Raw genomic sequence first — 56211 nt, 5'->3', positions numbered from 1 at the left:
TCGGGGTGCGCGGCGTGCGCTGGACCGCCGACGACCCCTCCGTCGCCCTGCCCTCCCCGACCGCGCTCGCCGCCGCCTGGGACCCCGCGCTCGCCCGCCGCGCCGGCCGCCTCCTCGCCCAGGAGGCGCGCCGCAAGGGCGTCCACGTCCTCCTCGCGCCCACCGTGAACCTGCACCGCTCCCCGCTCGGCGGCCGGCACTTCGAGTGCTACTCCGAAGACCCCTACCTGACCGGGGCGGTCGGCAGCGGCTACGTGAAGGGCGTCCAGGACGGCGGCGTCGGCACCACCGTCAAGCACTTCGCCGGAAACGAGGCGGAGACCGACCGGTTCACCGTCGACTGCGTCATCGACCCGCGCCCGCTGCGCGAGCTGTACCTGGCCCCGTTCGAGGCCATCGTCGCGAACGCCCACCCCTGGGGCATCATGACCTCCTACAACCGGGTCAACGGCACCTCGATGACCGAGAACCGGTACCTGGTGAACGAGGTCCTGCGCGCCGAGTGGGGCTTCGACGGCTACAACGTCTCCGACTGGATGGCGGCCCGCTCCACCACCGGTGACATCGAGGGCGGCCTCGACGTGGCCATGCCCGGCCCCGCCACCGTCTACGGGCCCGCCCTCGCCGAGGCCGTGCGCGCCGGGGAGGTCCCCGAGTCCTCCGTCGACGCGGCCGTCCGCAACGTCCTGCGCCTCGCCGCCCGCGTCGGCATCCTGGAGGGCGCCCCCGCCGCCGTCGCCGAGCCGCCGTCCGGCATCGACGGCCAGGCCCTGGCCCGGGAGCTCGCCACCCGCGGTTTCGTGCTCGTACGCAACGAGGACGGCGCCCTCCCGCTCGACGCCTCCGCCGGACGCACCGTGGCCCTCATGGGGGCCGCCGCCCGCGACGCCCGGGTCCTCGGCGGGGGCTCCGCCACCGTCTTCCCCGAGCGGATCGTCTCGCCGCTGGACGGCCTCACCGCCGCGCTCCCGCAGGGGGCGCTGACCTTCGCCGTCGGCGCCGACCCCTCCGAGGAACTCGTCCCCGCCGACCAGGGCTTCGGGCTGCGCGCCGTCTGCCGCGACGCCTCCGGCGCCGTCCTCGGCGAGGGCAGCCTGCCGTCCGGCCAGGTCCAGTGGATCGGCGACGACCTGCCCGCGGGCGCCGCGTACGACACGATGGCGAGCATCGAGGTCACCGGTACGTTCCTGCCGCGCGAGAGCGGCGAGCACGCCTTCGGCACCCGCGGCCTCGGCGCCTTCACCCTCGCCGTCGGCGGCGAGACCCTGTGGGAGGGCGTCCAGGAGATGGGCGACGAGGCCGACCCGTTCGAGGCGTTCTTCGGCGCCCCCAGCGAGCGCGGCCGCGCCACCCTGACCGAGGGGGAGCCCGTCGAGGTGTCGCTGACCTACCAGGTCCCCGACATGACCGCGCTGCCCCTCAAGGCGATCATGTTCTCGCTGCTCCACCTCGCCCCGCAGCGCGACGCCGACGAGCTCATCGCCGAGGCCGTGGCGGCCGCGCGCGCCGCCGACACCGCCGTCGTGGTCGTCGCCACCACCGAGCGCGTGGAGTCCGAGGGCTTCGACCGCCGCGACCTCGCCCTCCCGGGCCGCCAGGACGACCTGGTCCGCGCGGTCGCCGCCGCCAACCCGAACACCGTGGTCGTCGTCAACGCGGGCTCCCCGGTCGAGCTCCCGTGGCGCGAGGACGTGGCCGCCGTCCTGCTGACCTGGTTCCCGGGCCAGGAGGGCGGGGCCGCGCTGGCCGACGTGCTCCTCGGCGACGCGGAGCCCGGCGGGCGGCTGCCCACCACCTGGCCGGCCCGGTTCGCCGACGCGCCCGTCACCGAGGTGCTGCCCGTCGACGGCCGCCTGGAGTACCGCGAGGGGCTCTTCGTCGGCTACCGGGCGTACGAGAAGGAGGGCATCGCCCCCGCCTACCCCTTCGGGCACGGCCTCGGCTACACGGACTGGGCGTACGAGTCGCTGGAGGCCACCGCCGGCACGGTCCGGGTCCGCGTCACCAACACCGGCACCCGGCCCGGCCGCGAGGTCGTCCAGATCTACCTGGCGCCCGGGGAGGGCTCGGAGGGCGGCGCGCCGGGCGCGGCCGTGGAGCGTCCGGCGAGCTGGCTGGCCGCCTTCGCGGGCGTCGAGGCGGGCCCCGGCGAGAGCGTCGAGGCCGAGATCGGCCTGCCAGCCCGGGCCTTCGAGATCTGGGACGAGACCGCCCGCGGCTGGCGGCGGATCGGCGGGGCCTACGAGGTCCGCGCGAGTCACGCGCACGGCGACACCCGGCTGACGGCCACGATCGACGTCGCGTGACGCACCGGCCCGACACTCCGGCGGGGCACCACTAGCGGGTGGCGTCCGGATTGGCCGGAAAACACCCAAGAACCGGACCGGGAGCGGGCCCTGACACCCGCTCCCGGTCCTCCCGCGTCAACGCGGCGGATCGGCCGCCGTCACCTGGCGGTGCGCCAGTTCCGCGAGCCGCGCCTGACCGTCCCGGCCCGGGTGGAACCAGTCCCAGCGACTCAACTGCTGTGCGTCGAAGGGGTACTGGAACACCGCTCCGCCGTCGTAACGGCACAGCGGGTCCTTCGCGCAGACCTCGCGCAGCACCTCGTTGTACTCGACCACCCGCGCCCGCACCTGCTCGCGCCGGGCGGTCGCCCCCGAGGCCGCCGACAGCGGGTCGGCGAGCATCGACTGGCAGATGCCCAGCTTCCAGACCTGGCGGACCATCGGGAGGTCCTTGCCCTGCTCCCACAGCCGCTGGAGGTCCGGCACGCTGGAGACGTACACCTGGGAGGCGGGCGACGCGGCCCGCAGCCCGGCGAGCGCCTGCTCGAAACCGGACCGGAAATCCGCCACCGGCGTCATCGACGAAGCGGTCGGACGGCAGGCGTCGTTGGAGCCGACCATGACCGTGACCAGCTCGGGCTTGTTCGCGGCGGCTTCCGCGAGCTGCCCCGTCAGGTCCGCCATCCGGGAGCCCGTCACCGCGTGGTTCCAGCTGCGGGCGGGCGCCTGCGCCTCCCCGAGCAGCCGGGTGGCCAGCGAGCGGACCGCGGGGTCGTTGCCGGTGGCCCAGGACACCTCCGGGCAGTCCGCCAGGACCGAACAGGCGTCGAAGCCGCGCGTGATGGAGTCGCCCACGGCCGCGACCGAGGCGGGCGCCGTGTTCCAGCGGGGCGCCGACCGCGCCCCGCGGTCGCCCTCGCCCCCCGACCCGCCCGGGCCGCACCCGGCCAGCGCCCCGCCCAGGAGGACCGCCACCGCTGCCGCGCCCGCGAAGGTCCGGCGCGCGCGGCGGCGCGGAGCGGTGGTGCGCATGGGTGGGGTCCCTCCTCGTCGCCCCCTCGTCGTACAGGGACGTCCTGCTGAGTGAAAGCTCTGTGATTAGCGGCCTTGGAGCGACCGTACGTCACACCGCGACCCCTGACGCACGGTAGCTTTTTCCCGTGATGTTTCGGCCGCAGGTTCCGTAGCGCAATGTCAAAAAATTTCCGTTACATTACATCACGTCACATACTGTCCGTTTTCTGGAGTTTTATTCCCGACCTCGTCCCAGACTGGAGGTCCCGGTGACGACACGTGGAGTTCTGTACGTGCATTCCGCGCCGCGCGCGCTCTGCCCGCACGTGGAATGGGCTGTTGCGGGCGTACTCGGGGTGCGGGTGAACCTCGACTGGATCAGGCAGCCCGCCTCTCCCGGAACCTGGAGAGCCGAGTTCTCCTGGCAGGCGGAAGCCGGCACCGCCTCGAAACTCGCCTCCGCCTTGCGCGGCTGGCACCTGCTGCGCTTCGAAGTGACCGCGGAACCCTGTCCGACGGCCGAGGGCGAGCGCTACAGCTCCACCCCGGAGCTCGGCATCTTCCACGCCGTCACCGGCATGCACGGGGACATCCTGATCCCCGAGGACCGGCTGCGCGCAGCCCTCGCCCGGTCCGCGCACGGCGAGACCGACCTCGAGGCGGAGATCGCCAAGCTGCTCGGCAAGCCCTGGGACGACGAACTGGAGCCCTTCCGGTACGCGGGCGAGGGCGCCCCGGTCCGCTGGCTCCACCAGGTCGTCTAGGGGGCGTCGTCCCCGACACGCGGAAGGCCCGCCCGGGATCCCGGGCGGGCCTTCCTGTCCGGCCGTACTAGACGGTGCGGAACGCCAGGGTGACGTTGTGTCCGCCGAAGCCGAAGGAGTTGTTGATCGCGGAGATCGGACCGTCGGCCGGCAGCTTGCGCGGCTCGCCGCGCACGATGTCCGCGTCGATGTCGTCGTCCAGATCGTCGATGTTGATCGTCGGCGGGGCCAGCCGGTTGTACAGCGCCAGCACGGTCGCGACGGTCTCGATGCCGCCCGCACCGCCCAGCAGGTGGCCGGTCATCGACTTGGTGGCGGAGATCGCGATGTGGTCGAGGTCGTTGCCCAGCACCTTGCGCAGCGCCTTCAGCTCGGCCGTGTCACCCTGCGGGGTCGACGTGGCGTGCGCGTTCAGGTGGACCAGCTCGGCCGGGTCCAGGCCCGTGTTGTCGAGCAGGTTCTGCACCGCGGCCGCGACACCACGGCCGGTCGGCTCCGGCTGCGCGATGTGGTGGCTGTCCGCGGACAGGCCCTGGCCCAGCACCTCGCAGTAGACCCGGGCACCGCGCGCGGCGGCGTGCTCGGCGGACTCCAGGATCACGACGCCCGCGCCCTCGCCGAGGACGAAGCCGTCACGGCCCTTGTCGTACGGGCGGGAGGCCTGCTCGGGGTGTTCGTTGTTCTTGGACATCGCCATCATGTTGGCGAACGCGGCGATCGGCAGAGGGTGGATGGCCGCCTCGGTACCGCCGGCGACGACCACGTCGGCACGGCCGGTACGGATCATCTCGACGGCGTAGCCGATGGCTTCGGCACCGGAGGCACAGGCGCTGACCGGGGTGTGCACGCCCGCGCGGGCGTTGACCTCCAGGCCCACGTTGGCCGACGGGCCGTTCGGCATGAGCATGGGAACGGTGTGCGGGGAAACCCGGCGCACGCCCTTCTCCTTGAGTACGTCGTACTGGTCGAGCAGGGTCGTCACACCACCGATGCCGGAGGCGATCACGGTACCCAGGCGCTCGGGAACGACGGCCGGGCCGGCATCCTCGCCGTCCGCGGCCTCGGTGCCCGCCGGAGCGGTGTAGCCGGCGTCGGCCCACGCCTCGCGGGCCGCGATGACGGCGAACTGCGCCGAGCGGTCGAGCTTGCGGGCCAGCGGCCGGGGCAGGACCTCACTCGGGTCCACGGCGGCACGGGCGGCGATGCGGACCGGGAGTTCGGCGAAGCGCTCGCCCTCCAAGGGCTTCACGCCCGAACGGCCGGCGAGCAGGCCTTCCCAGGTCGAAGCGCTGTCGCCACCCAGCGGAGTGGTTGCGCCGATACCGGTGACGACCACGGTGCGATTGGTCGGGCTCACAGGAATTCTTTCTCCACGTCTCAGGGGGTGCTGAATTGTCACGGCGCCACCGCCAGGTGGCGACAAACGCTCGTCAGGCTCAGGCCTGGTGCTTCAGGATGTAGTCGGCGGCGTCGCCGACCGTCTTGAGGTTCTTGACGTCCTCGTCCGGGATCTTCACGTCGAAGCGCTCTTCGGCGGCGACGACGACCTCGACCATGGACAGGGAGTCGACGTCGAGGTCGTCGGTGAACGACTTCTCGACGGCGACGTCCTCGGGGGGGATGCCGGCGATCTCGTTGACGATCTCCGCGAGGCCTTCGACGATTTCTTCCTGGGTGGCGGCCATGTGGCGCTCCTTCTCAGTAACTGGGTGTGAGGACCGGAATGCGCATCCCGGTCCTAGGGGAGGGTAACGACCGTCGCGGCGTAGACGAGTCCCGCCCCGAAGCCGATGACGAGCGCGGTGTCGCCGCTCTTCGCCGCTCCGGTCGCCAGGAGCCGCTCCATAGCGAGCGGGATCGAGGCGGCCGAGGTGTTGCCGGTGGTCTCCACGTCACGGGCGACCGTGACGTGCTCCGGCAGCTTCAGAGTCTTCACCATCGAGTCGATGATCCGCATGTTTGCCTGGTGCGGGATGAAGACGTCCAGGTCGTCCGCGGCGATTCCGGCGGCGTCCAGCGCCTGCTGGGCCACCTTGGCCATCTCGAAGACGGCCCAGCGGAAGACCGCCTGGCCCTCCTGCGTGATGGCCGGGAACTTCTCGCCGCCGTCCTTGCCGAGGTACTCGTCCCACGGCACGGTCTGCTTGATGGTGTCGGACTTGTCGCCCTCCGAACCCCACACCGTGGGGCCGATGGCCGGCTCGTCCGACGGACCGACGACGACGGCGCCGGCGCCGTCGCCGAACAGGAAGGCCGTCGCGCGGTCCTCCAAGTCGGTCAGGTCCGAGAGCCGCTCCACGCCGATGACGAGGACGTACTCCGCCGACCCCTCCACCACGAGACCCTTGGCCAGGGTCAGGCCGTAGCCGAAACCGGCGCAGCCGGCGGAGATGTCGAACGCGGCGGGCTTGCCCGCGCCGATCCGGTGGGCGATCTCGGTCGCGATCGCCGGGGTCTGCTTGAAGTGCGAGACCGTCGAGACGATCACGGCCCCGATCTGCTCGGGGGAGACACCGGCGTCGGCCAGGGCCTTGCCCGAGGCCTCCACCGACATCGCGGCGACGGTCTCCTGGGGCGAGGCCCAGTGCCGGGTCGCGATGCCGGAGCGGGAGCGGATCCACTCGTCGGACGAGTCGATCGTCTCCAGGATGACCTCGTTGGGCACCACGCGGGTCGGGCGGTAGCCGCCGACCCCGAGGATGCGGGCGTACGGGGAGCCCTTGGCCGGCTTGATCTTGGACATGCTGTGTGGGCTCCTTCTCTCAGACCGACTGCTCGGCGACGAGCGCCGCGGCCTTGTCGAGATCGTCCGGGGTCTTCAGCGCCACGCTCGGCACACCCTTGAGCGCGCGCTTGGCCAGACCCGTCAGCGTGCCGCCGGGGCACAGTTCGACGATCCCGGTGACGCCCAGCTCGGCGAACGTCTCCATGCACAGGTCCCAGCGGACCGGGTTGGCGACCTGGCCGACCAGGCGGGCGACGACGTCGGCGCCCTTGGTGACGACGAGGCCGTCCTTGTTCGACACGTACTTCAGCTCCGGGTCCGCCGGGGAGAGGGCCTCGGAGGCCTTCGCCAGCGTGGCGACCGCGGGAGTCATGTGGTGCGTGTGGAAGGCGCCCGCGACCTTGAGGGCGACGACCTTCATGGAGCCTTCGGGCTTCTCCGCCACCAGGGCGGCGATCTGCTCCGTGGTGCCGGCGGCCACGATCTGGCCCGCGCCGTTGATGTTGGCCGGGGTCAGACCCAGCTTCTCCAGATGGGCGAGGACCACGTCCTGGTCGCCGCCGAGGACCGCGGCCATGCCGGTCTCGGTGACGGCGGAGGCCTCGGCCATCGCCAGTCCGCGCGTGCGGACCAGCTGCAGCGCGTCCGTCTCGGACAGCACGCCCGCGTACGCGGCGGCGGTGATCTCGCCGACGCTGTGGCCCGCGACGGCGCCGAACGCCGTACGGGAGCCGAGCGCGGCGGCGGACAGCAGACCCGCGGCGACGAGCAGCGGCTGGGCCACGGCCGTGTCGCGGATCTCGTCGGCGTCGGCGTTCGTGCCGTAGTGGGCAAGGTCGAGCCCGATGGCGTCCGACCACGCGGCGACGCGGTCAGCGGCGCCGGGCAGGTCGAGCCAGGGAGTCAGGAAGCCGGGCGTCTGAGCGCCTTGGCCGGGAGCGACGAGTACGAGCACCCTCACACTCTCTCTTGTTTGAGGCCCCCGCCGCCCGTGGGGACAGGGACGAAGAACCGTCGGGGTAATTGTTGATGTCCGACAAAAGTCTAGGACTGAAGATCGCCGTCGGCCAGACGCCCGAGGATCAGGGCGATCCGCAGGGTGAACGCGGAACGGACATCGGAGGGTGACCAGCCGGTGACATCGGTCACACGTCGGAGCCGGTAGCGCACCGTGTTGGGGTGCACGAACAGCATCCGGGCCGCCCCTTCCAGGCTGCTCGCCTGCTCCAGGTAGACGCTCAGCGTCTCCAGCAGCGCCGACCCCGCCTCCTCCAGCGGTCTGTAGATCTCCTCCACCAACTGCTCGCGCGCAGCGGGATCGGAGGCGATCGCCCGCTCTGGAAGGAGATCGTCCGCCAGGACCGGGCGCGGGGCGTCCTGCCACGCCGTGCAGGCCTTCAGCCCGGCCGCCGCGGCCTGCGCGGACTTCGTCGCGTTCAGCAGGTCCGGCACCACCGGGCCGGCTACCACCGGTCCGGCCGCGAACGGGCCGATCAGGGACTTCGCGACCTGCATCGGGTTGTCGCTGCCGCCCGCGATGACGACCAGCCGGTCGCCGAGGACGCCGGTGAGGACCTGGAGCTTGTGGTGGCGGGCCGCGCGCCGGATCGCCTCGACGGTCAGCTCGCTGTCGCCCTCCGGAGCGGTACCGAGCACCACGCACACGTACTCGGGCGAGTTCCAGCCCAACGCCGCCGCCCGCGACAGCGCACCCTCGTCGGCCTCGCCGGACAGCACCGCGTTGACCACGAGGGACTCCAGTCGGGCGTCCCAGGCCCCGCGCGCCTCGGCGGCCTGCGCGTACACCTGGGCCGTCGCGAAGGCGATCTCCCGGGCGTACACCAGCAGCGCCTCGCGCAGGATCGACTCGTCGCCCGGGGCCGCCACCTCCTCGATCGCGGTCTCCATGACCTCGATCGTCGTGCGGACCATCTCGACGGTCTGGCGCAGCGTGATCGCCCGGGTCAGCTCGCGCGGAGCCGTCCCGAACACGTCGGTGGAGATCGCCTGAGTGGTCTCCGGGTGCCGGAACCACTCGGTGAACGCGGCGATGCCGGCCTGTGCGACCAGGCCGATCCACGACCGGTTCTCCGGGGGCATCGCCCGGTACCACGGCAGGGTCTCGTCCATCCGCGCGATCGCGTTGGCCGCGAGCCGGCCGGCGGACTTCTCCAGCCGCCGCAGGGTGGCGACGTGCGGGTGGGCGGGTACGGGATGCGCGGGATGGGTCGCGGGGGAATGCTCACGTTCGGGTTGAGGCACGTGACAAGACTGCCCTATCGGCGAGGCCGAGCGGAGTCCGGTCCCGCGCCGGGCCCGTGCCCGGGGGCTACGGTGGCCCCCATGATTGATGTACGTCGCGGCGCCGACCGGTACGAGGGCGGGGACGTGCCCGCCGGGATCACCACCCGGCACGCCTTCTCCTTCGGGTCCTTCTACGACCCGGACAATCTGCGCTTCGGCCCCGTCCTGGCCTGCAACGAGGAGACCCTCGCCCCGGGCGCCGGCTTCGACGAGCACCCGCACAGCCACACCGAGATCGTGACCTGGGTGGTCGAGGGCGAGCTCACCCACCAGGACACCACCGGCGAGAAGGGCCTGGTCGGGCCCGGGGACGTCCAGCGGCTCGGCGCCGGCTCCGGGGTCCGGCACGCGGAGCGCAACGACGGCGAGCGGCGGCTGCGCTTCGTACAGCTGTGGCTCGCGCCGCTCGCCGCGGGCGGCGCGCCCTCGTACGAGGTGGTCCGGGGCCTCGCCGACGGAACCCCGTACGCGGTCCCCGCGGCCGGAGCCGTCCTGCACGTCCGGCGGCCCGGCGCGGGCGAGCGGGTGGCCGTACCGGCGGCGGAGCGGGTCTACCTGCACGTGGTGCGCGGGGACCTGCGCCTGGACGGCGAGGAGCTGGGCCCCGGGGACTCGGTGCGGATCACGGCGGAGAAGGGCTTGGAGGTCACCGCCGGATCCCCGGGGGAACTGCTGATCCTGGAACTGCCGTAGCGGCCGGGCCCGGCGAGATCCGAAGGAGACGGGCCTAAGCGCGGGCAGCGGCGAGCTCGGCCAGGACCGCGTCGGTGAACGGGGGCCAGGCCGACACGGCCCACGGCCCGAAGGCGCGGTCGGTCAGCGCCACGCACGCGGCGCCCGCGTCCGGGTCCACCCACAGGAAGGTGCCGGACTGGCCGAAGTGCCCGAAGGTGCGGGGCGAGGACGCGGCGCCCGTCCAGTGCGGGGACTTCCCGTCGCGGATCTCCAGACCGAGGCCCCAGTCGTTGGGGGACTGGTGCCCGTAGCCCGGCAGGACGCCCTTGAGACCGGGGTGGACCACGGAGGTGGCCGCGGCGACCGTGCGGACGTCGAGCAGCCGGGGGGCCTGGAGCTCCGCCGCGAACCGCACGAGGTCGCGGACGGTGGACACGCCGTCCTTGGCTGGCGAGCCCTCCAGGGTGCTCGACGCCATGCCCAGCGGTGCGAAGACCGCCTCGTTCAGGTACTGCGCGAAGGGGATGCCGGTGGCCTTCGCGATGTGGTCGCCGAGGACCTCGAAGCCTGCGTTCGAGTACAGCCGGCGCTGCCCGGGCGGGGCCGTCGCGCGGTGCTCGTCGAAGGCCAGGCCGCTGGTGTGCGCGAGCAGGTGACGGACCGTCGAGCCCTCGGGCCCGGCCGGCTCGTCCAGCTCCACCGCCCCCTCCTCGTACGCGACGAGCGCGGCGTACGCGGTGAGCGGCTTGGTGACCGAGGCCAGGGGGAAGCGGTGGTCGAGGGGGCCGTGCGCCCCGGCCAGGCTCCCGTCGGCCCGGACGACGGCCGCCGCCGCGGCCGGCACCGGCCAGCTCTCGATGATCCGCAGGCTTTCCATGCTGTTCACGGCCTCCACGCTCTCCATGCGGCCGAGCCTACTTGCTTGGAGTGCACTCCAAGGTTTTAGCGTGGAGCCATGAGCCAGAGCCTGACGCAGACGCGGTACACGATCAGCGAGGTCGAGGCGCGGACCGGTCTGACCCAGCACACGCTGCGCTGGTACGAGCGGATCGGCCTGATGCCGCACGTGGACCGCTCGCACTCGGGCCAGCGCCGCTTCAGCGACAAGGACCTCGACTGGCTGGCCTTCGTGGGCAAACTGCGCGCCACCGGGATGTCGGTGGCGGACATGGTCCGGTACGCGGGGCTGGTGCGCGAGGGCGGGCACACGGTCGACGAGCGGCGCGAGCTGCTGGAGCGGACGCGGCGTGAGGTGCGGACGCGGATCACGGAGCTGACGGACGCGCTCGCGGTACTGGACTACAAGATCGACATGTATGCGGCGAAACCGGCCCCGCACCACGCGGCGCCGGCGGACTCCGCCCCGATGAACGCGACTCCGGTGAACGCGGTCGCGGGGAAGGTACGGCCATGACGGAACACGGCACCACCATCGACCGGGTCGCACTCGGCAAGGGGGGCCCGCAGGTCGGCGTCCAGGGCCTCGGCTGCATGGGCATGAGCGAGTTCTACGGCGACACCGACGAGGCGGCGGCCCGGGCGACGCTGGAAGCGGCGCTGGACGCCGGCGTCACCCTCATCGACACTGCGGACGTATACGGCCGGGGGCGCAACGAGGAGTTCCTCGCCCCGTTCGTGGCCGCGCACCGGGACGGGATCACCCTGGCGACCAAGTTCGCCATAGAGCGCACCGATGACCCGCACTACCGGGGCATCCGCAACGACCGTGCCTACGTGCGCCGGGCCGTCGAGGACAGCCTGCGCCGGCTCGGCGTGGACGTCATCGACCTGTACTACATGCACCGCCGCGACCCGGCCGTGCCGTTCGCCGAGTCCGTGGGCGCCATGGCGGAACTCGTGAGCGAGGGCAAGGTGCGCCACCTCGGTCTCAGCGAGGTCACCGGCGCGGAGCTGCGCGAGGCGCACGCCGTGCACCCGATCGCGGCGCTCCAGTCCGAGTGGTCGCTGTTCAGCCGGGACGTGGAGCGCAGCGCGGCCGGCGCGGCGGCCGAGCTGGGCGTGGCCTTCGTCCCCTACTCCCCGCTCGGGCGCGGGTTCCTCACCGGCGCGTTCGCCGACGCGGGCAAGGACCTGCCGGCGGGCGACTTCCGCGCGTACCAGCCGCGGTTCACCGGCGACAACGCGAAGGCCAACGCGGAGCTGCTGGACCCGGTCCGGGAGGTCGCCCGCGCCCACGGTGCCACCCCGGCGCAGATCGCCCTGGCCTGGGTGCAGCAGCGGGCGGCCGTGCACGGGCTGACCGTGGTGCCGATCCCGGGCACCCGCAGGCCGGAACGGCTCGCGGAGAACGCGGCGGCGACGCGGATCACCCTGACGGAGGCGGAGCTGGCCCTGCTGGAGCCGATCGCCGGCCGGGTCGCGGGGGACCGCTACCCGGACATGAGCTCCACCTCGGCGGCCCGCGAGGGCTGAGGGCCGGCGCGGCCGTGTCCCGTACCGGCGGGCCGTGTCCCGTACGGGGCGACCGCGGCCGCGGCCGCGGTCCGTACCGGGGCGACCGCGGCCCTACCGGGACTCGGCCGCGAACCGCTCCCGCAGCGCCGCGTACTCGGCGTCCGTCAGCAGGCCCGCGCCGTACAGCTCGCTCAGGTGGCGCAGCCGGTCGTCGCCGGACCCGGCCCGGGGCACCGAGGCGACCGGGGTGCGGCCGGGCAGCGCGGCGAGGACGGCCGCGGCGAACGGCAGGGACTCGTGCACGGCCCCGCAGCCCACGCCGAAGACGGCGGCGGCGAGGTCGTGGTCCGGGCGCGGGTCACCGGGGGCGTCCCGCAGGAGCAGCCGCAGGTGGCCGCCCGAGCCGCCGGGGGAGACCCACTCGACCCCGGCGAGGGCGGCCAGGGGGTACCGCTGGTCGCCCGCCTTCCACTTGGTGCCGGTGGCGCCCGTACGGGACCACTGGAAGGTCACCGCCGAACCGTCGAAGCCGACCCGCGCGTCGTACGCCTTCAGCTGGACCGGGGGCTGCGCCGCGCCGACCAGGAACTCCCCGGCGGGCTCGGCGGCGTCGGGGCCGAGCCGGGCGCGCAGGGCGTCGGCGAAGGCCTCGGCCCGCGCCGCCCGGTCACCGGGCAGCACCAGCCGGTAGGGGTCGCAGGACTCCCGCAGCTGCCCGTCGGCGGCCTCCATCAGCGGATCGGCGCCCGGCCGGGGGAGGGCGCGCAGAACCACCGTGTTCCGCTTCCCCGCGGTCACGGTCAGCCCCGACACCGCTTCGAGGGGGATTCGGCGCGAGCCGAGGGCATGCCAGAGTCTTGGTGTCCTGATCCCCCGTGCGAAGCGGATGAGCACCGAGCCCGAGTCGAACTCCCAGACGGCATGGTTTCCGGCCAGTACGTCACCCATGCGGCACATCGTAAAGGGCGGCGCCCCCGCGCGTCCCCCTCGGTGCGGAGTCCGTTTACCGGGGCTCTACGCGCGTCCGTCCCGCTCGGCTCCGGAAATATCGCTCCGGCACGCGTCGTCCCCGGTCCCGCAGACAATGGAATCGAACATACCGGTTCCGATCTTCGCGAAGTTCTCCACGGACCCCGTCCCTGGCGCGAAATAGCCGGTGTGGGTCCTGGCCCCGGCCGAGGACAGCAGCCGCGCGCCGAACTCCGGGGACACCGGATCGGCCCCGTGGCCCAGCCCGCCGAACTCCAGGTGCGGTACGTCCGCGATCCAGTCGTCCTCGTCGCGGGTGGCCCACACCCGGGCCGGGGTACGCAGCCCCTCGACGTTCTCCGCGCGCATCCCGGGGCTCCCCAGCACCACCACGTCGGTGACCCGGCGCGGCAGCGCGTGCGCGGCGACCCCGCACACCACCGAGCCGTAGCTGTGGCAGAACAGCGCCACGCTCGCGTTCCCGGGCAGCGCCGCGGCCAGCGAGTTGAGCCGGACGGCGCCGTCCACGGCCATCCGGCCGGTGGCGGCGTCCACGCCGACCCCGGTCGGCGCCGTGTAGCCGGCCCAGGCGATGACCGCGGTGCGGCTGCCGGGCGCGGTGGCGCGCTGGGTCTCGTACAGGGACTCGGCCATGCCGACGGGGGCGGTGAAGCGGCGCTGGGTGCGCTCGAAGGTGATCAGGTCGGTGTCGACACCCGGTACGACCACCGAGACCCGGCGGGCCCGGTCGAGGTCGCCGAAGACCTCGGCGACGCGGCCGCCGCCGGTGGGGTCGAAGGAGAGGATCTGCCGGCCGGACTCGGAGAGCGAGGCGAACCGGTGCGCGCGACGGGTGGCCGCGGCCCGGTCGGCCGGGGTCAGCGCCACGTCGTGGCTGCGGGCGTTCTCGACCTGCTCCGCCTGCGCGAGGCCGCGGAGGTTGGCCTGGTAGCGGACGGCGGTGGGCACCCCGCCGAGATTGCCGACCACGAGCGGGTACCCCTCGGCCAACCGGGTCCGCTGGGCGCGGTCCAGGCCCGTGAAGAAGCGGGCGACCGTCCGTACGGGTGCGTCCGCGGGCGGTACCGGGCGGCCGTCGATCCTGGCCTGCGCCCAGGCGGCGAGGGCCGCGGCCCGCAGGGGGGTGCCGCCCTCGGGGCGGTGGACGGTGGTCCAGCCCGTGGTCGCCAGCATGACGAAGACCACCGCCAGCGCGAGCAGGATGCGCAGTGCGGCGGGGCGCGGGTCGGCGCCTTGAGCGGCGGGGAGGGCGGGGCCGGGCAGTTTCACTGAGACCAGCGTAGGAGAACCCCCGGGGCTACGGCCTGCGGGGTGACGGGATTCACGGCCGACCGTGGGCATGGACGCGGGCGGGCGGGGCAAGTGCTGTGGCCGGGCCGGGTCAGGCCCCGGCGCGGTCAGGCACCGGCGCGGCCAGTCAGGTCAGGTCCGGGCCACGGGCGGTGCGGTCCGCCAGTCCGCCGCCAGGGCCGGGCCGATCTGGTCGAGGTACGCCTCGGTCATCCGCCGGATCGCGGCCACGCTGGTGTCCTCGCCCTGACCCCACAGCCGCCCGGTCACCCGCATCACACCGGAGAACGCGGCGACGGCGACCCGCGGCCGGGGGTCGCCGTCCACGTCGAGGCCCTCGCGCTCGGCGATCAGCCGGGAGATCCGTTCCTCCAGCTCGGTGGAGCGGCGCAGGTGCACGGCGAGCAGGGCCGGGGTGGACTCGATCAGCCGGTAGCTGCGCATGTAGAGCTCGACGGGGACCACGTCGGAGAGGGCCTCCTCGACCGTGTCCCAGGCGGCGAGCACGGCGGCCCGCATCGCCCGCAGCGGCCCCTCGGTGGCCGGTCGGGCGCGGAGTTCGGCCACGAAGTGCGACTCGACCAGGTCCTGGACCGCGAAGACGGCCTCCTCCTTGTTGGCGAAGTACCGGAAGAAGGTGCGCTGGGAGACGTCCACGGCGTCGGCGATCTCGTCGACGGTCGTCTGCTCGTACCCCTGGGCGATGAAGAGCAGCAGCGCGGCGCGCAGCAGCGCGTCCCGGGTGCGCCGCTTCTTGCGTTCGCGCAGCCCGGCCGCCGGGGCGGCCGGAGCCGGCCGCTCGTCGGTCATCACCGAGGTTCCCTCCCGCTGCTGTCTGAGGTGGATCTGACGCTGAGTGAGCGGTCAGGGTACCTGTGACCGACGCGACAGTTACCGTCTGGTTAAGCCGTCTGTGAAGTGTCAGTCGCTGTCACTAGCCTGGTCGCATGACTAGTCAGATCACCGTCGACGACCAGGTGCCCGCCAAGGAACCAGGATCGGCGCCGGCCCCCACCGGGCTGCGCGGCCACCCCTGGCTGACCCTCTTCGCCGTCGCGATCGGCGTCATGATGGTCACCCTGGACGGCACGATCGTCGCCGTCGCCAACCCCGCGATCCAGAGGGACCTCGGCGCCTCGCTCGCCGAGGTGCAGTGGATCACCAACGGCTACCTCCTCGCCCTCGCGGTCTCCCTGATCACCGCGGGCAAGCTCGGCGACCGCTTCGGCCACCGCCAGACGTTCCTCATCGGCATCGCCGGCTTCGCGGTCTCCTCCGCCGCCATCGGCCTGTCCACCGGCGTGGAGCTGGTCATCGGCTTCCGTGTCGCCCAGGGCCTCTTCGGGGCCCTGCTGATGCCCGCCGCGCTCGGCCTGCTGCGCGCCACGTTCCCCGCCGAGAAGCTGAACATGGCCATCGGCATCTGGGGCATGGTCATCGGCGCCTCGACCGCCGCCGGCCCCATCGTCGGCGGCCTGCTCGTCGAGCACGTCAGCTGGCAGTCCGTCTTCTTCATCAACGTGCCCGTCGGCATCGTCGCCCTGCTCTTCGGCCTGTTCATCCTGGTCGACCACCGGGCCGCGAAGGCCCCGCGCTCCTTCGACGTCCTCGGCATCCTGCTGCTGTCCGGCGCGATGTTCTCCCTCATCTGGGCCCTGATCAAGGCCGCCGAGTGGGGCTGGGGCGACTACAAGACCCTGCTCTTCCTCGCCGCCGCGGTACTCGGCTTCGTGCTCTTCACCTTCTGGGAGGGCAGGGTCCGCGAACCGCTCATCCCGCTGGGCATGTTCCGCTCGCTGCCGCTGTCCGCGGGCACCGTGCTGATGGTGCTGATGGCGTTCGCCTTCATGGGCGGCCTGTTCTTCGTCACCTTCTACCTGCAGAACGTGCACGGCATGAGCCCGGTCGACAGCGGTCTGCACCTGCTCCCGCTCACCGGCATGATGATCATCGGTTCGCCGCTGGCGGGCATCGCCATCACCAAGGTCGGACCGCGCGTCCCGCTCGTCGCCGGCATGGTCGCCACCGCCGCCGCCTGCTTCGGGATGGCCCAGCTCACCCCCGGCACCGGCACCGCGGTCATGTCCCTCTGGTTCGCGCTGCTCGGATTCGGCCTCGCGCCCGTCATGGTCGGAGCCACCGAGGTCATCGTCGGCAACGCCCCGCTGGAGCTGTCCGGAGTGGCCGGCGGCCTCCAGCAGGCCGCCATGCAGGTCGGCGGCAGCCTCGGCACCGCCGTCCTCGGAGCGGTCATGGCCAGCACGGTCGGCAACTCGTTCGGGGACAACTGGCGGGCCGCGGAACTGCCCCCGCTCACCCCCGAGCAGATGGAACTCGCCGAGCGCGGCATCCAGGTCGGCATCGCCCCCGTACCGCCCGGCGCCCCCGAGGCCGTCGCGCAGGCGATCACCAAGGTCGCGCACGACACGTTCGTGGACGGCATGGGGACGGCCTTCACCGTCGCCGGGGTCGTCGCGGTCCTCGCCGCCGTCGTGGCCTGCTTCACCAAGCGCGGCGAGAACGCCCCCGAGGGGGCGGGCGCGGCCCACATCTGACGGCCGCCCCGACGGCCCCCGCGGACGTCAACCCCGTAGGCACGACAGCCCCGCCGGAGGTGCCCGGCGGGGCTGTCGCCTATCCGGGTGGACCCGGGCCAGGCCTCTTCCGTTCGCCCGTCACCGCAGGTCAGCGTGGTGGGGACGGCGCTCCGGAACGGTCCGGGGCGCCCCTCGTCCACAAGGAGTTGACCCGTCATGCGTACGTGTAACACCCCCCGCGGCACCACCGTCCTGGCCGCCGCCGTCCTGGCCTTCACCGCGCTCGTCCCGAGCACGGCGCCCACCGCCCACGCCGCGACCGCCCAGGCCGCCCCGACCCACAGCCTCCCGGGGCGGCCCGTCGCCGGGCCGGCGCCCGCCGCGCTCGGCACCTGTGCGGCCGGCCAGCTGTGCCTGTGGGCGAAACCGGAGTTCAAGGGCGTCCGGTACGTCCACGAGCTGAGCACCCTCGACATCAACAGCTGTACGGCCCTGCCCGCCGGCAAGAGCGCCCAGGCCCTCGCCAACCGGACGGGCCGCCCGGTGACCACGTACCAGTCGGCCGAGTGCGCGGAGACCGGGGAGTTCCAGACCTATCCCGGCGACGGGGTTTGGCTGCCCCAATCGCCCTACCAGGTGAGGGCCTTCAAGGTGTGGGAGCACTAGGCCGCACGGCCGCGGCGGCGCCGGGCACCGCGGCCGGTACGCCGGCCACCGCACCCGGCGCCGCACCCGGTCCCCCCAGCCGGGCGACCTCCGCGCGCAGCGCCCGTACCTCCGCGGCGAGTTCGCCGATCGCGGCGGTCTGCTCCCGCTCCGTCCGGTCGTCGCGCTCGAAACGGGAGATGAACCAGGCCGCGATATTGGCGGTGACCACACCCAGCAGCGCGATCCCCGACAGCATCAACCCCACCGCCAGCAGCCGCCCCAGACCGGTGGTGGGGGAGTGGTCCCCGTAGCCGACCGTCGTCATGGTGGTGACCGACCACCACAGGGCGTCGCCCAGGTTCTTGATGTTCCCGCCGGGGGCGTCCCGCTCCACGCTCAGCACCGCCAGCGAACCGAACATCAGCAGCCCGACCACCGCCCCCGCCACGTACGTGGTCAGCCGGATCTGCGGAGCCATCCGGGCCCGCCGCCCCACCAGCAGCAGCGTGGAGACCAGCCGCAGCAGCCGCAGCGGCTGGATCATCGGCAGCAGGACCGCCGCCAGGTCCATCCAGTGCGTCCGTACGAAGGCCTTCCGGGCGGGCGACAGACCCAGCCGCACGAGGTAGTCGCAGGCGAACGCCGACCACACCACCCACTCGGTGACCAGGCACGCCCGGTGCACGGGCGGGGGCGCGTCCGGCGCCACGATCGGCACGGCGTACGCGACGGCGAAGCCCACGGCGAGCACGAGCAGCGGGGTCTGGCTCCGCCGCTCCCACAGCAGCTGGCGGGAAAGTTCCTTCATGCGGAGCATCGTAAGGAACCCATAAAGCCGAGACGGCCCCCGGGGAGTCCCCGGGGGCCGTCCTCAGCGGTTCCGCGCGATCAGCCTGAGCCTGAGCCTGAGCCTGAGCCTGAGCCTCGGCCGCCCCGCAGCGCGTACGTCAGGCGTCGCCGCCCGCCGCACCCGGCTCGGCGGCCGCCACGTCCAGCAGCTGGTAACGGTCGACGGCCTGCTTGAGCACCGACCGGTCGATCTTCCCGTCCCGGGCGAGCTCGGTCAGCGTCGCCAGGACCACCGACTGGGCGTCGATGTGGAAGAAGCGCCGGGCCGCGCCGCGCGTGTCCGCGAAGCCGAAGCCGTCCGCGCCCAGCGAGGTGTACGTACCGGGCACCCACCGCGAGATCTGGTCCGGGACCGCCCGCATCCAGTCCGAGACCGCCACGAACGGCCCCTCGGCACCGGACAGCTTGCGCGTCACGTACGGCACGCGCTGCTCCTCCTCCGGGTGGAGCAGGTTGTGCTCCTCCACCTCGACGGCCTCGCGCCGCAGCTCGTTCCAGGAGGTCGCCGACCAGACGTCCGCCCGGACGCCCCAGTCCTGCGCCAGCAGCCGCTGCGCCTCCAGCGCCCACGGCACCGCCACGCCCGAGGCCATGAGCTGCGCCCCGATGGTGCCCGAGGTGCCCTTGGACACCCGGTGGATGCCCTTGAGGATGCCCTCGGCGTCGACGCCGTCCGGCTCCGCCGGGTGCTGGATCGGCTCGTTGTAGACGGTCAGGTAGTAGAAGACGTCCTCGGCCTCGGGACCGTACATCCGCCGCAGGCCGTCCTTGACGATGTGCGCGATCTCGTACCCGTAGGCCGGGTCGTAGGACACGCAGCCCGGGTTGGTCGACGCGAGCAGCTGGGAGTGGCCGTCGGCGTGCTGGAGGCCCTCACCCGTGAGGGTGGTCCGGCCGGCGGTGGCGCCGAGGACGAAACCGCGCGCGAGCTGGTCGGCCATCTGCCAGAACTGGTCACCGGTGCGCTGGAAACCGAACATCGAGTAGAAGACGTAGACCGGGATCAGCGGCTCGCCGTGCGTCGCGTACGCCGAACCCGCCGCGATCAGCGAGGCCGTGCAGCCCGCCTCCGAGATGCCGTCGTGCAGCATCTGCCCGGTCGGCGACTCCTTGTACGCGAGCAGCAGGTCGCGGTCGACCGCCTCGTACTGCTGGCCCAGCGGGTTGTAGATCTTGGCGCTCGGGAAGAAGGCGTCCATGCCGAAGGTGCGGTACTCGTCGGGCGCGATCAGCACGAACCGCCGGCCGATCTCCTTGTCCCGCATCAGGTCCTTCAGGATGCGGACGAACGCCATCGTCGTGGCGATCGACTGCTGGCCCGAGCCCTTCTTCGCGGCGGCGTACGTCTTCTCGTCCGGCAGCTGCAGCGGCTTCGCGCGCACCACGCGGGTCGGCACGTAACCGCCCAGCGCGCTGCGCCGGTCGTGCATGTACTGGATCTCCGGGGAGTCGCGGCCCGGGTGGTAGTACGGCGGGGCGCCGGCGTCCAGCTGCGCGTCCGTGATCGGGATGTGCAGGCGGTCGCGGAAGCGCTTGAGGTCGTCGACCGTCAGCTTCTTCATCTGGTGCGTCGCGTTGCGGCCCTCGAAGTTCGGGCCGAGCGTCCAGCCCTTGACCGTCTGCGCCAGGATGACCGTCGGCTGGCCCTTGTGCGCCTTGGCCGCCGCGTACGCCGCGTAGACCTTCTTGTGGTCGTGGCCGCCGCGGCCCAGGTGCTGGATCTGCTGGTCGGTCATGTTCTCGACCATCGCCCGCAGCCGCTGGTCGCCGCCGAAGAAGTGCTCACGGATGTACGCGCCCGACTCGGTCGCGTACGTCTGGAACTGTCCGTCGGGCGTGGTGTTCATCTTGTTGACCAGGATGCCGTCGCGGTCCTGGGCCAGCAGCGGGTCCCAGGAGCGGTCCCAGATCAGCTTGATGACGTTCCAGCCGGCGCCGCGGAACTGCGACTCCAGCTCCTGCATGATCTTGCCGTTGCCGCGCACCGGGCCGTCGAGGCGCTGGAGGTTGCAGTTGACGACGAAAGTCAGGTTGTCGAGGTTCTCGCGGGCCGCGATCGACAGCTGGCCGAGCGACTCCGGCTCGTCCATCTCGCCGTCGCCCAGGTACGCCCAGACGTGGGACTTCGAGGTGTCCGCGATGTCACGCGCCTGCATGTACCGGTTCATCCGCGCCTGGTAGATCGCACCGAGCGGGCCGAGGCCCATCGAGACGGTCGGGAACTCCCAGAAGTCCGGCATCAGCCGCGGGTGCGGGTAGCTGGAAAGGCCGTACGGGGCCTTCGACTTCTCCTGGCGGAACGCGTCGAGCTGCTGCTCGGAGAGCCGGTCCAGGAGGTAGGCGCGGGCGTAGATGCCCGGGGAGGCGTGGCCCTGGAAGAAGATCTGGTCGCCGCCGTCACCCTCGTCCTTGCCCCGGAAGAAGTGGTTGAAGCCCACGTCGTAGAGGGAGGCGGAGGAGGCGAAGGTGGCGATGTGGCCGCCGACGCCGATCCCGGGGCGCTGGGCGCGCGAGACCATGACGGCCGCGTTCCACCGGGTGGCGTTGAGGACCTTGCGCTCGATCTCCTCGTTGCCGGGGAAGAACGGCTCGTCCTTGGTGGCGATCGTGTTGACGTAGTCCGTGGAGCGCATCTCGGGCACGGCCACGCGCTTCTCGCGGGCCCGCTCGATCAGCCGCAGCATCAGGTAGCGGGCGCGCTCGCGGCCCCGCTCGTCGACGGCGGCGTCGAGGGAGTCGAGCCACTCCTGCGTCTCTTCCGGATCGAAGTCCGGGACCTGGCTCGGAAGACCGCCAATGATGATCGGGTTGCGATCGGATGCGGAAGCCACGCTGTTCCTTCACTGTCGGGGTGGTCGTGCCGGAGTCGCACCTGGGGGCGCCGCCTCCCATGGTCTTACGCTCGGCCGGGATCGTCATCTTTACCCCCGGGTAATGCCCGGAGCGGACGGGGTTTCCGAGGCGGGAGACCGGTGACGATCCGGCCAAAACGCAACCTTACGCCCAAGCCGGGCGATGATTTCGTAAGGCCGTTCGTCCCTCAAACAGGTAGGAAAGTCCTCAAGCGATGCCGAATGAGCTGGAATGGTGTGGGATGAATCACCAGAGGTGCACGCGGGCAGGCTGAAAGTTGCGGCGAGACGGCCGCAATCGTCACCGTTTCGACGGTCTCGGTGGCCGGGTACTTGCGCGATCCGCCGCGTCCGTGTGGACTACGCCCAATGCTGCGCGTACGCGCGCCGCCGAAGACATTCACCGAACATGAGCAGGAGGCACCCCGTGAGCGCGACCGCGGACCACGCGGAGAGCCCGGTCACCCGACTTGGCTTCCAGTCCGACCAGGTGGTCCAGGAGATCGGCTACGACGACGATGTCGATCAGGATTTCCGTGAGTCCATTCAGGACCAGATCGGCAGCGACCTCGTCGATGAGGACTACGACGACGAGGTCGACGCCGTGGTCCTCTGGTTCCGGGAAGAGGACGGCGACCTGACCGACGCACTCGTCGACGCCATCGAGCTGGTCGACGAGAGTGCAGTCGTCCTGCTGCTGACTCCGAAGACCGGCCGTGCCGGCTTCGTGGAGGCCAGCGACATCAGCGAGGCCGTCGAGACCGCCGGCCTCTCCCAGGCCAAGCCCGTCAGCGTGGGCAAGGACTGGACCGCCACCAAGCTGGTGACGCCCAAGGCCGCAGCCAAGAAGCGCTGAGCCGCGCCCCGCAGTCGAAGCGGACACGCACGCCCCGCCGATCCGGGTGATCCCGGCCGGCGGGGCGTGCGCGTTCGCGGCCCGTCGGGCCCCCAGGGCCTAGGCTGGCATCACCCGAACGGCCCAACGCGGCGAAGCAGGAACGAAGGGATGCGAGAGATGGCGATCGAGGTCGGCGACAAGGCCCCGGACTTCGAGCTCAAGGACAACCACGGCGCCACCGTGCGGCTCTCGGACTTCCGGGGGGAGAAGGCCGTCGTGCTGCTCTTCTACCCGTTCGCCTTCACCGGGGTCTGCACCGGCGAGCTGTGCGAGCTGCGCGATCAGCTTCCGCGCTTCCAGAACGACGACGTGCAGCTCCTCGCGGTCTCCAACGACTCCGTGCCGACCCTGCGCGTCTTCGGCGAGCAGGAGGGGCTGGAGTACCCGCTGCTGTCGGACTTCTGGCCGCACGGGGAGACCTCCCGGGCGTACGGGGTCTTCGACGAGGACAAGGGCTGCGCGGTTCGCGGCACCTTCGTCATCGACAAGGACGGCGTCGTGCGGTGGACTGTCGTCAACGGGCTGCCCGACGCGCGTGACCTGAACGAGTACATCGTGGCGCTCGACAGCCTCTGAGAGTCTCCGAGCGGCATCCGCACCAAAAACGCGTACAGGCGGGAACCCGTCACTAGGATCGAAACGTTGATCCGGTAGCAAACGCACGACGGGGGCACCGCCCCACACAGACACCAATGGAGGACCCGTGGGAGTCAGCCTCAGCAAGGGCGGCAACGTCTCGCTGACCAAGGCCGCGCCTAACCTGACGGCGGTCATCGTCGGTCTGGGCTGGGACGCTCGTACCACCACCGGCGGCGACTTCGACCTCGACGCCAGCGCGATCCTGACCAACGACCAGGGCAAGGTCGCCAACGACTCGAACTTCGTCTTCTTCAACAACCTGAAGAGCCCCGACGGTTCGGTCGAGCACACCGGTGACAACACCACCGGTGAGGGCGAGGGAGACGACGAGGCGATCAAGGTCAACCTCGCCGGTGTCCCGGCCGACGTCGCCAAGATCGTCTTCCCGGTCTCGATCTACGAGGCCGAGAGCCGCCAGCAGAGCTTCGGCCAGGTCCGCAACGCCTACATCCGCGTCGTGAACCAGTCCGACAACACCGAGCTCGCCCGTTACGACCTCTCCGAGGACGCCTCGACCGAGACCGCCATGGTCTTCGGCGAGCTGTACCGCAACGGCGCCGAGTGGAAGTTCCGTGCCATCGGCCAGGGCTACGCCTCGGGCCTGCGCGGCATCGCGCAGGACTTCGGCGTCAACGTCTGAACCCCAGAGCTGTTCACCCGTCCGGCGCCGTGCACTGTGTGTACGGCGCCGGACGGGCTTTGGCCGCTTGTGCCGGGCTGAGTTGTCACACCGCCGGCCGCGGTTCGCCCGTAGCACCGCCAGACCGGCCGCAGCAGTCACAGCAGTCACAGCAGCCACACCAGGCACACCGTCGTCCGGGGAGGACCACAACATGGGCGTCACACTCGCCAAGGGGGGCAATGTCTCCCTCTCCAAGGCCGCACCGAACCTGACCCGGGTTCTGATCGGCCTCGGATGGGACGCGCGCTCGACCACCGGAGCGGACTTCGATCTCGACGCCAGCGCGCTGCTGTGCAACAGCGGCCGGGTGCTCGGGGACGACTACTTCGTCTTCTACAACAACCTGACGAGCCCCGACGGATCCGTCGAACACACGGGGGACAACCTCACCGGCGAAGGTGACGGCGACGACGAGTCGATCACCATCGACCTGTCCAAGGTGCCGGCCCAGGTCGACAAGATCGTCTTCCCGGTCTCGATCCACGACGCCGAGGCCCGGCGGCAGAGCTTCGGCCAGATCAGCAACGCCTTCATCCGTGTGGTGAACCAGGCGGACGGCCAGGAGCTGGCCCGCTACGACCTGTCCGAGGACGCCTCCAGCGAGACCGCGATGATCTTCGGCGAGGTCTACCGCTACGGCGGCGAATGGAAGTTTCGGGCCGTGGGGCAGGGGTACGCGTCGGGGCTCCGGGGCATCGCTCTAGACTTCGGGGTCAACGTTTCGTAAAGCCGTACAAGACGATGGGGTGCCAGTGGTTCTCAAAACCTTCGGCTGGTCGTTCGCAATCACTGCGCTCGGTCTGGTCGCAGCGGTGTTCTACGGGGGGTGGCAGGCTTTCGGGATCGTGGCGATCCTGTCGATCCTCGAGATCTCGCTGTCTTTCGACAACGCGGTGGTCAACGCCGGGATCCTGAAGAAGATGAATGCCTTCTGGCAGAAGATCTTCCTCACCATCGGCATCCTCATCGCCGTGTTCGGCATGCGGCTGGTCTTCCCCGTGGTGATCGTTGCGATCAGCGCCAAGATCGGGCCCATCGAGGCCATCGATCTGGCCATGAACGACAAGGACATGTACGAACAGCTCGTCACGGACGCGCACCCGTCCATCGCCGCCTTCGGCGGCATGTTCCTCCTGATGATCTTCCTCGACTTCATCTTCGCGGACCGTGACATCAAGTGGATCGCATGGCTGGAGCGTCCGCTCGCCAAGCTCGGCAAGGTCGACATGCTCTCGGCGTGCATCGCGCTGATCGTCCTGGCCGTGACCGCGATGACCTTCGGCGCCAACGCCCACCAGCACGGCGGCGCACACGTGGACAAGGCGCAGACCGTCCTGATCTCCGGGATCCTCGGTCTGATCACCTACATGGTCGTCGGCGGCCTCTCCGGCTACTTCGAGAACAAGCTGGAAGAAGAAGAGGAAGCCGAGCACGAGGCGGAGGAAGCGGCCAGGAAGGCGGGCAAGCCGGTCTCGGCCGTCGCCATGGCCGGCAAGGCCGCGTTCTTCATGTTCCTCTACCTCGAGGTCCTCGACGCCTCGTTCTCCTTCGACGGGGTCATCGGCGCCTTCGCCATCACCAACGACATCGTGCTCATGGCCCTCGGCCTCGGCATCGGTGCCATGTACGTCCGGTCGCTGACGGTCTACCTGGTCCGCCAGGGCACCCTCGACGACTACGTCTACCTGGAGCACGGCGCGCACTACGCCATCGGCGCGCTCGCCGTCATCCTGCTCGTCACCATCCAGCACGAGATCAACGAGGTCATCACCGGACTCGTCGGCGTCCTGCTGATCGGCTGGTCCTTCTGGTCCTCGGTGCGCCGCAACAAGCGCCTGGAAAAGGAGGGGGTCGCCGTAGAGGCATGACCCCGGCGTTAATGCGGAACGCTCCATTGCGGGGCGGCCCAGGGGGTCCCTCCCGGACGGAAGTCCAGGGGAGGGGCCGTGGACCCGGCGGGCCGCCCCGCTTGCCGTAGGCATCCAGGGCACCAGGGAAACCAGGGGGGTAGTGGGGGATGGGCTTCTTCGACGGCATCTTGGGCAGCCGTGCCGTGCAGTTCCAGTCGGGCAGCGCCTCGTCGAACGCGATCGAGCTGACCAAGCGCCAACCGACGGTGTCGCTCACCAAACAGGGGGCGGTCCACGGCAACCTGCGCGTCAACCTGTCCTGGCGCATGCGCACCTCGGACATAGGCGGCCGCTCCGGCCAGAGCGGGCAGCTCTTCCGCCACCCGTTCAAGCTCTTCAAGCCCGACATGGTGCAGGCGCACACCCAGGGCATGGTCAACGTCGACCTCGACATGGGCTGCCTGTACGAGCTGACCGACGGCACCCGCGGCGCCGTCCAGCCCCTGGGCAACCTGCTCGGGGACCTCAACGACCCGCCGTTCGTCAAGCTCAGCGGCGACGACCGGTTCGGTTCGGCGTCGGGGGAGACCCTGTACGTGAACCTCGACCACGCCGATGACATCAAACGGCTGCTGGTCTTCGTCTACATCTACGACCAGACCCCTGCCTTCGACCGGACGCACGCCATGGTGACCCTCTACCCGGTCACCGGACCGCGGATCGAGATCCCGCTCGACGAGCGGCAGCCGCAGGCCCGCTCCTGCGCCGTCGTCTCCCTGGAGAAGGTCAAGGGAGAGCTCATCGTGCGCCGCGAGGTGAAGTTCGTCTACGGGTTCCAGGCCGAGCTGGACCGGCTCTACGGCTGGGGGCTCCAGTGGGGGCGGGGCTACAAGAGCACCAAGGCCTGACGCACCGCGCCCGGGCCCGGCGGCGGACCGCCCGGGGAGCCGGTGCCGGTCAGCGCGCCCGGGGGAGCCTCGCCGTCAACGCGCCCGGGAGCGGCCGCCGGTCAGCGGCGGATGAACTGGGGGCCCTGCACCGGCAGCCGGAAGGACGGGTCCCCGCCCGGGCCCGGCACCGGCACCGGGGACACCGGCTGGGGGTACCCGTACGCGGGCGGGACCGGCGGCGGGGCCTGCGTGGGCGGCGCCATCGCGGCCGTCTGCTCGGAGGTGGGCCCGGCCGTCGGGCTCCCCGCGGGCTCGGGCGCGCCCTCCGCGGCGTTCTCGTCGACCGAGATGCCGTGGTCGGTCGCCAGCCCCACCAGGCCGTCGGAGTAGCCCTCGCCGAGCGCGCGGAACTTCCACCCGTCGCCGCGGCGGTACAGCTCCCCGCAGATCACGGCCGTCTCGGCGCCGGTCTCGGGCCGGACGTCGAAGTACGCCAGCGGCTCCGAGGCGCCGGCCGAGGCGGCGTCGTAGAGCAGGATGCGCAGGTCGCGGACGTGCTCGAAGGGGACGTCCTCGGCGGAGGCGACCACCAGGACGCGATCGACCGACGGGGTGACCGTCCGCAGGTCCGCCTGCACGGCGTCGGTGACCGCGTCGCCGATCTGCTTCTTCCCCAGGCGCCAGACGGCTCCGGAAGGGTGCCGGGGCTGGTTGTAGAAGACGAAGTCCTCGTCCGAACGCACCCGGCCGTCCGAGCCCACGAGCAGGGCGGACGCGTCCACGTCCGGCACGTCGGGGCCACCCGTCCAGCGCAGCACCGCCCGGACCGCCGTGGCGGCCACCGGGATGTTGGAGCCCTTCTGCATCGCGTGCGTCATGCCCGTCATCCTGCCCTCCCGGGGGCGACCGGGACAATGCGGCCCCCCGTAGGACCTTGCTCTCGAACGCGAGACCTGGGCATGGTGCAAGAGGGTTACCTGAACTTCATGTGCTCGAGGAACTCTTGACTCAGGTTCGTACGTACTATTACCGGCCATGCCAGATGGGCCGCCGAGGCAGTACGGGGGAAGCACATGCGTCACTTTGGGCACATATCGCCTACCGTCCGTAAGGACCTCTTCCATCAGGAGCCGGTGGTTTTCACCGCCGCCTCACCCGCCCGCATCCTCGCCGCGGCCCTGGGCGCCACGCTCTACAGCCCCGCCACCCGCCCCCAGCTCGCCGCGGACGTCCGCAAGCAGGCCGGCCGGGGAGTCGTCTCCATGGTGCTCTGCCTGGAGGATTCCATCAGCGACGGTGATGTCGCCGGGGCCGAGGAGAACCTCGTCCGGCAGTTCGCGCAGCTCGACCGGGAGCAGGCCGCCTACGACACCGACGACCCGGACGCCGCGGAGCTCCCGCTGTTGTTCGTCCGCGTGCGTACCCCCGAGCAGATCCCCGACCTGGCGCGCCGCCTCGGCCGCTCCGTGCGCCGACTGGCCGGATTCGTACTCCCCAAGTTCGACGAAAGCCGCGGAATCGCCTTCCTGGAGGCCGTCGCCCACGCGGAGGCCGCGAGCGGAGTGCCCCGCCTGTACGCGATGCCCGTCCTGGAGACCCCGGAGCTGCTCCACCTGGAAACCCGCGTCGAAGCCCTCGCCGGCATCTCCCGGGCGGTCGGCAGGCACCGCGAGCGGGTCCTGGCCCTCCGCCTCGGCGTGACCGACTTCTGCTCCGCGTACGGCCTGCGGCGCACCCCCGACATGACCGCCTACGACGTCCAGATCGTCGCGGGCGTCATCGCGGACGTCGTCAACGTCCTCAGCCGCGCCGACGGCACCGGATTCACCGTGACCGGCCCGGTCTGGGAGTACTTCCGCAGTCAGCAGCGCCTCTTCAAGCCCCAGCTGCGCCGCAGCCCCTTCCTGGAGGAGGGTGTGGAGGAGCTGCGCACCGCCCTGATCGAGCACGACCTGGACGGACTGCTGCGCGAGATCGAGCTCGACCGGGCCAACGGGCTGCTGGGCAAGACGTGCATCCACCCCGCCCACGTCACGCCCGTGCACGCGCTGTCGGTGGTCTCCCACGAGGAGTTCAGCGACGCCCAGGACATCCTGCGCCCCGAGCGCGGTGGCGGCGGAGTGATGCGTTCCGCTTACACGAACAAAATGAACGAGGTGAAGCCCCACCGGGCCTGGGCCGAGCGCACCATGCTGCGGGCCGAGGTGTTCGGGGTGGCGAAGGAGGAGGTCGGATTCGTCGACCTCCTCACGGCCGGGCTCCAGGTGTGAGTCCGTCCTTGACGACGAGGAAAGGCAAGACGATCGACGAGGTCGACGAGGTCTGGTCGGGAACCTGGGTCGCGCAGCGGCTCGGCGTGAGCCTGGAAGAAGCTCCGGGCGCCGGGAAGCCGCGGCTGGACGAACTGCTGGGCCTGGCGCTGCGGCGCAACCCCAAACGGGCACACCTGCTGGTCTCGCAGGTGCTCGGCAAGCACGTCCCGCAGTCCCCGCGGACGGTGTACGCCGCCGGGTACGGGCTCGGCGAGCGCGTCCGCGCGCTGCTGGGCGAGGACGCGGCCTCCGCCGTGGTCCTCGGCTACGCCGAAACCGCCACCGGCCTCGGCCACTGCGTCGCCGACGGCCTGGGCCCCGCCCCCTACCTGCACTCCACCCGCCGGCCCGTGCCGGGAGTGGAGCCCGCCGGCGGGTTCGAGGAGGCCCACTCGCACGCCACCTCGCACCTGCTGCTGCCCGAGGACCCGGGGCTGCTCGCGGGCAGCGGGCCGCTGGTCCTGGTCGACGACGAGTTCTCCACGGGCAGCACGGTCCTGAACACCATCCGCGACCTGCACGCCCGCCACCCCCGCCGGCACTACGTCGTCGTCGCCCTCGTCGACATGCGCTCCCCGGCCGACCGCGACCGGCTCACCGCCTTCGCCGCCGAGCTCGGCGCCCGCGTGGACCTGGTCGCCCTGGCCTCGGGCACGGTGTCCCTGCCCGAGGGAGTCCTGGCCAGGGGCCAGGCCCTGGTCGAGGAGTACGAGGCGTATGAGGCCTCCGGGGCGCATCAGGCCTCCGGGGTGTCCGACGGGTCCGGGGCGCGCGAGGCGTCCGGGACGAGCGCCCGCGGGGCCGCCTGGCCGGCCGCCGGGGACCCCCGCGAGCCGGCCCACGAGCCGGCCCGGGAGCCTGTCCGGGAATCGGCCCGCGAGTCGGCCCGGGAGCAGACCCGCGAGCCCGCCCGCGAGTCCGGCTACGAGCAGGTCCCGCTGGACTGGCCGGCCGGTGTCCCCGACGGCGGCCGGCACGGCTTCACGCCCGCGCACCGCGCCCGGCTGGAGGCCGCCCTCCCCGCCCTCGCCCGGCAGCTCGCGGCCGCCCTCGGCACGGACCCCGGACGGGTCCTCGTCCTGGGCAACGAGGAGCTGATGTACGCGCCGCTGCGCCTCGCGAAGGCCCTGGAGGAGGCGGGGGCGGCCCGCGAGGTCCGCTTCTCGACGACCACCCGCTCGCCCGTCCTCGCCGTGGACGACCCCGGCTACGCCATCCGCACCCGCCTCGTCTTCCCCGCCCACGACGCACCCGCCGACGGCCCCGGCGACCGGTACGCCTACAACGTGCGCGGCACGGCGGGCGCCCGCTTCGACGCCGTCGTCGCCGTCGTCGACTCCGCCGGGGACACCCCCGCCCTGCGGACGGGGCTCCTGGCGGCCCTCGCCCCGCACACCGGCCGGGTCCTGCTGGCCGTCCTGCCCTCGTACGTACCCGACCGGCAGGAGCCGATCATGTCCGAGCCCCTGCGCGGCCCCGCGTTCTCCTCCTACGCCCCCGAGGACGTCGGCTGGCTGCTCCAGGACTTCTCCGACGTCGAGCTGGAGGCGCCGACCGAGGAACGCGAGGAGGCCATCCAGGCGGGCGGCGCCCACTACGCCGAGTCCCTGCCCGTCGAGTACCAGCCGTCGCCGCAGTACCAGCAGCTCTACCAGAGCGCCCTGAACGACTCCGCCGCCCGCATCGCCCGGGCCGTCGGCACGGTCACCGAGACCGTCCTCGCGGAGCGCTCCCCGTCCCCGGTCCTGGTCTCCCTGGCCCGTGCCGGCACCCCCGTCGGCGTGCTGATGCGCCGCTGGGCCCAGGCCCGGCACGGCCTGGACCTCCCGCACTACGCCGTCTCCATCGTCCGCGGCCGCGGAATCGACGCCAACGCGCTGCGCTGGCTCGCCGCCCACCACGACCCGGCCGACGTCGTCTTCGTCGACGGCTGGACGGGCAAGGGCGCCATCACCCGCGAGCTCCGCGAGGCGCTCTCCGCGTTCGAGGGCTTCAACCCCGAGATCGTCGTCCTCGCCGACCCCGGCTCCTGCGTGGAGACGTACGGCACCCGCGAGGACTTCCTGATCCCCTCCGCCTGTCTCAATTCCACCGTTTCCGGTCTCATCTCGCGTACGGTTCTCAGGTCCGACCTGGTGGGCCCCGCCGACTTCCACGGCGGGAAGTTCTACCGGGAGCTCGCCGGAGCCGACGTCTCCGTCGACTTCGTCGACACCGTCGCCGCCCGTTTCGACCAGGTGGCCGACGCCGTCGGCGAGGAGGTCAAGGAACTCCTCGCCGCCGACCGGACCCCCACCTGGGAGGGCTGGGCGGCGGTCGAGCGGATCAGCGAGGAGTACGGCATCCACGACGTGAACCTGGTCAAGCCGGGCGTCGGCGAGACCACCCGGGTCCTGCTGCGCCGGGTGCCGTGGAAGATCCTCGCCCAGCGCGGCGCCGGAGCCGACCTGGACCACGTACGGCTGCTCGCCGAGCAGCGCGGCGTACCGGTGGAAGAGGTCGACGGCCTGCCCTACACCTGCGTCGGACTCATCCACCCCCGTTTCACGCGCGGCGCCACGGGCGCCGACGGGAAGGCAGTGTCCTCGAAGTGACCCTCCTGATAGCCAGTGACCTCGACCGCACGCTCATCTACTCGGCGGCCGCCCTCGGTCTGACCATGCCCGACCCGGTGGCCCCCCGGCTGCTGTGCGTGGAGGTCCACGAGAGCAAGCCGCTGTCCTACATGACGGAGACGGCGGCGGGTCTGCTGACGGAGCTGACGGCCGACCCGTCGGTGGTCTTCGTCCCGACGACCACCCGGACCCGCAAGCAGTACCAGCGCATCCGCTTCCCCGGCCGCCCCGCCCAGTACGCGATCTGCGCCAACGGCGGCCAGCTGCTGGTCGACGGGGTCCCGGACCGCGACTGGCGGCGGCAGGTCGCGGCCCGGCTGGCCGCGGAGTGCGCCCCGCTGGACGAGGTCCACGCGCACCTGCAGGCCACGGCCGACCCGGCGTGGCTGCGCAAGACGCGGGTGGCCGAGGAGCTGTTCGCGTACCTCGTCGTCGAGCGCGCGCTGGTGCCCGACGAGTGGCTGAAGTCCCTGGCGGAGTGGTCGGCCGCCCGCGGCTGGACCGTCTCGCTCCAGGGCCGCAAGATCTACGCCGTGCCGCGCCCGCTGACCAAGAGCGCGGCGATGCACGAGGTGGCCCGCCGTACGGGCGCCACCACCACGCTCGCCGCCGGTGACTCGCTCCTGGACGCGGACCTGCTGCTCGCGGCCGACCGGGGCTGGCGCCCGGGCCACGGCGAACTGGCCGACGCGGGCTGGGAGTCGCCGTCCGTGACGGTCCTGACCGAGGCGGGGGTGCTCGCGGGCGAGGCAATCGTCCGCGCGTTCGCCCGCGAGGCCGGGCGACTCGGCAGACTGGGTGCATGACCAAGGGAAACAGCACCAAGATCACTGATGAGCTCTACGGGTACATGCTCGCGCACAACCCCCCGCTGGACGCGGTCCAGCGGGGGCTCGTGGCCACGACGTACGAGAAGTTCCCCGACGTCGCCGGAATGCAGTCGGCCGAGGAACAGGGGCCGCTGCTGGCCTTCCTCGTCCGGCTGACGGGCGCCCGCCACATCGTCGAGATCGGCACCTTCACCGGCTTCTCGGCGCTGTCGATGGCCCAGGCCCTGCCCGCGGACGGCCGCATCATCGCCTGCGACGTCTCGGAGGAGTGGACCCGGTACGGCCGGGAGGCCTGGGAGGCGGCCGGGGTCGCCGACCGCATCGACCTGCGGATCGCCCCGGCGCTCGACACCCTGCGGGCCATGCCGGCCAACGAGCACATCGACCTGGCGTACGTGGACGCGGACAAGCAGAGCCAGATCGCGTACTGGGAGGAGCTCGTGCCGCGGCTGCGTCCGGGCGGCCTGATCGTCACGGACAACACGCTCTTCCACGGCACGGTCCTCGACGAGTCGGCCACGGGCGCGGCGGCCGGCGTCCGCGCCTACAACGACCACGTCGCGGCGGACCCGCGCATGGACTCCGTGCTGCTGACGATCTCCGACGGCCTGACGCTCTCGCGCAAGCGGTAGCGGTAGCGCGCGGGGACGGGCCTGCGTGACGGGGGGCGGGGTCAGCCGCAGCCGCCGCCCCCGCAGCAACCGCCGCCGCCGCTCATGGCCGGGGCGGGGGCGCCGGTGGAGCCGGTGGAGCCGCCCACGGCGACGGCCGAGAGCAGCTTGACGGTGTCGGAGTGCCCGGCGGGGCAGTCGGCGGGCGCGGACGACTCGGCCATGGGCCGGCTGACCTCGAAGGTGTCTTCACAGGTCCGGCAGCGGAATTCGTAACGGGGCATGCCCACAGGCTAAGCCTCGGGACCCCGTACGGGTATCCCCGACCGGCGCGACACCGCGGCGGCCGCGGCGGAGGGCGTCGCCGGGGCCTCGACGGACGCCGCGGCGGAGGTGCCGCCCAGGCCCGCGCGCGCCCGTTGCTCCCGGGCCGCCTGCTCGGGGTGGCGGGCCCGCCAGTACGGATTGTCGTGCGGCAGGGCGCTGCCCACCCGCCCGTACATCCCGAACCACATCAGCATCACGCCGACGACGAAGCTGAACAGCACGTTGGGGATCTTGAAGGCCAGGAAGTTCAACCCGGTGTCGAGCAGGGCCAGGTTGATGAACCCGCTCGCGATGAACAGCAGGCCCAGGACGATGTTCAGCGTCGAGGCGAAGTTCCCGCCCACGGCCATCCCGCACAGCAGCAGCAGTCCCGCGAGGATGGACAGGACGCTCAGCGCCCCGTTGGTGTTCAGCGTGAGTACCGTGTCCCCGCCCGTGTCGAAGAAGCCGATCCGGTCGATCAGCCCCAGGATCCCGAACACCACCAGCAGCAGCCCGGTCAGCCCGGCCCCGATCCGGTACACCTTGCTCAGCTTGTGATCGACCGGCAGGTGCTCGTCGAGCCGGGCACCGACCGGCTTGCGGATACGCGGCGCCGCACGGGAAGCCATGCCGCCCTCCTCTGCCTCGGGCTGTACGCCACTCCCAGCATCCGCCGCCGGAGGGCCCCGGACAACCGGAACGCCCGGACACCGCCCCGCGCGGGGCGTGAGGGGCCCGTACCCGCCGATCGGGGCTGTGCGGTGGGGCCGGTCTGCGGGGCTGGTCTGCCGAAGCCGGTACGGGCCGCCGGCCGGACAGGCCCTCCAGGCCGGACACCGCCCCCGTGCCCACCGAGCAGCCCGCCCACCCAACCGCTCACTCGCTCGTCGGCCGTCGGCCGTCGGCTCGTCGGCCGTGGGCCCGTCGCTCTCGCCCGTCGGCCGTCGGCCCGTCGGCTCAGCCGTGTCCGAGGTCCTCCCGTATCTCGGAGACCACCCGGTTCACCGAGACCCGCACGGCCTCCATCTCCTGGAGGAACGCCCAGTAGTCCGGGTGCCGTTCCTCAAGCCCCGCCACTGCCCGCTCCACCCGTGCCACCGACTCGTCCAGCGGCCGCGCGTGCCGCGGATCGGGCACGCTCCGGCCCGCCATCGCCAGCCGCTGCGCGTCCCGGATGGCGAACCGCGTACGGTCCACCTCCGCCCGCGGATCGCGCGCCACCGCCTCGAGCCGCGTCAACCGGTCCTGTGCCGCCGACACCGCCTCGTCCACCGCGTCCAGCGAAGCCCGGACCGCCTCGATCGACGCCCCCACGTCCGCCCAGCGCTGCTCGTCGCGCGCCCGGCCCGCCTCCGCCAGCCGGTCCTCCGCCTGCGCCACGTCCCGTACGGCCTGGTCCGGTACCTGTTGGAGGTCCTGCCAGCAGGCCGCGCTGAAGCGTCGGCGCAGCTCGCTGAGCACCGGGTCCACCCGGTCCGCCCGGTTGCGCAGCGCCTGCGCCCGCGTCCGCAGGCTCACCAGCCGCCGGTCGATCTCGGCGGCCCGCTCCGGCAGCCGGGCCGCCTCGGCGCGCACGCCCTCTGCGTCCCGGAGGATGCGGTCGGCGCGCTGCACCGTCGCCTGCACGCCGTGGAGCGCGGCCCCCTGGTTCAGCATCGTCAGCTCGGGGCCCAGTGCCGCGAGCCGCGCCGCCAGCTCGTCCGCCCGCATGCCTTTGGCCCGTACGGCGTCCAGCGCGTCACTGGCCGCCAACAGCGCCGCCTTGGCCCGCTCCCGGGCCGGGGCCACCCGGGCCAGCTGCGTCTCCGCCTTGTCCAGCAACGGCCGCAGCCCCTGCTCGAACCGGTCCAGCTCCGCCCTGACCCGTACGAGCTCCTCGCGGGCCAGGGTCAGCTCCCGGGTCGCCTGCGCGGCGACCGAGGCCTCCAGCTCGGGCCGGTCCAGGTCGTGCGCGTCGACCGCCTCGATGTACACGTGGCTGACCTCGTCGATCCGCCGCCCGAGCGCGGCGAACCCCTCGCCGACGTGCCGCGCGGCGGGCGAACCGTCCGCGGCGGCGATCGTCTCCACCGAGATCCGCAGGTCCCGCTGCGCGGTGTCCAGCTCGTAGAAGGCCGCGGCGGCGGCGTCCTTGGCCGCCTGCGCATCCGCCCGCTGACTCTCGTCCCGCCCACCGAACCAACGCCGGGATGCCGTCGTCACAATCCCTCTCCCGTACCGCGTCCGCCTTGCCCCGGTCCATTCTCCCCCACCGGAACGGGTTTGCGTGGGGGGTGTGCCCGCCATGTAGGCTGTCCACTCATTCACGGGTGCGTAGCTCAGGGGTAGAGCGCTGCTCTTACAAAGCAGATGTCGGCGGTTCGAAACCGTCCGCGCCCACCAGCACGAAGGCCCCCCGCCGATCATGGCGGGGGGCCTTTTGCATCCAGATCTGACACCCGCGGGAGCGGTCGGGAACGGTCTGCGATCCGCCGGGCGGACAACGCGACTTGGGAGCTGACGGGTGGATCCTCCCACGTGCGAGTCGACGGGCGGAGTCGACGGGCGGAGTCCACGGGCGGGTGCCGTTCGGGTCAGGTGGTGAGCCAGGCTTTGCGGTGGCGGGCCACCGCGTAGACGAGGTCTATCTGTTCCGGTGCGAGGCGGCCGGTGAGCGGGCCGAGGGCCGCGACTTCGCGCTCCCGGTACACGCGGACCTGGAGCTGGGTCGTCTCCTTGGGGAGGTCCCGGGCGCCCACGAACACGAGGACCGGCTCCACCTCCACCGGGAAGGGACAGTGCCGTTCGAGGATGCCGCGGGCGTGCTTCGCCTCGGCGCGGCTCTTGGCCGGGTAGGGGTGCGGGGGACCGTGGTCGACCTTGACCACGTCGTCTCCGATCCACACCGACCTCCCCCGGAAGTTCTTTGTGTTGACCGTGAAGACCCCGCCGGGGCCGACGAGCAGGTGGTCTATGTCGCCGCCGCGGGTGAGGGGGATCGAGTGCAGCACCCTCCATCCCCGGGCGGTGAGGCGGTCGAGTTCGGCGCCCACGATGCGCTCGCCGGCCAGCCCCTTGAACCAGGGGTCCCACTCGGTCTCCCTGCGGAGCACACGGTCCAGGGCGCGCCTGACGCGCCCCGGTCCCTTCGAGCGGAGCATCTCCTGGATCCCGGAGCCCGGCCGGTTCAGCGCGAGGTCGTCGGGCGCGCTCAGCGGCGGGAGCCGCCTCGTCGCCGGGGGAGCCGGGGGAGCCGGGGGCTTTGCCCGTACGGGCCTGGCCCTCGGGGGCGGGCCGGGAAGCGGGGCCGCGGGTTCGGGGAGGTCCGCCAGGTACGCCTCGAGGAGGGCCGTGGCCGCCCGGCGGTGCGCTTCGACGAGGACCGTCACCCGGCCGGTGCGGCAGTCGGCCCAGGCGACGGCGGATCCGCCCGGCAGGTTCACGTACAGCCGGTCATGACCGGACTTCCGCCAACGAGACACCTTCAGCTCAGCCACGCCGCCCCCTGACATGTCGACCCGGGACCATGGGAACAGCCGGATCGCGCCCCCACAAGACGACCTCCCCGCCGGCGAGGAGCAGGGAGGTCACGGGCCGGGCGTCGCGCAGGCCCCCGGTCGGGTGTGCGCGGGGGCCTTCGCGTCAGGGGTGGGTCAGGCGTTGGGGCGCTTGCCGTGGTTCGCCTTGTTCTTCCTGCGGGCGCGCCGCTTGTTGCCTCGCTTCGCCATGATGCGCATCTCCCTCAATCCGGGATCCTTCACGACTCCGCCAGTCTAGATTCCGCCTGCCACACCCGCATCAGCGCCGGCGGAACCCCGCCTGGGCGCTGCCCGTAGGGGCCTTGGCCGCGCGGCCCGCGCGTGGGATCGTCGGGAGATGGGCGAGTGGCTCGCGTGGGGCGGGGTGGTCGTGGCCGGTCTCGCGGCCTCGGCGTTGCTGGTGCTGTTGCGACGGGCCGCGGGTGCCTCCTTCGAGCGTAGACGCGCCGAGGAACGGGACCGGCTGCTCGCGCGGCTCGCCGCGCCCGCCGCCGGGACAGCCGCCGCCGGGCCGGGCCACCCCACGTTCCACGACGTCGGCGGCCTGCCGCACGACTCCGGCGGGCAACTGGGCGACCGGAGGGACGAGTTCACGCCCCTCCTCGTCGAGTACTACGCCTACGGACTGACCCAGGCCCGCAGCAGTTTCGCCACCAGCCAGAGCTTCGCGGCGGCCGGAGCGGCGGTGCTGCTGTCCGGGGTCGGGCTGGCCGTGTGGAAGGCCGAGAACGGCGGCGAGCTCTACCTGGGGATCGTCACCAGCTCCGTGGGCCTGGTCACCACACTCGCCGGACAGCTCTTCCACCGCCGGGCCGACATCGCACTCAAGCACATGACCGATCAGACCACCGCCCTGCGCGACGACCGGCGGGCCGCCGAGTCCACCCAGCAGGCCATCGGTCTCCTCGACGAGGTCGCCGACCCGGAACTGCGCGCCCGGCTCCAGGCCGGCCTGATCCTCAAACTTTCCGGGGCCGAGCTGCCGCGCTAGCGGGATAGTGGAGATATGTGCCGTTCCATTAAGACCCTGCGCCCGCCCGCCATCCCCGAGAAGGCCACCGACGAGGAGATCCGCGCCGCAGCACTGCAGTACGTACGGAAGGTGTCCGGCTTCCGCGCACCGGCCGCACACAACCGTGAGGTGTTCGACGAGGCCGTGGAAGCCGTCGCCGAGGCCACGCGGGTGCTGCTGGACGGGGTGCACGTACGGGGGCGGACCGCCGCCGCGTAACCGCCCGGCTCTTCCCGCCCGGGCGCCCCGGAGCGGGTCCCGCTTCCGGGGCTGTGCCGGGCCCGGCGGCCGTCAGACCGAGGCCGCGCGGCGCCGGATCACCCACACGCCCGCGCCGAGTGCGCCCACGACCAGGGCGCCGCCCATGGCGATCTGCGCCGGGCTCATCGAGCCGATGCTGCCGCCCTCGCCGCCGCGTGCGGCGCCCGGGGACACGTACAGGTTGGCGGTGACGCGCTGACCGCCGGCGCCGCCGCACTCGAAGGTGACGCGGTGGGTGCCCGCGCCGGCGTTGCGGTGGACGGTGGCGTTGCCGAAGAGGTTCGTCGCCTCCAGGTTGCCGGGGGTCAGCTGCACCTCGCCGAACGCGCTGGACGTGGCCCGGCCGGTCTTGGTGCCGCAGCCCTCGACGTTGAGCCCCACCCGGCCGCCCGGGGCAACGGTGCTCGGGGAGACGCTGGCGGAGGGCGCGGCGTAGGCGACGGCGGCCGGGGTCGCGGCGGCGACGGCCAGCGTCACGGCCGCGACGGCCAGCAGACGGCGCGGGGCGGAGTGGGCGGAGCACCCGGCGTACGCGGAGTGCTGGGCGGGCTCGGACTGCGGCGTGGCGTGCGGCGTGGCGGGCATGGAGAGAACTCCTCGGCTCCTCGAAACGGCGCGGCCAGGGCACGGATGTGACGCGGATTCGGTTGCGCACCGTGCTCTGCACGCTAGGAGCCGGACCCCGGGGCGGCGATCGGGGCCGGGTGAACGGGTGACGCACTGCTCCGCCCGGGGGAGCCGATTCACCCGGACGAGCCGATCGCGGCCCGCTACGCCGCCGGGGCCGCCGCGGTCCTCGCCGTGTACGGGCGGCGCACGAGGTACGCGGCCAGGGCGCCGCCGGCGAAGAGCGCGACGAGGGAGACCGCGGTACCCAGCCACTGGGTACCGAGCCACTGCGTACCGAAGTAGCCCAGCGCCACGCTGTACCCCGCCCAGGCCATGCCCGCCAGCACCGACCAGGGCAGGAACTCCATCACCTTGCGGTGCGTCTTGCCCGCGCCCAGCGACACCACCGAGCGGCCCGCCGGAGCGAAGCGGGCGATCACCACCAGGGCGCCGCCGCCCCGGGCCAGCGCCGTCCCCAGGCGGTCCTGCGCCCGGGTCAGCCGACGGGAGCGGGCGATGGCCCGGTCCAGCCGGGCCCCACCGCGCCGGGCCAGCCGGAACGCGGCCATGTCACCCAGCACCGAAGAGGCCGTGGCGATCACGAGCAGGGCCAGGATGTCGGGCACCTCGGCGGTCACCGGCACCGCCACGGGCACCGGACCCGCCGCACCGGCCGCCGCGGCGGCCGCGGCCGCGGTGATCACCAGCACCCCGCTCGGGAGCACCGGCAGGAAGACGTCGAGCACGACGGACACCGCCACCACGGCGTAGATCCATGGGCTCGCGGTCAGCGACCCCAGAGTCTCAAACAAGGCGGGACTCCCCAGTCCGGTTGACGTGCAGCGGCATGAAGCGCCGCGACGTCGCGGGGGAGCGGCAGGAGCGGCTTGACAGCCCTACAGGGTACGCCGGGCGCCCACCCCCCGGACGCCCGGGGCCGCCCCCAAGCCCCCGGCCCGGTGGACCTGCCCCACCGCACCGCCCGCCCGTGCGCCTCCCCCCTCGACACCGAACCGCGCCGAAAGCCGCGCCCACCCCCCGACCCGACACCTCTACGCCGTCTCCGCCCCGGTCAGCTCCCGGTCCAGCACCGTCACCAGCCGGGCGCCCTTGCGATTCCTGTGCGCCTGGTCCAGCCGGAGCCGCGCCGTCCGCCCGGCCAGCGCCAGCGTCATCAGCTGATTCCCGAACCACGGACCACCCGTACGCCGCCAGGTCACCGGCGGCCGCCCCGTCCGCCCGTGCCGGGAGAAGCCGCGCCCCAGCCACCGCCCCATCCGCGACCAGCCCAGCCGAAACCCCAGCTTCACCGCCGTGTGGATGGAGTTGTGCACCGGCGAGCACGTCAACTGGAACAGCCGCGCCGTACTGGGTATACGGGGCTCGGCCACATACGCATGGTGCACGTCGCCCGACAGCACGCACACCGTCGCCGGCGCCCGCGGCCCCGTCCCCACCTCCTCGATCAGGTCGGTCAGCGCCGCGAACGAGGCCGGGAACGCCGCCCAATGCTCAAGATCGCTGCGCCGGCGCAGATTCTCCCCGATCCGCGCCCAACGCGGCCCCCGCACCCCGCGGCACAGCGCTGCGTTCCACGTCTCCGCGTCGTGGATCAGCGGAGGCATCAGCCACGGCAGCGAGGAACCGATCAGCAGGTGGTCGTACCCCCCGTGCCCCGCGAGCGCGTTGTCCCGCAGCCACTGGTGCTCGGTCGGATCGAGCATCGCCCGCCCGTCCTCGGCCAGGACCCGCGCCGCCCGGGTGTCGACCATCAGCAGCCGCGTCCGCCCGAAGTCCCGCCGATAGCTCCAGCGCACCGTCGCCGGATCGTTGTCCGCCGAGGCCGCGAAGGCCCGCAGTGGCTCCGTACCGTCCGGGGTGGCGCATATCTCGGCATACAGCCCGTCCCGCTCCAGCTCGGCCGGCGAGAGATTGCCCAGGTGCTGGTACACCCAGTACGACATCAGCCCGCTGAGGATCCGCTCCCGCCACCACGGGGTCGCCCGCATCTCCTCGACCCACGCCTCGCTCGTGTTCCAGTCGTCGATGACGTCGTGGTCGTCGAATATGTGCAGGCTCGGAACGGTCGACAGGAGCCAGCGGATCTCCGGATCCAGCCAGGACTCGTAGTAGAGCCGGGTGTACTCCTCGTAGTCCGCGACCTGCGCGCCCGGGGCCTCCCGCAGGTCCCGCCGGGCCGCGATCCACGCGCGGGTCTCCCGGGACAGGGCGTCGGCGTACACCTGGTCGCCCAGCAGCAGCAGAACGTCCGGACGCACCGCCTCCGGGTCGGCGGCCAGCCGCGCCGCGAGCGTGTCGAGCGCGTCCGCGCCGTGCGGCCCGCGCAGCCCGCCGGCCGGCGGCGCGGCCTGTCTGCAGGAGCCGAACGTGACCCGCAGTCCGGGCCCGGGCGCGGACCGGCCAGGGCCCGCCACCGCCGGGGTGCTGATCGTGCTCGGCGGGAAGGAGCTGTCGGGCAGCGGCCACACCCGCGCCCCGTCGAGCAGCACCTCGTACGCCGTCGTGGCCCCCGGCGTCAGGCCGGTCACCGGCACCAGCGCGTAGTGGTGCCCCGCCACCTGGAAGGTGCGCGCACGGCCTCCCGCCCCGTCGGCGCACCGCACCTCGGCCGTGCACGGGCGGTCGGCCTCGACCCATATCGTGGCCGAACCGCCCGTGTCCCAGTCGACGTGGCGCAGCAGCGGCCCCAGACGCAGTCCGGCCATGTGACTCCCCCTCCTTCGTATCCCCTTTGATCACGGTACGACGGGGAAGGGGAGCCACGCCTCCCCCTGGCGGGGGATAGATCGGGTGCGGGGACCGTCCGGCGGGTGGGTCAGCAGCCGTTGAGGACGTTGACCAGGGCCGTCTTCTCCCCGGAGTCCATGCTCAGGGCCCAGTGCTGCTTCACCTGGACCCACATCCGCGCGTACGTACAGCGGTAGGCGGTGCGCGACGGCAGCCACTTGCCGGGGTCGAGGTCGCCCTTGGCCTGGTTGACGTTGTCGGTGACCGCTATGAGCTGGGGGCGGGTGAGGTCGTTGGCGAACTGCTGGCGCTTGGAGGTGGTCCAGGAGTTGGCGCCGGAGCGCCAGGCCTCGGCGAGCGGGACCATGTGGTCGATGTCGATGTCGGAGGCCGCGGTCCAGGTGGCCCCGTCGTACTCGGAGTACCAGCTGCCGCTCACGGCGGCGCAGGCGGAGTCCTGGACGACGTTCACTCCGTCCCGCTTGAGGACGGTCTCGCGGGTGTTGCAGGTGCCCGAGACGGTGCTCCAGTGCGGGAAGAGGTCACGGCTGTAACCGCTGGTGGAACCCTCGGCTTTGGGCGTGACCGTCGCGAGGTAGGAGCGGGCGGCCGAGGCGCTGATGGGGGTGGGCGGGGCGGCCTGGGCGGCGGGCGCGCTGACGAGGGAAGTCAGGGCCGCGAGCGCGGCGGCCGAGGCGAGCACGCCGATTCGACGCGCGTAGACAACAGAGCTGAGTGCCATGAGGGCTCCCTGGGTGCGGGGGGTACGGCCGTGAGGCCCCGGTGGGGCGTGGCCATGTTTGCGGCGCCGGGTTGCGCGGAGGTGGGCGCCAGATGACAGCCTGACGACATGAGCACGTCACATCAAGGCGTGCAAGGCCCCTTATTTAAGCGGAAGTTGAGATTCCGAACTGTTGGCGGCCGCCATGACGCGAGGCCCGCCGGGCGTTCTGGGTCAAGAGCCCATTCCGGACCCCCCCCCGGCGTCACCCAGCCGTCGCCCTCGCCCAACTCCCCGACAAGGCGCCCCTCGCCGGTCGTTGCCGCCGAAGGCGTACTCGCGCTGCTCCCGTACCGGCTTGAAGAAGAGCGATGGGGGTGGGGAGGTCAGGGCGCCTCAAGGCCTCCGGGCCGTCTTCCCGCTGTGCGGGGCGATCGCGGGCGGACCGTCCGCCGGGCACTCCTGGCACCAGAAGACGTCAGCCGCCCACCAATCGGTGGGCGGCTGACGTCATTTGGCGGCGTTCGAACGGAACTCGCCGAGCTGCAGGATGTGTGTGGCAGCCGGGGAGAGCGCTCGCACCCGCCTCAGGTTGCCCTGGTCGACCCCGGGCGACAGCGGTCGGCCACTGTGCTTCGTGGGCGGTCCATGCCCAGCCCCGGACGGATCGCAGTCGCTGTGCAGAGAGGAGTGCGTGGCGATCTCATGCGGCCTGTGCCCAGCCCCAGGCGGACCGCAGTCGCTATGCCGGGCGCAGCGTGTAGCGATCTGGTGCGTGCGGGAGCGGGCCGTCCCTCTCTGGCTGGACCCAGGGGGCATCTCTCGCCCGGTGCCGTTCTTTTGAGGGGCCGGCCCGAACCGGAGAGACGATGAGACTGACGGGAACCCCCCAGCACCTCGCGCTTCCGGCCGGTGTGGGCCCCCGTTCAGCCGCCCCCCTGAACCGTCTACGCCTCCGGCACCGACACCGACACGAGGATCGAGCCGTCCGGAGTCGATGTGACGCGCAAGGTCGTCAGGTCCGGGACGTGGACCGTGGGTGCGTGGGCGGCCGCGCGCGGGCCCACGCCGATCACGCGCATGCCTGCCGCCTGACCTGCCGCGATGCCCGCAGCGGAGTCCTCGAAGACAATGCAGTCGGCCGGGTCCACGCCCAGGGCGGCGGCGCCCTTCAGGAAGCCCTCGGGGTGGGGCTTGCTGGACTCGACGGACTCGGCGGTGACCCGTACGTCGGGCATCGGCAGGGCGGCGGCGGTCATCCGGGCCGTGGCCAGGGCCGCGTCGGCAGAGGTGACGAGGGCGTGCGCCAGGCCGTCGAGGGCGGCCATGAACTCCGGGGCGCCCGCGACCGGGACCACGCCGTCGGTGTCGGCGGTCTCGCGGGCGAGCATCACCGCGTTCTCGGCGCGGTTGACCTCCATCGGGCGGTCCGGGAGCAGTGCGGCCATGGTGGCGTAGCCCTGACGGCCGTGGACCACCTTGAGGGCTTCCTGCGGGTCCAGGCCGTGGGAGACAGCCCAGTCGCGCCAACAGCGCTCGACCACCGCATCGGAGTTGACGATGGTGCCGTCCATGTCCAGGAGCAGGGCCTTGGCGGTGAGGACGACGGGTGCGGTGGTGGCGGCGGTGCTGGCCGGCATCGGCGGGGCTCCAGACGGGCGGGAAAAGAGAACAAGTGGTTCCGCCCACCGGTCAGGGAGTGAGGGCGGAACCACTTTGTTCCTACACGATACAAAACGTGGGGCGGTTCGCGCCACCGCAGGAGGTGTGACCCCCGTCCCTCCAGTACCAGGCCGCCTCTTCCGCCCCGGGTTCGGCCCGGGTTCGGCCCGGGGGCGTCACACTCGCTCCCCGCCCCCACGGGCGTAAGGAACGACTTCGACGGCGCCCCTAACCCTCCAAGGCGCGCCGGGTCACGGGACCGTAGACGCCCCATTCCTCGTCGTCGATGCCGTTCTCGAACTGGAACGTCGACACCGCCCGTTCCACCCTCGAATCGAACTGGCCGTTGATCCTGCCGCGGTACAGGCCCTGATCGGCCAGCAGCCGCTGCAGCTTCTCCACGTCCGCGCCCGAGTCCCCGAACCGCAGGGTCGGGCCCTGCACCGGCGCCGAGGGCTTGGGGCTGGGGGAGCGGCTCGGGCTCGGTGACGCCACACCCGGTACCGGGGGTGCGGACGGCGGCGCCGCCACGCGCGGTATCGGCGGTACGGGCGGCGGGGACGCCGGGGCGTCCGGTGCGCCGAGGTCGGGCATCGTCACGTACGGACGGATGCGCAGGGGCATGGGGTCGATACCCGCACCCGGCGCACACCCGCAGCCGGCGCCGGATGCGCCGCAGTCCGGACAGTGTTTACCGCTCACTGGAATCCCTCCCTGGCCATTGCCTGCGATTATGCAGACCCGTCAAGGCCCCTCCCCACCGGCCCGAGAGGCCATAACCGGACACACCGCTCAGGATGGATATGTTGATCCGGCCTGAGGAGGAATCGATGGCGCAGGATGTGACCAAGAAGGCCGCGGACTCCGGTTCCGGCCCGCAGGTGTCCGGCCCCGCCGCCGAGCACGCCTCCCGCGAGGTGCTCGTCTCCATCGGCGCGTTGCTGCTGGGCCTGCTGATCGCGGCGCTCGACCAGACCATCGTCTCCACCGCCCTGCCGACCATCGTCAGCGACCTCGGCGGCATGGCCCATCTGTCCTGGGTCGTCACCGCCTACATGCTCGCCTCCACCGCGGCCACGCCGCTGTGGGGGAAGCTCGGCGACCAGTACGGGCGCAAGAAGCTCTTCCAGTACGCCATCGTCCTCTTCCTGATCGGGTCGGCCCTGTGCGGTATCGCCCAGAACATGCCCCAGCTCATCGGGTTCCGCGCCCTGCAGGGCCTGGGTGGCGGCGGTCTGATGGTGCTGTCGATGGCGATCGTCGGTGACATCGTCCCGCCTCGTGAACGCGGCAAGTACCAGGGCCTCTTCGGTGGCGTCTTCGGCGCGACCAGCGTGCTGGGCCCGCTGCTGGGCGGTCTGTTCGTGGACCACTTGTCGTGGCGTTGGGTCTTCTACATCAACCTCCCCATCGGGCTCGTCGCGCTCGTCGTCATCGCCGCCTCCCTGCACATCCCGGCGCGCTCCTCGAAGCACACCATCGACTACCTGGGCACCTTCCTCATCGCCTGCGTCGCCACCTGTCTCGTGCTCGTCGCATCGCTCGGCGGCACGTGGGGCTGGGGCTCCGCACGGATCATCGGTCTCGCCGTCCTCGGCGCCGTCCTCCTCCTCGTCTTCGTCTTCGTGGAGCGCAGGGCCGCCGAACCCGTCCTGCCGCTCGGACTGTTCCGCGTCCGCACCTTCACGCTCTGCTCGGTGATCAGCTTCGTCATCGGATTCGCGATGTTCGGCGCGATGGTCTACCTGCCGACCTTCCTCCAGGTCGTCCAGGGCGTGTCACCGACCATGTCCGGTGTCCACATGCTGCCGATGGTGCTCGGCATGCTGATCTCCTCGACCGCCTCCGGCCAGATCGTCAGCCGCACCGGCCGGTGGAAGGTCTTCCCGATCGCCGGCACCGCTGTCACCGCCGTCGGCCTGCTCCTCCTGCACCAGCTCCACCGCACCAGTTCCACCTGGGAGATGAGCGTCTACTTCTTCGTCTTCGGCGCCGGACTCGGCCTGGTCATGCAGGTGCTCGTCCTGGTGGTGCAGAACGCCGTCAGCTACGCCGACCTCGGCGTCGCCACCTCCGGTGCCACCTTCTTCCGCTCCATCGGCGCCTCCTTCGGCGTCGCGATCTTCGGCACGGTCTTCACCAACCAGCTCGACGACGAACTCACCTCGGCCTTCGCCGGGGTCACCCTGCCGCCCGGAGTCGGCCCGGCCCAGCTGGAAGCCGACCCCCGCTCCATCTCCGCGCTTCCCGCCGAGCTGCAACCGCGCGTGCTCGACGCCTACTCCACCGCCATCACCGACGTCTTCCTCTACGCGGTGCCGATCGTCCTCATCGCCTTCGTCGTCGCCTGGTTCCTCAAGGAGGACACGCTCCGCGGCTCGGTCACCGCGCCCGACGTGACCGAAACCCTGGCCTCCAACCCCGTCCAGCGCTCATCCCGCGACGAGGTCGCCCGCGCGCTGTCGGTGCTCGGTACCCGGGAGGGCCGGCGCCACGTGTACGAGAAGATCACCGAGAAGGCCGGCTACGACCTGCTGCCCGCCTCGAGCTGGCTGCTGCTGCGGATCAACAAGTACGGCTTCGCCGACCCCGCCCAGCTCGCCGAACGTACGAACGTGCCACTGAAGGTCATCACGGACGCCGCCCGCCAGGTCGAGGGGCGCGGCCTCGCCGTACGGGACGGGCTGCCGCTCGTCCTGACCGACGCGGGCCGGGAGAGCGCGGCGAAACTGTCCGCGGCCCGGGAGGAGTCCCTCGCCGAACTCCTCGGCGACTGGTGGGGTCCGGACCGCCCGACCGACCTGATCGCACTGGTCCGCGAGATCAATGCGGAGCTCTGCGGTTCCGACGCCGAGGAGCCGTACGACGCCGCCCCGCGGCGCGACCACGCCGCTCCCTAGCCGCGCCGTGCCGCTTCCCGGCCCCGCCGCGCATCGGCCACGCCGTCCGCCGGCGGCGCGGGGAAGGCCGGTGCCAAGGGCGGGACGTTCAGGCCGAGGGGGTCGCCAGCAGGCTCTTCTCGAACCAGTGCTCCGCATACGGGCCGGAGTTGTACGCCGGTATCTCCGCATACCCGTGCCGCGCGTACAGCGCCCGGGCTTCCACGAGGTCCGACCGGGTGTCCAGCCGGACGCGCTCGACGCCCATCTCGCGGCCCTGTGCCTCCAGGGCCGCGAGCAAGGCCGCCCCGCCTCCGGTTCCGCGGGCGCGCGGGTCGACGTACACCTTGGTGAGCTCGGCGGTGACGGGGTCGAGCCTGCGTATCCCCCCGCACGCCAGGGGCTCGCCGGCCCACCGGCCGACGACGAACCCGCCCGCCGGCGCCACCAGGCCGTCGTCCGGGAACTCAAGGAGCCCCTGGTCGATCTCGGACGCGGTGACCTGCCGGTTCCAGTAACGCCCGGCGACCTCCGCGTAGTACGCGCGGCGCAGGACGACGGCATCCGGTGTCGTGACGTGCTCGGGCACCACGGTCCACGAACCGGACCGCGGCAAGCCCGCGCCGGGCGCGATCGTGCCGCCGGTACGGCGCGCCCCGGTGCCGGCGGGGGGCACGGCCCTCGCGCTCTGTACACGCTGCTCGCTGTAAGTGTTCATGCGGCCATTGTGGGGTTCGCGCCGGAACTCCCGCGTGGAATATCCACAGCCCCGGACCGATGATAGGAACAAGAGAATCCGCGCACGTGGAGGGTGTGAACCGTCATGTCGGAGCATCCGGACTGTGCCCTGATCCGCCGCGGTTACGAGGCGTTCGGCAGGGGCGACATGGAGACGCTGAGCACGCTGATGACGGCCGACGTCATCCACCACGTGCCCGGCAGCAGCCCGCTGTCCGGGCACCACAAGGGGCGCGAAGCCGTCCTCGACCTCTACCGGCGGCTCGGCCAGGAGACGAACGGGACCTTCCAGGTCCACCTGGAGACGGTCCTCGCCGACGGTCGCGGGCACGTGATGACGTTCCACACGTCCCGCGGCGACCGCGGGGACCGCGGCATCGAGATCCGCGGCGGCCTCTTCTTCACGGTCATCGGCCACAAGATCACCGACATCGACGAGTGCACCGAGGACATCGACGAGATCGACGCCTTCTGGAGCTGACCGGTGCCGGACCGGACCTGAACGCGTCCGTCTGTCCGTCCGTCCGTCCGGGTATCGGCGGCCGGTTCTGCGCCGGTCGTGGTACCGCGCCCGAGGTCGGCCACACGCCCGGGTCCGGCCGCGTGCCCGAGGTCCCGCCCGGCGGCCCGAGGTCCGTGCCCCGGGCCCGGGCCGCCGCATGCCCCGTGCCCCGTGCCCCGGGCTCCGCTACGTGTACGTGTACGCGGACGGGCCCGGGGCCTGGACGTCAGGCCTGCTGCTTCGGCGCCGCCTGCTGCACGACCTCGAACGACCACACCGACGAACCCGAGGCCGCGGGCTTCGGACGCTCGCCGCCGCCCTCGCCGCCGCCCCCGCCCTGGTGAGCGGCCTTCATCGGCCCCTCCATCCACGCCTGGAAGTCCTCCTCCGAACGCCACCGCGTGTAGACGAGGTACTGGTCGGTGCCCTCCACGGGGCGCAGCAGCTCGAACCACTCGAAGCCGTCCGAGTTCTCCACGGTGCCCGCCCGCGAGGCGAAGCGCTTCTCCAGCACCTCCCGCTGCTCGGTCGGGACGGTGAGTGCGTTGATCTTTACCACGCTAGGCACATGACACCTCTCAGGAACACAGGCCGGGCCTCGGACCAGGCCTCGACGACGTGCCTGCAGTCTCCTACACCGGTCCGTCGAAGCGCCGTGAAGACGTCTCCGGGCGTTGTCGATCTTCGGGCTGTCCGGGCGGGCCGTCCGGGGCCTCCCGTGGGGGATATCGTCGTCCGGTAATCAAACGCGGTATGAAGCGCGGCAGCCAGGCGAAGTCGGGGTTGCGGTCAACAGGGCGGGAGGCCGGCGAGGCGTGGCGAACGCGGCGGAGCACAGTGGTGCGAACGGACATGCCGGGGACATAGGCGGTAGCGGCAGACTCGGGGCGGCCCGCCTCCTGCTGTGGGCGCTGGCGGGCGCGCTCGCCGTCAGACAGGCCGCCGCGGTACTGCGCGTGCCCCCCGGAGACTGGCTGAGCGGGTTCCATCTCCCCGGCAGTCTGCCCGGCTCCCTCTACGAGGCCGGAGCCGGCCAGTTCACCGGAACCCCCTTTGGGGGACTGGTCCTCAAGCCGCTGACCGGCTTCGCCGCACCGTCGCTGGAGGTCGCCTGGACCTGCGTGACACTGCTGTTCGTCGCCGCCATCGGGCTCGTCGCCGCGCGCGCTCTGCCCGACCCTGTGCCGCGGCGCACCGCGGTGCTGGCCGCGCCCGTGCTGACCGCGCTGATGATGGTCTCGCTGCCCGTCCGCGAGGCCGCGTCTCCCGGCCAGACCGCCGTCCTGCCGGTGCTGCTGGTGCTGCTGGCCGTCTTCCGGGTACCCGCCGACCGGCCCGCCGGGCTCCTGATCGGGCTCGCCGCCGCGCTCCAGCCGGCGCTGCTGCTCTTCGCCGCGCTGCTGTGGCTCTCCGGGCGCAGGCCCGCCGCCCGCGCCGCCGCCGTGACCTTCGCCGGCGCCACCGCGCTGTCCTGGGCGGCCCTGCCGCGCGACTCGTGGACGTACTGGTCCCAGCACCTCGCCGGCACCGGCCTCGGCGGCGCCCCCGACGGCCTCGCGAACCAGTCCGTGCACGGCGCGCTGCTGCGCCTCGGACTCACCGGCCCCGCCGAGATCGCGCTGTACGCCGTCCTCGCCGCCGTGGTCGTCTGGATCGGGCTGCGCCGCGCGGTCCGCTACGCCCGCGACGGGCAGCTGCTGCTCGCGGTCGCCATCACCGGGTGCGTGGCCGTCGCCGTGTCCCCGGTCGGCTGGCGCCACCAGCTGCTGTGGGTACTGCTCGCCGTCGCCGGCAAGGTCGGCACGCGTGCGGCGGACCGGCCCGTGTGGCCCGTGGCCGTGGTCCTCGCCCTGACGCTGCCGAGCGATGTGCTGCTGCCGAACCTGGCCGCCCTGGCCCCCGTACGGGACAACGTGCTGCTGCTCGCCGCGCTGGCCGCGGCCTGCGCCGTACCGTTCCTGCCGCGTACGGCGCCGCACTGGAGCGCACCCGTACCGACCGCGTACGGGCGTCCGGCGGCCGCCCGGTGGTCGTGGGTGCCGCTGCTGCCGTTCTGGCGCAGGGTGCTCTCCCGGCCGAACCTGCTGCTGGAGCTGCTGCTGATACGGGTCGGGTACTCGCTGTACTCGCACATCCGCGCCGCCGCGCCGACGAGCCGGTCGCTCGCCGAGGGGAACGCCGACCAGATCCACGGGATCGAGAAGGCGCTCGGCATCGACATCGAGCACGCCGTGAACCACGCCGTGGTGAACACGCCCTGGCTGGAGGCGTTCTTCAACTTTTACTACACCTCCTTCCACTTCGTCGTCCCGCTGGCGATCCTCGGCCTGCTGTACTGGCGCCGGCCCGGCGACTACCGGTGGGCGCGGGCCTCCCTGGGGCTGGCGACCGTGCTCGCGCTCGCGGGGTTCTGGCTGTACCCGCTCGCGCCGCCGCGGCTGATGCCCGCGCTCGGCTTCATCGACACCGTGCACGGGCCGCAGGACCTGGCGAACCCGTCGTACGGGGCCATGACCGCGATCTCCAACCAGTACGCGGCGATGCCCTCGCTGCACTTCGGGTGGTCGCTGTGGTGCGGCATCGTCATCGTGGTGCTGGCCCCGAAGGGCTGGCAGAAGCTGCTGGGTGCGCTGCACCCGCTGATCACGGCGTGCGCGATCGTCGCCACCGCGAACCACTGGGTGCTGGACGCGGTGGGCGGGGCGGTCGTGGTGGCCGCCGGATTCGGGCTCGTGTACGTGCTGTCCGGGCCGCGCGGGGCGGTCGCCTTGGCGGCGGGCGCGTCCGTGCCGAAGCCGCGCGGGGCGGCGGAGCTGGGAGTGCCGGTCGCTGCGCGGCGGCGCTGAGGGGCGGGGCGGCGCCGCCGTCGGCCGGCGGGGCGCCGTTCCCGGGGGCGCTGCCCCCGGACCCCCGCGCCTCAAACGCCGGCGGGGGTGGAAGCGGGCGGGGGCGGTCGGTGGTAGGGGTCAGCCGCGGGTTACCCGTAGTTCCTTGATGCCGTTCAGCCAGGCCGCGCGCAGGCGGCGCGGGTTCTCGCCGGTCAGGCGGAGGTCTGGGAGAGCGTCGGCCAGGGCGTTGAAGATCAGGTCGATCTCCATGACCGCCAGGGACTTGCCGAGGCAGAAGTGCGGGCCGCCGCCGCCGAAGCCGAGGTGGGGGTTCGGGTCGCGGGTGATGTCGAAGAGCTCCGGGTTCCGGAAGACCTCGGGGTCGTGGTTCGCGGAGGAGTAGAACATCCCGACCCGGTCGCCCGCCTTGATCTTCTGCCCGCCCAACTCGGTGTCCTGGGTGGCGGTGCGCTGGAAGGACACCACCGGCGTGGCCCAGCGCACGATCTCCTCCGCCGTCGTCGAGGGGCGGGTGGCCTTGTACAGCTCCCACTGCTCGGGGTGGGTCAGGAAGGCGTGCATGCCGTGGCTGATGGCGTTGCGCGTGGTCTCGTTGCCCGCGACGGCCAGCAGCAGCACGAAGAAGCCGAACTCGTCGGAGCCCAGGTTGCCCTGGCCCTCGGCCGCCACCAGCTGCGTGACGATGTCCTTGGCGGGGCACTCCTTGCGGGCGGCGGACAGGTTCATGGCGTAGCCGATGAGCTCCATGGCCGCGTTGGCGCCGACCTCTTCGGTGATCGCGTACTCGGGATCGTCGTAGGCGATCATCTTGTTCGACCAGTCGAAGATCCGGGAGCGGTCCTCCTGCGGTACGCCGATCAGCTCGGCGATGGCCTGGAGCGGGAGCTCGCACGCGACCTGGGTGACGAAGTCGAAGCTGCCGTCGGCCGAAGCGGCCACGGCCTCCTCGACGATCTGCCGGGCGCGGTCGCGCAGGGCCTCCTCCAGGCCGCGGACGGCCCGCGGGGTGAAGCCCCGCTGCACGATCTGGCGTACGCGCGTGTGCTCCGGCGGATCCATGTTCAGCATGATCAGGCGCTGGGCATCAATGGCATCACGCGGGATGTGCTCGTTGAAGCGGATGATCGCCGTGTTGGTGGTCGAGGAGTACAGCTCGGGGTGCGTGGACACGTACTTGACGTCCGCGTGCCGCGTCACGACCCAGTAGCCCTCGTCGTCGAAGCCGGTGATCCCCCGCCGCTGCGGACACCACCACACCGGTGCCGTCTGCCGCAGCTGGGCGAACTCCGGGAGCGGAACGCGGCTTTGGAGCAGGTCGGGGTCGGTGGCGTCGAAGCCTTCGGGCAGCGCGGGGCAGGACATCGGGCGACTCCAAAGTCTGACGGCCCATCAGATGTTGGCTTGAAGGTAGTAACGAGTTCCAGAAGTGACAAGGGTCGGCGCGCCAACTGTTGCGTGTGGAATCCGTGCAGGCCGCGTGCAAGACCCTTGCGTGGCGGGGCTCCTAGTCATAAGACTGCAGAGAGAACTAGAACGCGTACTAGTTCGGGCGGGGCGCCGGGACGGCCCGCCGCGCTGGCGCTGTGCAGGAGAGGACGAGCTCATGGCCGCGGAACCCGTCATCGTCGAAGCCGTACGCACCCCCATCGGCAAGCGCGGGGGCGCGCTCGCCAACCTCCATCCCGCCTACCTGCTCGGCGAGACCTACCGCGAACTCCTGGCACGGACCGGAATCCAGCCCGACTGCGTCGAGCAGATCGTCGGCGGCACCGTCACCCACGCCGGCGAGCAGTCGATGAACCCCGCCCGCAACGCCTGGCTCGCCATGGGGCTCCCGTACGAGACCGCCGCGACCACGGTGGACTGTCAGTGCGGCAGCTCCCAGCAGGCCAACCACATGGTCGCCAACATGATCTCCGGCGGCGTCATGGACATCGGCATCGCCTGCGGCGTCGAGGCCATGAGCCGGGTGCCGCTGGGATCGGGCTCCAAGCACGGCCCGGGCAAGCCCTTCCCGGACGAGTGGAACGTCGACCTCCCGAACCAGTTCGAGGCCGCCGAGCGGATCGCCCGCCACCGCGGCCTGAGCCGTGAGGACGTCGACCGGCTGGGGGTGCTCTCCCAGGAGCGGGCCGCGGCCGCCTGGGCGGAGGAGCGCTTCAAGCGCGAGACGTTCGCCGTGCAGGTGCCGACGACCGAGGAGGAGCAGGCCGCCGGGCAGGGCATGTGGCGGCTGGTCGACCGGGACGAGGGGCTGCGGGACACGAGCATGGAGGCGCTGGCCCGGCTCAAGCCGGTCATGCCGACCGCCGTGCACACCGCCGGGAACTCCTCGCAGATATCCGACGGGGCCGCCGCCGTGATGTGGGCCTCGCGCAAGATGGCCCGCGCCCTCAAGCTGCGGCCGCGCGCCCGGATCGTGGCCCAGACGCTCGTCGGCTCCGACCCGCACTTCCACCTCGACGGGCCGATCGACGCGACGCGCGCCGTGCTCGGCAAGGCCGGGATGTCGCTCAAGGACATCGACCTCGTGGAGATCAATGAGGCCTTCGCCTCCGTGGTCCTCAGCTGGGCCCAGGTCTTCGACCAGGACCTGGAGAAGGTCAACGTCAACGGCGGCGGCATCGCGCTCGGCCACCCCGTCGGCGCCACCGGCGCCCGGCTGATCACGACGGCGCTGCACGAGCTGGAGCGCCGCGACAAGGAGTTCGCGCTGATCACCATGTGCGCGGGAGGCGCGCTGGCGACCGGCACGATCATTCAGCGCCTGTGACCCCCGCGGGCGCGCACTGAACCCAGTGGGATGGGAAAGACGAAGGCCCCGGTGGCCGGACCTGGGGAGGTCGGCCGTCGGGGCCTTCTCATGAGTACAGCTCGTGCTGTTCGTGCTGTTCGTACAGTTCGTGTTGCTCGTGCTGTTTGGGCCGAGCGGGCTGTGGGTGCTGCTCGTGTCGAGCGTTCTGCCGCGTTCACTCCTGCTTCTACCGCTGGTGCGGGAGCAGGGACGGGTGGTGCTGGTGATGCTGTTTCGGTGTCTGCTGCCACGGGGATGCCAAGCCGGGTTCGGCTTAGTACCAGTGGTGCGACTGCCAGAAGTTCCAGGCGCCGACGGGGCTGCCGTAGCGGGAGTTCATGTAGTCCAGGCCCCACTTGATCTGGGTGGCCGGGTTGGTCTTCCAGTCGGAGCCCGCGGAGGACATCTTCGAGGCCGGCAGGGCCTGGACCAGGCCGTAGGCGCCCGAGGAGGAGTTCGTGGCGGTGTGGTTCCAGCCGCTCTCGCGGGACACGATGTTGTTGAACGCCGCGAACTGCGCGGGGTCCTTGATCATCTGCTGCGCGATCGCCTTGGCGTTCATCGGGGCGGCCTGCGCGGGGACCGTGGCGAGCATCGAGCCGGCGACACCCAGGGCGAGAACGGAGCCCACGAAGGTCTTCTTGGAAGCGGCGATGCGGCGGATGACGGTGTTGGACACGGAAAGCCTTTCGCAGGGGACAGGATCTGCCGCAGGCATGCCAGAGACATGCGTGAGCCACTCACGCGGTGGAGAGGGGTTCGTCGGCGGCGGGTGAACCACCCGTGCCGCCTTGCGACTCATCCAGTTCTACAGACGCCCCGACCCCCTGGCAACGAGGCCACTTACTAGCGCCCCTCGCAGTCGGTGCGGATCGGCCCCCCGGGGGCGGGACCCTCGTCCGTGCAGGTGGGGGGTCGTCCATAGGGGTCGATAAAGGGCCTTTAAGGGCTACTATCCCGGCTCGTATGTGACCTGGGTCCTGTGGGGCGGGTCACCGGCGATGGCCCTGAATCTCACGCTGCGCGACTGCCCGTACCCGTTTCAGGGGGTGGTGCAAATGGGACTAAACCCCTGAATCGAAGGAAACCGGGGCATCGAACGCCGCTTTACGAGTCGCCCGCCGCAGCGCCTTCAGCAGCGTGGCCCCCAGCGTCAGCGTCAGTACGACGGTCAGCGCGGCCCGGCCCAGGTCCCAGCCCAGCGAGGTCGCCAGGCAGTACGCGACGAAGCGCGCCAGGTTCGCCCCCACCGGGTCCCCGGGGTGGAAGGAGATGCCCTGCCCCATGCCCTGAAGGATCACCCAGCCCTGCAGGTTCATGATCGTGCCGTACGCGAACGAGCCCACGAAGCCGTACGCCGCCAGCATCAGCAGCTCCACCCGGCCCCGGATGCGCTCGGGGCCGGGCAGCAGTCCCGCGCCCAGCGAGAACCAGCCCAGCGCCAGCATCTGGAACGGCATCCACGGCCCGACCCCGCCGGTCAGCAGCGCGGACGCGAACATGGTCACCGAGCCGAGGACGAACCCGAAGCCCGGCCCGAGGACGCGGCCGCTGAGCACCATCAGGAAGAACATGGGCTCCAGGCCGGCGGTCCCCGCGCCCAGCGGTCTCAGAGCCGCCCCGACGGCCGCGAGCACGCCGAGCATCGCCACCGCCTTGGCGTCCATGCCGTTGTCCGCGATGGTCGCGACGACCACGGCGACCAGCAGGGGCAGCAGCACGGCGAAGAGCCACGGGGCGTCCTGCGAGTGCGCGAGGCCGGACTGCCGGTCGGCGAGGAGCGGCCAGCCGAAGGCGGCGATGCCGATGAGGGTGACCAGGACCAGCGCGGCCGCGGCCCGGGGGCCGATCCGTACGGGGCGGGTCGCGGTACGGCCCGCCGCGCGGCCGGCGGCGCGGCCCCCGGGGTGGCCTGAGGCGTGGCCCGAGGGGTGGCGGCTCACGGGGCCTCCGCCGAGTTGAGGGGGTCCCGGGTGGCGGAGTCCCGGGGGGAGGGGGCCCGGGTGGCGGGGGTCTGCGTGGCGGGGTCCCGGGTGGCGGGGCCGTCGGCGCCGAGGGCCCGGGCCACCTGGGTCACCGTGAGCCAGTGGCCCGGCGCCAGGATCTTGGCCACCTGGGGGGCGAAGGCCGGGGAGGACACGACGACCTCGGCGGTCGGCCCGTCGGCGACGATCTCGCCGCCGGCCAGGATGACCACCCGGTGCACCAGCTCGGCGGCGAGCTCCACGTCGTGGGTGGCCAGGACGATCGCGTGGCCCTCCGCCGCCAGGGCCCGCAGGATCTCGATCAGACGGGCCTTGGCGGCGTAGTCCAGGCCGCGGGTGGGCTCGTCGAGGAGCAGCAGCGCGGGGCGGCCGGTCAGCACCAGGGCCAGGGCGAGGGCCAGGCGCTGGCCCTCGGACAGGTCCCGGGGGTGCGTGTCGTCGGCGACGTCCGGGAGCAGGGCCGTGACCAGGTCCCGGCAGGTCCCGGGGGCCGCGCCCGCGTCGGAGTCCGCGGCGGCGCACTCGCCGGCGACGGTGTCGGCGTACAGGAGGTCGCGGGGCTCCTGAGGGACGAGGCCCACGCGCCGGACCATCTCCGGCGGCGGGGTGCGGTGCGGGGTGCGGCCGCCGACGGTGACGGAACCGGAGGCGGGGGCGACGGTGCCGACGAGGGCGGACAGGAGGGTGGACTTGCCGGCGCCGTTGCGGCCCATGAGGGCGATGACCTCGCCGGGGGCCACGGCGAGGTCGATGCCGTGCAGGACCTCCGCGCGGCCGCGCCGGACGGTGAGGTTCCTGGCGTCGGCCGGGCCTGTTCCGGTCCCTGGGCCGGGGGCTGCGGTGGTGGGGCCCGTACGCCGGAGCAGGCGCGCGAGCAGCCCGGGAGCTCCGCTGTCGGGTGCTCCGCCCCCGGACCCCCGCGCCTCAAACGCCGGCGGGGCTGGAT

Annotated in this window: 53 protein-coding genes and 1 tRNA gene (1 of these 54 only partly in view); 24 read left to right on the top strand and 30 right to left on the bottom strand. The window is 72.2% G+C overall.

Features of this window, described 5'->3' with window-relative positions; translation table 11 throughout:
- Positions 1-2306, top strand: the 3' portion of a protein-coding gene (locus tag OTB16_RS04030) for a glycoside hydrolase family 3 protein (protein ID WP_420717612.1). 205 nt of this gene lie to the left of the window's left edge; only the last 2306 of its 2511 coding nucleotides appear in the window; its start codon lies beyond the left edge, outside the window; it ends in the stop codon at positions 2304-2306.
- A 117-nt stretch (positions 2307-2423) separates the two neighbouring features.
- On the opposite strand, the gene OTB16_RS04025 is transcribed toward OTB16_RS04030, so the two are convergent.
- Entirely contained in the window at positions 2424-3320 is an 897-nt protein-coding gene (locus OTB16_RS04025; RefSeq protein WP_267718458.1) for an SGNH/GDSL hydrolase family protein, read from the bottom strand.
- 251 nt (positions 3321-3571) lie between these two features.
- Here OTB16_RS04025 and OTB16_RS04020 point away from each other — a divergent pair, with 251 nt between their 5' ends.
- Positions 3572-4066, top strand: a complete 495-nt coding sequence (locus OTB16_RS04020) for a DUF3145 domain-containing protein (protein WP_033225979.1) — start codon at positions 3572-3574, stop codon at positions 4064-4066.
- Positions 4067-4133: 67 nt separating this feature from the next.
- On the opposite strand, the gene OTB16_RS04015 is transcribed toward OTB16_RS04020, so the two are convergent.
- The 5 genes from OTB16_RS04015 to OTB16_RS03995 all read right to left on the bottom strand — a co-directional run bounded on the left by OTB16_RS04015 (position 4134) and on the right by OTB16_RS03995 (position 9053).
- Entirely contained in the window at positions 4134-5423 is a 1290-nt protein-coding gene (locus OTB16_RS04015; RefSeq protein ID WP_267718457.1) for a beta-ketoacyl-[acyl-carrier-protein] synthase family protein, read from the bottom strand.
- A gap of 79 nt (positions 5424-5502) precedes the next feature.
- On the bottom strand, positions 5503-5751 hold the full coding sequence (locus tag OTB16_RS04010) for an acyl carrier protein (RefSeq protein WP_267718456.1): 249 nt from the start codon (positions 5749-5751) through the stop codon (positions 5503-5505).
- 53 nt (positions 5752-5804) lie between these two features.
- Complete coding sequence (locus OTB16_RS04005) at positions 5805-6809, bottom strand: ketoacyl-ACP synthase III (protein WP_267718455.1); 1005 nt, start codon at positions 6807-6809, stop codon at positions 5805-5807.
- A 19-nt stretch (positions 6810-6828) separates the two neighbouring features.
- On the bottom strand, positions 6829-7746 hold the full coding sequence (locus tag OTB16_RS04000) for an ACP S-malonyltransferase (protein WP_267718454.1): 918 nt from the start codon (positions 7744-7746) through the stop codon (positions 6829-6831).
- Positions 7747-7835: 89 nt separating this feature from the next.
- Positions 7836-9053: a PucR family transcriptional regulator gene (locus OTB16_RS03995; protein ID WP_267718453.1), complete on the bottom strand. Its 1218-nt coding sequence runs from the start codon at positions 9051-9053 to the stop codon at positions 7836-7838.
- 81 nt (positions 9054-9134) lie between these two features.
- On the opposite strand from OTB16_RS03995, the gene OTB16_RS03990 reads away from it, so the two are divergent.
- Positions 9135-9788 carry a pirin family protein gene (locus tag OTB16_RS03990; RefSeq protein WP_267718452.1) on the top strand — a complete coding sequence of 218 codons (654 nt, stop codon included), beginning with the start codon at positions 9135-9137 and terminating at the stop codon, positions 9786-9788.
- Positions 9789-9822: 34 nt separating this feature from the next.
- On the opposite strand, the gene OTB16_RS03985 is transcribed toward OTB16_RS03990, so the two are convergent.
- Entirely contained in the window at positions 9823-10647 is an 825-nt protein-coding gene (locus tag OTB16_RS03985) for a serine hydrolase domain-containing protein (protein ID WP_267718788.1), read from the bottom strand.
- A 78-nt stretch (positions 10648-10725) separates the two neighbouring features.
- On the opposite strand from OTB16_RS03985, the gene OTB16_RS03980 reads away from it, so the two are divergent.
- Together OTB16_RS03980 and OTB16_RS03975 are read left to right on the top strand one after the other, a co-directional pair.
- Positions 10726-11184 (top strand): MerR family transcriptional regulator, encoded by a 459-nt coding sequence (locus tag OTB16_RS03980; RefSeq protein ID WP_267718451.1) that lies wholly within the window; start codon positions 10726-10728, stop codon positions 11182-11184.
- Positions 11181-12203 carry an aldo/keto reductase gene (locus tag OTB16_RS03975; protein ID WP_267718450.1) on the top strand — a complete coding sequence of 341 codons (1023 nt, stop codon included), beginning with the start codon at positions 11181-11183 and terminating at the stop codon, positions 12201-12203. The genes OTB16_RS03980 and OTB16_RS03975 overlap by 4 nt, the downstream gene beginning before the upstream one ends.
- 93 nt (positions 12204-12296) lie before the next feature.
- Here OTB16_RS03975 and OTB16_RS03970 read toward each other — a convergent pair whose 3' ends face one another.
- The 3 genes from OTB16_RS03970 to OTB16_RS03960 form a co-directional block, all read right to left on the bottom strand.
- Positions 12297-13133, bottom strand: a complete 837-nt coding sequence (locus tag OTB16_RS03970) for a DUF4429 domain-containing protein (RefSeq protein ID WP_267718449.1) — start codon at positions 13131-13133, stop codon at positions 12297-12299.
- 66 nt (positions 13134-13199) lie between these two features.
- Entirely contained in the window at positions 13200-14348 is a 1149-nt protein-coding gene (locus OTB16_RS03965) for an alpha/beta hydrolase (RefSeq protein WP_324290773.1), read from the bottom strand.
- Between the two features lie 249 nt (positions 14349-14597).
- Positions 14598-15275: a TetR family transcriptional regulator gene (locus OTB16_RS03960; RefSeq protein WP_267718448.1), complete on the bottom strand. Its 678-nt coding sequence runs from the start codon at positions 15273-15275 to the stop codon at positions 14598-14600.
- A gap of 137 nt (positions 15276-15412) precedes the next feature.
- Here OTB16_RS03960 and OTB16_RS03955 point away from each other — a divergent pair, with 137 nt between their 5' ends.
- A complete protein-coding gene (locus tag OTB16_RS03955; protein ID WP_267718447.1) occupies positions 15413-17020 on the top strand; it encodes an MFS transporter in 1608 nt (535 codons plus the stop codon).
- 198 nt (positions 17021-17218) lie between these two features.
- Positions 17219-17668 carry a peptidase inhibitor family I36 protein gene (locus OTB16_RS03950; protein WP_267718446.1) on the top strand — a complete coding sequence of 150 codons (450 nt, stop codon included), beginning with the start codon at positions 17219-17221 and terminating at the stop codon, positions 17666-17668.
- On the opposite strand, the gene OTB16_RS03945 is transcribed toward OTB16_RS03950, so the two are convergent.
- Both OTB16_RS03945 and aceE read right to left on the bottom strand, forming a co-directional pair.
- Positions 17649-18458: a potassium channel family protein gene (locus OTB16_RS03945; RefSeq protein ID WP_267718445.1), complete on the bottom strand. Its 810-nt coding sequence runs from the start codon at positions 18456-18458 to the stop codon at positions 17649-17651. The two genes, OTB16_RS03950 and OTB16_RS03945, sit on opposite strands and share 20 nt — an antisense overlap.
- Before the next feature lie 139 nt (positions 18459-18597).
- Entirely contained in the window at positions 18598-21330 is a 2733-nt protein-coding gene (aceE, locus tag OTB16_RS03940; protein ID WP_267718444.1) for a pyruvate dehydrogenase (acetyl-transferring), homodimeric type, read from the bottom strand.
- A 448-nt stretch (positions 21331-21778) separates the two neighbouring features.
- Between aceE and OTB16_RS03935 the strand changes: the two genes are divergently transcribed.
- The 6 genes from OTB16_RS03935 (at position 21779) to OTB16_RS03910 (ending at position 26328) form a co-directional block, all read left to right on the top strand.
- A complete protein-coding gene (locus tag OTB16_RS03935) occupies positions 21779-22207 on the top strand; it encodes a DUF3052 domain-containing protein (protein ID WP_267718443.1) in 429 nt (142 codons plus the stop codon).
- 159 nt (positions 22208-22366) lie between these two features.
- On the top strand, positions 22367-22825 hold the full coding sequence (locus OTB16_RS03930; RefSeq protein WP_267718786.1) for a peroxiredoxin: 459 nt from the start codon (positions 22367-22369) through the stop codon (positions 22823-22825).
- Positions 22826-22952: 127 nt separating this feature from the next.
- Entirely contained in the window at positions 22953-23528 is a 576-nt protein-coding gene (locus OTB16_RS03925) for a TerD family protein (RefSeq protein ID WP_267718442.1), read from the top strand.
- A gap of 193 nt (positions 23529-23721) precedes the next feature.
- A complete protein-coding gene (locus tag OTB16_RS03920) occupies positions 23722-24297 on the top strand; it encodes a TerD family protein (protein WP_267718441.1) in 576 nt (191 codons plus the stop codon).
- Between the two features lie 25 nt (positions 24298-24322).
- Entirely contained in the window at positions 24323-25438 is a 1116-nt protein-coding gene (locus OTB16_RS03915; RefSeq protein WP_267718440.1) for a DUF475 domain-containing protein, read from the top strand.
- Between the two features lie 149 nt (positions 25439-25587).
- A complete protein-coding gene (locus OTB16_RS03910) occupies positions 25588-26328 on the top strand; it encodes a TerD family protein (RefSeq protein WP_267718439.1) in 741 nt (246 codons plus the stop codon).
- 101 nt (positions 26329-26429) lie between these two features.
- Here the strand turns inward: OTB16_RS03910 and OTB16_RS03905 are convergent, their stop codons facing one another.
- Complete coding sequence (locus tag OTB16_RS03905) at positions 26430-27188, bottom strand: TerD family protein (protein WP_267718438.1); 759 nt, start codon at positions 27186-27188, stop codon at positions 26430-26432.
- A 195-nt stretch (positions 27189-27383) separates the two neighbouring features.
- Here OTB16_RS03905 and OTB16_RS03900 point away from each other — a divergent pair, with 195 nt between their 5' ends.
- The 4 genes from OTB16_RS03900 to OTB16_RS03885 are packed head-to-tail and all read left to right on the top strand — an operon-like array spanning position 27384 to position 32699.
- Entirely contained in the window at positions 27384-28580 is a 1197-nt protein-coding gene (locus OTB16_RS03900) for an HpcH/HpaI aldolase/citrate lyase family protein (RefSeq protein ID WP_267718437.1), read from the top strand.
- Between the two features lie 8 nt (positions 28581-28588).
- Entirely contained in the window at positions 28589-31216 is a 2628-nt protein-coding gene (locus OTB16_RS03895) for a phosphoribosyltransferase (RefSeq protein ID WP_267718436.1), read from the top strand.
- Positions 31213-32043 (top strand): HAD family hydrolase, encoded by an 831-nt coding sequence (locus tag OTB16_RS03890; protein WP_267718435.1) that lies wholly within the window; start codon positions 31213-31215, stop codon positions 32041-32043. Before OTB16_RS03895 ends, OTB16_RS03890 begins: the two co-directional genes overlap by 4 nt.
- A complete protein-coding gene (locus tag OTB16_RS03885; protein ID WP_267718434.1) occupies positions 32040-32699 on the top strand; it encodes an O-methyltransferase in 660 nt (219 codons plus the stop codon). The genes OTB16_RS03890 and OTB16_RS03885 overlap by 4 nt, the downstream gene beginning before the upstream one ends.
- 41 nt (positions 32700-32740) lie before the next feature.
- Here OTB16_RS03885 and OTB16_RS03880 read toward each other — a convergent pair whose 3' ends face one another.
- The 3 genes from OTB16_RS03880 to OTB16_RS03870 form a co-directional block, all read right to left on the bottom strand.
- A complete protein-coding gene (locus tag OTB16_RS03880; protein ID WP_267718433.1) occupies positions 32741-32962 on the bottom strand; it encodes an FmdB family zinc ribbon protein in 222 nt (73 codons plus the stop codon).
- A gap of 9 nt (positions 32963-32971) precedes the next feature.
- Positions 32972-33616, bottom strand: coding sequence for a DUF4383 domain-containing protein (locus OTB16_RS03875; protein ID WP_267718432.1), 645 nt, complete (start codon positions 33614-33616; stop codon positions 32972-32974).
- Between the two features lie 328 nt (positions 33617-33944).
- Positions 33945-35273: a coiled-coil domain-containing protein gene (locus OTB16_RS03870; RefSeq protein WP_267718431.1), complete on the bottom strand. Its 1329-nt coding sequence runs from the start codon at positions 35271-35273 to the stop codon at positions 33945-33947.
- Between the two features lie 21 nt (positions 35274-35294).
- Here OTB16_RS03870 and OTB16_RS03865 point away from each other — a divergent pair.
- A tRNA-Val gene (locus tag OTB16_RS03865) sits at positions 35295-35369 on the top strand.
- 191 nt (positions 35370-35560) lie between these two features.
- Here OTB16_RS03865 and OTB16_RS03860 read toward each other — a convergent pair.
- Positions 35561-36463, bottom strand: a complete 903-nt coding sequence (locus OTB16_RS03860) for a nuclease-related domain-containing protein (RefSeq protein WP_267718430.1) — start codon at positions 36461-36463, stop codon at positions 35561-35563.
- Between the two features lie 156 nt (positions 36464-36619).
- Positions 36620-36694, bottom strand: a complete 75-nt coding sequence (locus OTB16_RS39430) for a 50S ribosomal protein bL37 (protein WP_383910068.1) — start codon at positions 36692-36694, stop codon at positions 36620-36622.
- 148 nt (positions 36695-36842) lie between these two features.
- Here OTB16_RS39430 and OTB16_RS03855 point away from each other — a divergent pair, with 148 nt between their 5' ends.
- Both OTB16_RS03855 and OTB16_RS03850 read left to right on the top strand, forming a co-directional pair.
- Positions 36843-37496 carry a TRADD-N-associated membrane domain-containing protein gene (locus OTB16_RS03855; RefSeq protein WP_267718429.1) on the top strand — a complete coding sequence of 218 codons (654 nt, stop codon included), beginning with the start codon at positions 36843-36845 and terminating at the stop codon, positions 37494-37496.
- A gap of 15 nt (positions 37497-37511) precedes the next feature.
- Entirely contained in the window at positions 37512-37736 is a 225-nt protein-coding gene (locus OTB16_RS03850; protein WP_267718428.1) for a DUF2277 domain-containing protein, read from the top strand.
- Between the two features lie 72 nt (positions 37737-37808).
- Here OTB16_RS03850 and OTB16_RS03845 read toward each other — a convergent pair whose 3' ends face one another.
- From OTB16_RS03845 to OTB16_RS03820, 6 genes are all read right to left on the bottom strand, one after another.
- Positions 37809-38363 carry a hypothetical protein gene (locus tag OTB16_RS03845; RefSeq protein ID WP_267718427.1) on the bottom strand — a complete coding sequence of 185 codons (555 nt, stop codon included), beginning with the start codon at positions 38361-38363 and terminating at the stop codon, positions 37809-37811.
- Between the two features lie 185 nt (positions 38364-38548).
- Positions 38549-39199, bottom strand: a complete 651-nt coding sequence (locus OTB16_RS03840) for a DedA family protein (protein WP_267718426.1) — start codon at positions 39197-39199, stop codon at positions 38549-38551.
- A 240-nt stretch (positions 39200-39439) separates the two neighbouring features.
- Complete coding sequence (locus OTB16_RS03835) at positions 39440-41113, bottom strand: alkaline phosphatase D family protein (RefSeq protein ID WP_267718425.1); 1674 nt, start codon at positions 41111-41113, stop codon at positions 39440-39442.
- 110 nt (positions 41114-41223) lie between these two features.
- On the bottom strand, positions 41224-41877 hold the full coding sequence (locus OTB16_RS03830) for an HNH endonuclease family protein (protein ID WP_267718424.1): 654 nt from the start codon (positions 41875-41877) through the stop codon (positions 41224-41226).
- Between the two features lie 926 nt (positions 41878-42803).
- Positions 42804-43496: an HAD-IA family hydrolase gene (locus OTB16_RS03825; RefSeq protein WP_267718423.1), complete on the bottom strand. Its 693-nt coding sequence runs from the start codon at positions 43494-43496 to the stop codon at positions 42804-42806.
- A gap of 250 nt (positions 43497-43746) precedes the next feature.
- The gene (locus OTB16_RS03820) at positions 43747-44142 is read right to left on the bottom strand and encodes a peptidoglycan-binding domain-containing protein (RefSeq protein ID WP_267718422.1); all 396 of its coding nucleotides are present in this window, start codon (positions 44140-44142) and stop codon (positions 43747-43749) included.
- Positions 44143-44348: 206 nt separating this feature from the next.
- Between OTB16_RS03820 and OTB16_RS03815 the strand changes: the two genes are divergently transcribed.
- Positions 44349-46418, top strand: coding sequence for an MDR family MFS transporter (locus OTB16_RS03815; RefSeq protein WP_267718421.1), 2070 nt, complete (start codon positions 44349-44351; stop codon positions 46416-46418).
- Positions 46419-46506: 88 nt separating this feature from the next.
- On the opposite strand, the gene OTB16_RS03810 is transcribed toward OTB16_RS03815, so the two are convergent.
- Complete coding sequence (locus OTB16_RS03810; RefSeq protein WP_267718420.1) at positions 46507-47115, bottom strand: GNAT family N-acetyltransferase; 609 nt, start codon at positions 47113-47115, stop codon at positions 46507-46509.
- 105 nt (positions 47116-47220) lie between these two features.
- Here OTB16_RS03810 and OTB16_RS03805 point away from each other — a divergent pair, with 105 nt between their 5' ends.
- Positions 47221-47616, top strand: a complete 396-nt coding sequence (locus tag OTB16_RS03805) for a nuclear transport factor 2 family protein (RefSeq protein WP_267718419.1) — start codon at positions 47221-47223, stop codon at positions 47614-47616.
- Positions 47617-47863: 247 nt separating this feature from the next.
- Here the strand turns inward: OTB16_RS03805 and OTB16_RS03800 are convergent, their stop codons facing one another.
- Positions 47864-48205, bottom strand: coding sequence for an antibiotic biosynthesis monooxygenase family protein (locus OTB16_RS03800; protein ID WP_267718418.1), 342 nt, complete (start codon positions 48203-48205; stop codon positions 47864-47866).
- Positions 48206-48452: 247 nt separating this feature from the next.
- Here OTB16_RS03800 and OTB16_RS03795 point away from each other — a divergent pair, with 247 nt between their 5' ends.
- Positions 48453-50483, top strand: a complete 2031-nt coding sequence (locus OTB16_RS03795) for a bifunctional glycosyltransferase 87/phosphatase PAP2 family protein (protein WP_267718417.1) — start codon at positions 48453-48455, stop codon at positions 50481-50483.
- 120 nt (positions 50484-50603) lie between these two features.
- Here OTB16_RS03795 and OTB16_RS03790 read toward each other — a convergent pair whose 3' ends face one another.
- On the bottom strand, positions 50604-51848 hold the full coding sequence (locus tag OTB16_RS03790; RefSeq protein ID WP_267718416.1) for a cytochrome P450: 1245 nt from the start codon (positions 51846-51848) through the stop codon (positions 50604-50606).
- A 241-nt stretch (positions 51849-52089) separates the two neighbouring features.
- Between OTB16_RS03790 and OTB16_RS03785 the strand changes: the two genes are divergently transcribed.
- Entirely contained in the window at positions 52090-53259 is a 1170-nt protein-coding gene (locus OTB16_RS03785) for a steroid 3-ketoacyl-CoA thiolase (RefSeq protein ID WP_267718415.1), read from the top strand.
- A 295-nt stretch (positions 53260-53554) separates the two neighbouring features.
- Here OTB16_RS03785 and OTB16_RS03780 read toward each other — a convergent pair whose 3' ends face one another.
- From OTB16_RS03780 to OTB16_RS03770, 3 genes are all read right to left on the bottom strand, one after another.
- Entirely contained in the window at positions 53555-53959 is a 405-nt protein-coding gene (locus OTB16_RS03780; RefSeq protein WP_420717611.1) for an aggregation-promoting factor C-terminal-like domain-containing protein, read from the bottom strand.
- A 385-nt stretch (positions 53960-54344) separates the two neighbouring features.
- Complete coding sequence (locus OTB16_RS03775; RefSeq protein ID WP_267718785.1) at positions 54345-55130, bottom strand: ECF transporter S component; 786 nt, start codon at positions 55128-55130, stop codon at positions 54345-54347.
- 89 nt (positions 55131-55219) lie between these two features.
- A partial coding sequence (locus tag OTB16_RS03770) for an ATP-binding cassette domain-containing protein (protein ID WP_267718413.1) occupies positions 55220-56211 on the bottom strand: 992 nt, incomplete at its 5' end.

The sequence above is a fragment of the Streptomyces antarcticus genome, assembly GCF_026627255.1.
GTDB lineage: Bacteria > Actinomycetota > Actinomycetes > Streptomycetales > Streptomycetaceae > Streptomyces > Streptomyces antarcticus.
This window is presented reverse-complemented; position numbering and strand designations above follow the sequence as displayed.

Bases quoted from the DNA above. Each gene is read 5' to 3' on its own strand.
- OTB16_RS03985 (WP_267718788.1), bottom strand. From the start codon at position 10,647: ATGGAAAGCCTGCGGATCATCGAGAGCTGGCCGGTGCCGGCCGCGGCG.
- OTB16_RS03980 (WP_267718451.1), top strand. From the start codon at position 10,726: ATGAGCCAGAGCCTGACGCAGACGCGGTACACGATCAGCGAGGTCGAG.
- OTB16_RS03975 (WP_267718450.1), top strand. From the start codon at position 11,181: ATGACGGAACACGGCACCACCATCGACCGGGTCGCACTCGGCAAGGGG.
- OTB16_RS03900 (WP_267718437.1), top strand. From the start codon at position 27,384: ATGCGTCACTTTGGGCACATATCGCCTACCGTCCGTAAGGACCTCTTC.
- OTB16_RS03905 (WP_267718438.1), bottom strand. From the start codon at position 27,188: ATGACGCACGCGATGCAGAAGGGCTCCAACATCCCGGTGGCCGCCACG.
- OTB16_RS03945 (WP_267718445.1), bottom strand. From the start codon at position 18,458: ATGAAGGAACTTTCCCGCCAGCTGCTGTGGGAGCGGCGGAGCCAGACC.
- OTB16_RS03990 (WP_267718452.1), top strand. From the start codon at position 9,135: ATGATTGATGTACGTCGCGGCGCCGACCGGTACGAGGGCGGGGACGTG.
- OTB16_RS03785 (WP_267718415.1), top strand. From the start codon at position 52,090: ATGGCCGCGGAACCCGTCATCGTCGAAGCCGTACGCACCCCCATCGGC.
- OTB16_RS03815 (WP_267718421.1), top strand. From the start codon at position 44,349: ATGGCGCAGGATGTGACCAAGAAGGCCGCGGACTCCGGTTCCGGCCCG.
- OTB16_RS04010 (WP_267718456.1), bottom strand. From the start codon at position 5,751: ATGGCCGCCACCCAGGAAGAAATCGTCGAAGGCCTCGCGGAGATCGTC.
- OTB16_RS03880 (WP_267718433.1), bottom strand. From the start codon at position 32,962: ATGCCCCGTTACGAATTCCGCTGCCGGACCTGTGAAGACACCTTCGAG.
- OTB16_RS03810 (WP_267718420.1), bottom strand. From the start codon at position 47,115: ATGAACACTTACAGCGAGCAGCGTGTACAGAGCGCGAGGGCCGTGCCC.
- OTB16_RS03790 (WP_267718416.1), bottom strand. From the start codon at position 51,848: ATGTCCTGCCCCGCGCTGCCCGAAGGCTTCGACGCCACCGACCCCGAC.
- OTB16_RS03845 (WP_267718427.1), bottom strand. From the start codon at position 38,363: ATGCCCGCCACGCCGCACGCCACGCCGCAGTCCGAGCCCGCCCAGCAC.
- OTB16_RS03920 (WP_267718441.1), top strand. From the start codon at position 23,722: ATGGGCGTCACACTCGCCAAGGGGGGCAATGTCTCCCTCTCCAAGGCC.
- OTB16_RS04005 (WP_267718455.1), bottom strand. From the start codon at position 6,809: ATGTCCAAGATCAAGCCGGCCAAGGGCTCCCCGTACGCCCGCATCCTC.
- OTB16_RS03955 (WP_267718447.1), top strand. From the start codon at position 15,413: ATGACTAGTCAGATCACCGTCGACGACCAGGTGCCCGCCAAGGAACCA.
- OTB16_RS03970 (WP_267718449.1), bottom strand. From the start codon at position 13,133: ATGGGTGACGTACTGGCCGGAAACCATGCCGTCTGGGAGTTCGACTCG.
- OTB16_RS03820 (WP_267718422.1), bottom strand. From the start codon at position 44,142: ATGCCCCTGCGCATCCGTCCGTACGTGACGATGCCCGACCTCGGCGCA.
- OTB16_RS03965 (WP_324290773.1), bottom strand. From the start codon at position 14,348: ATGCTGGCGACCACGGGCTGGACCACCGTCCACCGCCCCGAGGGCGGC.
- OTB16_RS03830 (WP_267718424.1), bottom strand. From the start codon at position 41,877: ATGGCACTCAGCTCTGTTGTCTACGCGCGTCGAATCGGCGTGCTCGCC.
- OTB16_RS03850 (WP_267718428.1), top strand. From the start codon at position 37,512: ATGTGCCGTTCCATTAAGACCCTGCGCCCGCCCGCCATCCCCGAGAAG.
- OTB16_RS04025 (WP_267718458.1), bottom strand. From the start codon at position 3,320: ATGCGCACCACCGCTCCGCGCCGCCGCGCGCGCCGGACCTTCGCGGGC.
- OTB16_RS03835 (WP_267718425.1), bottom strand. From the start codon at position 41,113: ATGGCCGGACTGCGTCTGGGGCCGCTGCTGCGCCACGTCGACTGGGAC.
- OTB16_RS03875 (WP_267718432.1), bottom strand. From the start codon at position 33,616: ATGGCTTCCCGTGCGGCGCCGCGTATCCGCAAGCCGGTCGGTGCCCGG.
- OTB16_RS03930 (WP_267718786.1), top strand. From the start codon at position 22,367: ATGGCGATCGAGGTCGGCGACAAGGCCCCGGACTTCGAGCTCAAGGAC.
- OTB16_RS03825 (WP_267718423.1), bottom strand. From the start codon at position 43,496: ATGCCGGCCAGCACCGCCGCCACCACCGCACCCGTCGTCCTCACCGCC.
- OTB16_RS03870 (WP_267718431.1), bottom strand. From the start codon at position 35,273: ATGGCGGGCACACCCCCCACGCAAACCCGTTCCGGTGGGGGAGAATGG.
- OTB16_RS03805 (WP_267718419.1), top strand. From the start codon at position 47,221: ATGTCGGAGCATCCGGACTGTGCCCTGATCCGCCGCGGTTACGAGGCG.
- OTB16_RS03960 (WP_267718448.1), bottom strand. From the start codon at position 15,275: ATGACCGACGAGCGGCCGGCTCCGGCCGCCCCGGCGGCCGGGCTGCGC.
- OTB16_RS03910 (WP_267718439.1), top strand. From the start codon at position 25,588: ATGGGCTTCTTCGACGGCATCTTGGGCAGCCGTGCCGTGCAGTTCCAG.
- OTB16_RS03950 (WP_267718446.1), top strand. From the start codon at position 17,219: ATGCGTACGTGTAACACCCCCCGCGGCACCACCGTCCTGGCCGCCGCC.
- OTB16_RS03885 (WP_267718434.1), top strand. From the start codon at position 32,040: ATGACCAAGGGAAACAGCACCAAGATCACTGATGAGCTCTACGGGTAC.
- OTB16_RS03855 (WP_267718429.1), top strand. From the start codon at position 36,843: ATGGGCGAGTGGCTCGCGTGGGGCGGGGTGGTCGTGGCCGGTCTCGCG.